Genomic DNA, 57,671 nt, shown 5'->3' on the forward strand with positions numbered 1-57,671 from the left:
TCCTCGCTGCTATCTGGTTGAGTTTAGGGGTTCCAGGTTGCAGTTTCTCGCCACCCAATTCTCAAACAGCTTCATCTCCTCAACCCACCCAGATCAACCCGACTGCACAACGGTTTGACGGTGTGACGATTAACGTCATTACCCATGATGGAGCGCAAAAAACGGTGACTGAACGACATATTGGGGGGTTTGAAGCCCTAACTGGAGCGAAGGTTAATCTGACGGCTGTGCCCTTTAAAGACTTGTATGACACGCTGCAAAAGAATTGGTCTGGTGAGAGTTCAAAGTATGATATGGCAATTGTTTTGCCCCAGTGGCTAATCGACTTTATTAATGCGGGGTATTTGGCAGATTTAAGCGATCGCCAGAAATCTGATGCTGCTTTGCAATGGGATGATATTGCTCCCCTGTTTCGGAATTTCAGTGCAACTTACAAGGGACGCACCTATGCTATTCCCTTAGATGGTGATTTTCATATGATTTATTACCGCACAGATTTGTTCAACAAAGTGGGGTTAACGCCTCCAGGAACCTGGGATGAGTATCTAGCGATCGCCAAGGGATTTCACGGCAAAGACCTGAATGGCGACGGTACACCAGATTATGGCTCTTGTATTGAAAAGCGTCCCAAGGAATTTAGTGCATCGATATTGGGTTCATTTGTCACTCCCTTTTTGCAATCTCAGGGAACTGCACAAGGGATATTTTTTGACCCGGACACGATGAAACCTTTAGTGAATAATCCAGGATTTGCCAAGGCACTAGAGATATACAAAAAAACTATGGATTATGGAGTCCCCGACGATCAAAACCTAAGTCAGGCAAAAGCCAGAGAATTATTTTTGGGTGGAAGGTGTGCCATGACCCTTGACTGGGGGGATGTGGGTACGCTCGCGATCGCTCCTACATCGAAAGTGATTAACAAAGTGGGAGCCTTTATCACTCCCGGCACAACTCAAGTTCTCGATCCAAAGACGGGTAAACTGGTTGCTTGCGACAAATTTACCTGTCCTTATGCCATTGCTGGAGTCAATCACGCACCCTATGCCGCTTATGGGGGATGGGTGGGTGTAGTTGCGGCAAAGCCAGCACCAAGGGTGAAAGATGCCGCATACTCGTTTCTCTCCTATATGGGGCAATCGGCTCAGTCGAATATTGATGTCACACTAGGCGAAACGGGCTTTAACCCCTACCGAATTTCTCAATTTGAAAACTCAGAACCCTGGATTAAAGCCGGCATGTCACCGGAAGCAGCCAACAGCTATTTAGGAGCGATCGGTGTCAGCTTGAATAGTTCCAATATGGTCTTGGATCTGAAAATTCCCCACAATCAGCAATATATCGAAGCCCTTGATGCGGTTCGAGCGGATTTCTTAGTAAACAAACTCACCACAGAGAAAACAATGCAGCAGATTGAACAGAGATGGGAGCAGATTACCAATAAAGTGGGGCGTGAGTCTCAACGCGCCGCTTACCGTGATAGTTTGGGGCTATGAGGGAGACAAGGGGAGAATTGGCACCAAGTCTTTCTCCTTGCTTCCCCATGCCCAATGCACTAGGAATTTTAGATTTTAGATTTTAGATTTTAGATTTTAGATTTTAGGGACTTGCAATTAAATAATGTACCGATATACCAATCAGGTTTTACCGTTTTATGATGGATTCAGGGTTTTCAACTGGTACTTTATTTTAGCGCGAGTCCCTTAGATTGAAGTTGAATCCAAAATTGCAAATCCAAAATCCAAAATTGAATTGCCCAATGCCCAATTTGTTCATTTGACGCATTAAGTGGGCATTTTAGAAATAACTGGGCAAAAATAACATTTAATAACTTGCCCATTTCAGTAGTTTGGGACTGTAAAAGGAGCCACAGAGCGTGCGAAATTGGAACCTCAGCACAAAAATTATTGCTTCTTATTCAGTGCTAATCGCGGTGATGGCTGGTACATTGGCTTCGGGAATGTACTGGCAGTTGTATTCTAGTCAACGGCAGGCAATCCGTAATCGTCTTTTGGCGATTGTCAGTCTGGCTGTTCCACAAATCGATAGCGATTATCACGGATTGGTTCTCCAGCGTAGCGATCGCACCTCAGCCTTTTACAAAATTAATCAAGATAAACTTGTAGCCATTCAAGCAACTAGTAAAGATATTCTACGTATCTATACGGTACGCCAGCAACCAAATAAAAAGTTTGTCTATGTTTTAAACTACGACCCTACCGATCAAAGCAAAACTGTATTGATTGGCATGGATTACACAAAATCATTAGATGATTTGTATGCAGCTGTTGCCCGGAATGCACCCTTTGTTGAGCAGGAATTTCACCAAACTGCAAATGGCGAAACCATTCTTTACGGCTATGCCCCAATTGCCAATCTTCAGGGTCGAGTGAATGGATTTTTGGTGGTTGAACTGGATGCAAGTTCTGTAGTTCGTCAGGTATATTCGGTAGCCGCATTTGCTCTGGTAAATTTTTTAGCTGTGTTGTTAGTGACTGTAGTTTTAGTGCGTTGGCTATCGCGATCGCTTGTTGTGCTACCAGTTTTACAACTCAATAGCGCCGCCAAGCAATTAGAAACGGGCAACTGGAATGCGACTCTACCAAGCGATGTCTACGACGGGCTACGCCTACGCACCGATGAACTGGGAGAACTTTCCGCATCCTTTAATAGCATGGCTAAACAGTTGCAAACCTCCTTTGCCACCTTAGAACAAAAGGTAGAAGAACGCACACTAGAACTAGCAGAAGCCAAAGAAAAAGCTGATACTGCAAACCAAGCCAAGAGCGAGTTTCTTGCCAACATGAGCCATGAACTGCGAACACCGCTTAATGGCATCCTGGGCTATGCCCAAATTCTTCAAAATGGTGAACCACTAACAGAAAAAGGTAAAAAAGGTATTGATATTATTTACCAGTGCGGCAATCATTTGCTGAATCTGATCAATGATGTCCTTGATCTCGCCAAAATCGAAGCCCGTAAATTGGAATTGTACCCTAGCGATGCCTATGTCCCCGCACTTCTCGAAGGGGTTGCAGAGATGATGCGCGTGCGTGCTAGCCAAAAAGGAATTCCCTTCATCTATCAACCTGATTCTAATTTACCTGTTGGCATTACAGTTGATGAAAAACGCCTACGCCAAGTGTTGATTAACTTGTTGGGGAATGCCATTAAGTTTACTGAGAAAGGCGGGGTGACGTTTCGCGTTAAAACTCACAAACTGGAAACTGCAACCTATAAAATTCGCTTTGAGGTACAAGATACAGGAGTCGGGATATCGCCATCTGGACTCACGAAAATCTTCCAACCCTTTGAACAAGTGGGTGATGTGAAGAAACAAGGAGAAGGTACTGGATTAGGACTAGCAATCAGTCAGCAAATCGTGTCTCTGATGGGTAGCACCCTGAATGTGGACAGCCAACTTGGACAAGGTAGCACCTTCTGGTTTGAAGTCGAAGTTCCCGAAGCTAAAGAATGGGCTACAAGTCTGCGAACAACTCAGCAAGGGAAGATCGTAGGATTTGAAGGCCGCAAGCACAAGGTGCTGGTAGTTGATGATCGTTGGGAGAATCGGTCTGTTGTGGTTAGTTTACTGGAACCTTTGGGTTTTGTAGTGGTTGCCGTCAGCAACGGTCGAGAAGGATTGGAGAAGGCGAAGGAGATTCATCCCGATCTGATTATTACAGACTTGATGATGCCAGAGATGAATGGCTACGAGATGTTGCGACAGTTGCGACAGATTCCTGAATTAAAGGATATTCCGGCGATCGCTTCTTCTGCTAGTGTCTTTGAAAGTAATCAGAATGAAAGTCTTGCAGCCGGAGCCGATGCGTTTTTACCCAAGCCGATAGAAGCCCCAGCACTGCTGAAGTTGTTGGAAAAATACCTGAATCTGAAATGGATTTATGACCAAAACTCCATTGCTGTGGAGTCAATTACAGCCAACTCAGAGGCAATACTGTCATCCACCCCAGATGAGATTATTCCCCCATCTGAGGAGGTTTTGTCGCAATTGCACACATTGGCTTTGCAGGGACGCTTGATGGCGATCGAGCAACAGCTAAAAAATTTGGAAAAAACAGATGATCAGTACAAGCAATTTATTCAAGAAGTGCGTCAGTATGCAGAGAATTTCCAGACTGAAAAAATCCGAACATTGATTGAAGAGTATCTTTCTTGATCGAAGGGACTAGGAATTTTAGATTTTAGATTTTAGATTTTAGATTGAAGTCGAATCCAAAATTGCAAATCCAAAATCCAAAATTGAATTGTCCAATTCACAATTCTCGAAGGGACTAGGAATTTTAGATTTTAGATTTTAGATTTTAGATTGAAGTCGAATCCAAAATTGCAAATCCAAAATCCAAAATTGAATTGCCCAATTCCCCATTCCCCATTCGCAATTCCCAATTCCCAATCCCCAATTCCCCATTTTCGCTATGACGGCATTCTCTAAAAATCCTATTACTTATAACAATCCCGTTACAAATATATTTGAAAATTGCATTATCCTAATTGTGGATGATGTGCCAAATAACTTGAAAGTGCTTTCAGACACATTAGCTCATGCTGGTTTTGAAGTTGCGATCGCCACCAGTGGTGAGGGCGCTTTACAGCAATTAGAACATACACCCGTGTCTTTGATTTTACTAGATGTGATGATGCCGGGGATGGATGGCTTTGAAACCTGTCAGCACATCAAAGCTAATCCGAAAACCCAAAATATTCCGATTATCTTCGTCACCGCCTTGACTGAATCGGTAAATAAAGTCACAGGCTTTGAACTGGGAGCCGTTGACTACATCACCAAACCGTTTCAACAAAGTGAAGTTTTAGCGCGGGTAAAAACTCACTTAAAGCTTAACCAATTGAGCCAATCTTTAGAAGCTAGAAATACAGAACTGCAACAACTCACCCAGCAACTAGAACAGCGAGTCACTGAACGAACTCAGGAATTATTTGCATCGATTGAAACCCTTAAGCAAACTCAACAATTGATGCGCTTAGTCTTTGATACTATTCCACATTGGGTAGGCTGGAAAGATATCAATTCAGTTTATTTTGGCTGCAATCAAAGTTTGGCTGATGCACTAAATTTAAGTTCGCCTGATGAGATTGTCGGTAAAACAGACTATGACTTACTATTTAGCAAAGAAGAATCCGATTGCTTTGTGATGTGCGATCGCCGCGTGATAGAGTCTGGTGAAGCAGAATTTCATATCATTGATCAACTTCGACGACCAGATGGTCAGCAAATTTGGTTGGATACGAGCAAGATGCCTCTACGCGATGCTAAGGGAAATATATTCGGCATTTTATTCGTGACAGAAGACGTTACCGAACGTCACATAGCACAAGAAGAACTCAAACAACAAAAACAAAATTTAGAAGCAGCATTAATAAAACTTCAAAGCGCCCAAGTGCAATTGGTACAGAGTGAAAAAATGTCGGCATTGGGCAACCTTGTCGCAAGTGTAGCGCATGAAATCAATAACCCCATCGGCTTCCTTGGTGGCAATATTCAACCTGCTTTAGATTATATAAAAGATATATTGGGATTAGTCGATTTGTATGAGCAGAAGTATCCCAATCCTGATGCTGATATTCAAGAGAAAATCGAGGCGATCGACCTCGATTATATCCGTGAAGACTTACCTAAGTTAGTGGGTTCTATGCGAGAAGGGGTGAAGCGAATTCGGGATATTAGTACTTCCTTGCGAACCTTCTCTCGTGCGGATAGCGATCGCCCTGTTGCTTGTAACATTCATGATGGGATCGATAGCACTATTTTAATTCTCAAACATCGCCTCAAAGCTGGGGAAAATCACCCAGAAATTCAAGTTATCAAAGAGTATGGTCAGCTACCATTAGTAGAATGCTTTGCTGGAAAGTTGAATCAGGTATTTATGAATATTATGGCAAATGCTATTGATGCTTTGGAAGAGTCAAATATTGGACGCAGTTTAGAAGAGATTCAAGCAAATCATAATTATATTACAATTATTACCAAAATTAGTGATGACCAGCGACAAGTAATTATTAGTATTAAAGATAATGGCAAGGGGATGAATGAAGAAATAAAACAAAAGGTTTTTGACCATTTATTTACTACGAAAGCTGTTGGTAAAGGGACGGGTTTGGGGTTGGCGATCGCTCGTCAAATCGTTGAAGAAACCCACGGCGGAAAATTGAGTTTTAACTCTGTTCTGGGTCTAGGTACTGAATTTATCATTGAAATTCCGGTATAGACCTCAGAGGATGTTTGAAAAGTCTTTTTCTTGGTAGTAAAACGTTTTAGATCCCCCTAAATACCCCGATAAATTGGGGGGCTTTTATTCTGCTTCCCCCCTTAAAAAGGGGAGCCAGCGCGGTCTTGGGGGTTTCCCCCATGAGCGACTGGCGTGGGTTAGAGGGGATCAACAAGTGCCCAAAATCACAGCTAAATACTTTTCAAACAACCTCTCAGATACCCGACTTCTTAAAGAAGTCGGGTATCTTTTTTGGGAATACTAAATCTGGAAATCTTTAGAATTTAGCAGCATGGTTAGCACTTTAGTTAGTATTCCCGGATATCGCATCAGTGAAGAACTCTACAATGGTTCCAGAACTCTAGTTTATCGAGGGTATCGAGAGACTGACTCAATATCGGTAGTGATTAAACTGCTGAAAAATCCTTATCCGAGTTTGGGCGAATTATTACAGTTTCGCAATCAGTACACCCTCGCCAAAAATCTCAACTCACCTCTAATCATCCAAACCTACAGTCTAGAACCCTACCAAAATGGTTATGCGTTGGTGATGGAAGACTTTGGGGGGATTTCTCTCAAAGATTGGGGAGTCAGGGGAGGGGGACAATCTTTACAGGAGTTTTTAGAAATAGCGATCGCACTATGCAACACCTTAGATATACTTTACCGCGAGCGCATTATACATAAAGATATTAAACCCGCCAATATTCTCATTAATCCTGAAACCAAAGAAGTTAAATTAATTGACTTTAGTATTGCATCTTTACTACCACGGGAAACGCAGACACTAATCAATCCCAATGTGTTGGAAGGTACACTAGCTTATATTTCTCCAGAACAAACAGGAAGAATGAATCGGGGGATTGATTACCGCACAGATTTTTATTCTCTGGGTGTGACTTTCTACGAGTTACTCACGGGAGAATTACCATTTAAATCAAATGATCCAATGGAGTTGGTGCATTGTCATATTGCCAAACTTCCACCATCCCTTCGGGAAGTCAAAAGTCAAAATTCAAAATTCAAAAGTGAAGAGATTCCGGAAATCTTGTCAGACATCGTGATGAAATTGATGGCGAAGAATGCCGAAGATAGATATCAGAGTGCTTTGGGTTTGAAGTTTGATTTGGAAAAATGTTTACATCGGCTACAAGTTGATGGTATAATCAAGGCTTTTGAAATTGCACAGAGGGATGTGTGCGATCGCTTCATTATCCCTGACAAACTCTATGGACGAGAAGCAGAAATAGAAACTCTACTCCAAGCATTTGAAAGAGTTAGTCTTGGTGCAACAGAAATGATGCTGGTAGCAGGTTTTTCGGGAATTGGAAAAACGGCAATTGTTAATGAAGTTCATAAACCAATTGTGCGGCAACGGGGTTATTTTATCAAAGGCAAATATGACCAATTTCAACGGAATATTCCCTTCTCTGCTTTTGTGCAAGCATTCCGAGATTTAATCGGGCAATTGTTAACCGAAAGTGATGCACAAATTCAACAATGGAGAAACAAAATATTAGATGTTCTTGGCGAAAATGGACAGGTAATTATTGAAGTTATCCCCGAATTATCAAGAATTATTGGTGAACAACCACCCGCCATAGAATTATCAGGAACGGCGGTACAAAATCGCTTTAATTTATTATTTCAAAGATTTACCCAAGTTTTTACCAGCTTAGAACATCCCTTAGTAATGTTTTTAGATGATTTGCAATGGGCAGATTCGGCATCGCTGAAATTAATGCAGCTTTTAATGGCTGATACAAGTCATCTTTTGATCATTGGTGCGTACCGTGATAACGAAGTCCACCCTGGACATCTATTAATGTTGACTTTGAGTGAAATCCAAAAAACACTCTTCACAATTAATACGATTACTTTAGCACCATTGAGTCAATTACAAGTAAATAAATTAGTCACTGATACGCTGAAATGCCGAGAAAATTTGGCATGGAATCTTTCTATATTGATCTATCAAAAAACTCATGGAAATCCGTTTTTTGCTAGCCAGTTTCTTAAGTCGTTATATCAAGATGGATTAATTCAATTTGATTTAGAGTTAGGCTGTTGGCAATGTGACATTGCACAAGTGACAACTCTTGCGGTTACAGATGATGTTGTGGCTTTTATGAGTTTTCAATTGCGAAAACTACCATTATCAACTCAAGATATTTTGCAGCTAGCAGCTTGTATTGGCAACTCTTGTAATTTAACAACATTGGCAATTGTTTCACAACAATCGCAGCTAGAAACGGCTACTGCTTTGTGGAAAGCGTTGCAAGAAGGATTGATTTTACCGATTAGTGATGTTTATAAGTTTTATCAAGATGAAACAGCTAATATAAATGAACAAATAGCTATTAGCAATGAGCAATTAGCAAGTTATAAATTTTTACACGATCGCGTCCAACAAGCAGCCTATTCTCTGATTCCCAATGACCAAAAACAAACGACTCATTACCAAATTGGACAACTGCTTTTACAACAGATTTCCTCATCAGCAATAGAAGACCGCATTTTTGAAATAGTCAATCAATTAAATCACGGAACTTCTTTAATTACCCAAAAAATAGAACGAGAAGAATTAGCAGAACTTAACCTCATCGCCTGTCGCAAAGCCAAAAGTGCTACCGCCTATCAAGCGGCTCGTGAATATGCCGCAGTGGGATTATCCTTGCTGGGGGAAACGGCTTGGCAACAACAATATGAAATGACTTTATCATTCCATGACGAGGCGGCGGAATTGGCAATGCTGTGCGGTGACTTTGAGGCGATGGAACAGTTGATTGAGACGGTCATCGATCGGGCACGCTCTTTACTGGAAAAGGTCAATGTTTACAACATTAAAATTCTCGCAAATTCCTCCCAGAATCAACTGACCCAAGCCATTGCGATCGGCACACAACTCCTGCAACAACTGGGTGTAACATTTCCTGAATCACCCAAAGTGACAGATATTCAACAGGCAATCCAAGAGATTAGCGAATTGGTTGGAGATAGGGAAATTACAGATTTTGTTCACCTCCCGGTGATGACAGATGCGAACAAAATTGCCACGATCCAGATTGCTACTAGTCTTCTGGGAGTAACTTTCGCATCGGGTTCTCCCTTGTTCCCATTACTGACTTGCCTATCAGTAAAACTATCCATTCAACATGGAAACATATCCGGTTCAGCTTATAACTATGCTTCCTATAGCATCCTTGTCGGTAAACTATTCCAAGATGTGAATTTAGCAGAAAAGTTTAATCAGTTGGCATTGAATGTCGTCTTAAAACTCGATGCTAAAACAACTAAACCTAAAGTATTAATGTTGCGAGGTAGTTTTATATTACATCGCAAATCTCACATCAAAGAAACGTTACCACTCTTGAGGGAGAGCTACGCAACTGCCTTAGAAGTCGGAAACCTAGAATGCGTCGGAATTAGTGCCCACAGCTTTTGTCTCAATTCTTTTTGGTGCGGTCAGCCCCTTGCCACCTTGGAGCAGGATACGCGGACATTCCACAATGGTTTGGTGCAAATGAACCAATCAACACCAGCCAATTATTGCCGGATCTATTGGCAATCTATTTTAAATTTACTGGGTTTGGCGGAGCATCCTACCATTTTGTCTGGGTCAGCCATCCAAGAGACCGAATTCCTGCCCCTACTGCGGTCTAAGAATAACCTATTTGGGTTGTATACGTTCTATTTATATAAGCTCGCTCTTTGCTTTGTGTTTGGGGAAGTTGAACAAGCTAACAACTATGTATTTGAGGCGCGAAACTATTTAATGGTTGCTGCCGGAATGGTCAGCGAACCTGCATTCTATCTCTATGATTCTTTGATTGCTCTGGCACTATTGAATCAACCGTCAGGTGAGGTTTCAGAAGCATTAGAGCGGGTGGCACAAAACCAAACTCAGTTACGAGATCATTGGGCGCACCATGCCCCGATGAATCACCAGCATAAGGTTGATTTAGTAGAAGCCGAAAAATTTCGAGTGTTAGGACACAAAGTAGAAGCTAGTGAGCTATACGACTTGGCTATATCTGGAGCTAAAGCCAACGAATATATCCAAGAAGAAGCGTTGGCCAACGAACTCGCAGCCAAATTCTACCTCGACTGGGGCAGACAGCGCATTGCTAGCGACTACATGATTGAAGCTTACTATGGCTATGCTCGTTGGGGTGCGAAAGCCAAGGTTGCTGACTTGGAAAGACGCTATCCGCAACTGCTGGCTTCTATTCTCCAACAAAATCGCACTGCTTTCTCGGTTAACGAAACCGTCTTTGCATTAGGAACAGTCACCTCGACTAGTTCTTCCTCCAGTGTCTCTGACTCTCTCGATTTAGCCGCTATTCTCAAAGCTTCCCAAGCTATCTCAGGGGAAATCGAACTAGAAAAACTGCTTTCATCATTGCTTAGAATCGTTATCGAAAACGCGGGGGCTGATAAATGCGTGTTCATGCTGTTGCGAGATGAACGCCTATTAATCAAAGGCTCAATTATTGAGGGTGCGGAGCCAGTTGTATTGCAGCGCCTTCCTATTGAGGACAGCCAGGATATTCCCCACAAGCTAATTTACAAAGTCAAGCACAACAATCAAACTGTTGTCCTGATGGATGCGATCGCCGATCCGAACTTAGCCAATGACCCGTATATCATGCGTCAGCAGCCGAAGAGTATCTTGTGTAGCCCGATTTTACATCAAGGGAAATTACTGGGCATTTTATATCTAGAAAATAATTTAGCAACGGGGGCGTTCACGAGCGATCGCGTCGAACTACTCAATTTACTCTGCGCCCAAGCCGCGATTTCTCTGGAAAATGCCCGACTTTATCAGCGATCGCTAGAAGATGCTCAACAGCTAGAAGCAGCTTTACAAGAACTCCAGGGCGCTCAATTACAAATCGTGCAAAGTGAAAAGATGTCTGCATTGGGTAACTTAGTCGCTGGGGTGGCTCACGAGATGAATAATCCTCTGGGTTTTATTGCTGCTAGTCTAAAACTTGCTAAACCTACCTTTGCCGATTTTATCAAACACTTGAAACTATATGAACAAAGGTTTCCTACTCCGGGAGATGAAATTATTGAACACGCCCAAGAAATCGACTTGGATTATACTTTAGAAGACTTGCCCAAAATGATTGATTCTATGTCTATGGCGTGCGACAGGTTAAAAAATATCAGCACCAGTTTAAGAACTTTCTCTCGTGCTGATAAAGACTACAAAGTGCCATTTAACATTCATGATGGCATTGATAGCACAATTTTAATTTTGAAACATCGTCTCAAGGGCAATGAACAACGTCCCCCTATTGAAGTTGTCACAAATTACGGTAATTTACCTCAAATTGAATGTTTCCCTGGTCAATTAAATCAGGTGTTTATGAATATTCTAGCAAATGCCATTGATGCGTTAGAAGAATCTAATTATGGGCGAAGTTTTGAAGAAGTTAAAGCCAATCCTAACTACATTACAATTACAACCTCAGTCGAAAATAGTCTAGTTAGAATTGCGATCGCTGATAATGGTAAGGGGATGAGTGAAGAAGTAAAATCAAAAGTATTTGACCATTTATTTACGACGAAAGCTGTGGGTAAAGGTACAGGGTTGGGGTTGGCGATCGCTCGTCAAATTGTGGAAGAAACCCACGGCGGAAAATTGAGTTTTAACTCTATTTTGGGTCAAGGTACAGAATTTTTTATTGAAATTCTGGTATAGACATCAGATCCCCGACTTCTTTAATAAGTCGGGGATCTTCTTTGGGAATACTAAATCTGGAAATCTTCGGGATGAGCGCAATATGGTTAGCACTTTTGTCAGTATTCCCGGATATCAAGTAAGTGAATAACTCTACAATAGTTTCATAACTCATGTTAATTAACTTATTCGATCATACTATTGCCAAACCCTTGCGAAATATTCCTTTACAAGCAGTTGTAATTGTGCCTTTTGTCTTGCAAATTACAGCAGCAGTGGGACTCGTAGGCTATCTCTCATTCCGCAATGGTCAGCAAGCAGTGAATGACCTTGCCAGACAGTTGCAAAGCGAAACATCGACTCGCATTCAAGCCGAGATCGTTGATTATTTGAAAGTTCCACAGCTAGTCAATCAAATCAACGTTGATAATCTAAACCGAAAGCTGTGGAGTTGGCAAGATCTCAAAAGTCAGGAACGTCAAACCTGGCATATGCTGCGACTGTTTCATCCTGCGGTCAATGCTGTCACGATTACTACGGATCGAGCTACATTGCGCGGTTCTGAACACTATGAGCAAGCCCTAGTTTCAGCCGTAGACGGTCGGGGCGACTCTCTGCGGCTCTATGTTCCAGATGATCGGGGAAATAAGACTGAGTTGATTAAGTTCGTGCAAAACTATGATGTGACATCTAGACCCCTTTACGCGTTGGCAAGACAGGCAGGCCAATCGGTATGGATTCTTTTTCCTCACATTGCCACCAAGCAACTGCTCTTGTGCTTTTCGCAACCTGTTTACGATCGGGACAAAAAACTGGTTGGAGTCGTGAGTGCGTTTCGCTCCCTTGCCGCCATGTCCCAATTCCTCAACAGCTTTCAAGTCAGCGCCACTGGTGAAATGTTTGTGATCGAGCGATCGGGACTGCTCGTAGCCAACTCAACCTCTGAAAAGCCCTTTACTCTCGATAGTAATGGCAAGGAACAACGCCTCAAAGCCAGCAAAAGTAGCAATCCACTTATCCGCCAGACGGCTCAGTATCTTGATACTCGCGTCGGAGGGCTAACAGGCATCAACGGCACCCAGCAGCTTGACTTTACCATCGACCGGGAGCGGCAGTTCGTCCAAATCACCCCCTTGCAGGACGACAAAGGGCTGGACTGGCTGGTCGTGGTGGTGGTGCCTGAAAAAGACTTCATGGGACAAATCAACGCTAATACCCGCACTACCATTCTGCTCTGTCTGATAGCATTGGGCGTTGCTACAGGCTTTGGCATCCTGACGGCTCAATGGGTAACTCGACCCATCCTGCGCCTCAACCAGGCAGCAAAAGATATTGCTAAGGGAGATTGGAATGATGGAGTTGAACTCGATCGCAATGATGAGTTGGGTCAATTAGCACTCTCCTTCAACCAGATGGCAGGGCAACTACAGGAATCTTTTGCTACCTTGGAAAAGCGAGTGAGCGATCGCACCGCAGATTTAGCAGAATCAAATCAACAACTAGAACAAGCCAAAGAAAAAGCAGAAGTAGCGAATCAAGCCAAAAGTTCCTTCATTGCCAACATGAGTCACGAACTCCGCACCCCCCTCAACGCCATTTTGGGGTTTGCACAACTGATGACTCGTAGCAAAACCCTCTCCATCGAACATCGGGAGAGTGTGAGTATTATTACTCGTAGTGGCGAACATTTGCTCACACTCATCAACAACATTTTAGATTTATCCAAGATAGAAGCTGGGAAAACTACCCTCAATCCCAAACGTTTCGATCTCTATCGCTTGCTGAGTGATGTAGAAGATATGTTCCGACTCAAAGCAGAGGACAAAAGGCTCCAGTTGTTGTTTGAATATTTGCCCAATTTACCCCCGTATATACAAACCGATGAAGTGAAGCTACGCCAAGTGTTGATTAACTTGATCAACAACGCAATTAAATTTACCGATGAAGGAGGTGTGGCGCTCAAGGTGATGGCAATCAATCCCCCAGAATTGCCTACCTCCCAACCACTAACCCTACATTTCGAGATCGAAGACTCTGGTGCAGGCATTGCGGCTGAGGAGTTAGATAAATTGTTTGAAGCCTTTGCCCAAACCCAAACCGGAAAAAATGCCCAGGAGGGAACTGGATTAGGATTACCAATTAGCCGCAAATTTGTGCAGCTAATGGGCGGGGAGATGACCTTCAGTTCTCAGGTGGGGTATGGCACTGTTGTAAAATTTGATATTCAAGCGATCGCTGTTGAGGGAGTAGATGAGGAAAGGGTGCAATTGCAGCGACAGATTATTGGACTGGAACCCGATCAACCGCAATACCGGATCTTAGTTGTGGATGATAAAGAGATCAATCGCCAGATTTTAATCAAGTTGCTTACTCCCTTGGGATTTGACCTCAAAGAAGCGGAGAATGGTCAAGAGGCGATCGCTATTTGGCAACAATGGCAGCCCCACTTGATTTGGATGGATATGAGAATGCCTGTACTTAATGGCATTGAAGCTACACAGTACATCAAAGCGCAACCCAACGGCAACTCGACTACAATTATCGCTTTGACTGCCAGCAGTTTGGAAGAAGAACGGTCGGCAATTTTGGCAGTTGGCTGTGATGACTTCATGCGAAAGCCCTATCGGGATTACGAAATTCTCTACGCAATGGAAAAACATCTTGGTGTGCGCTATGTGTACGAGGAAACAGACAATCTACAACATCAGCCACCACAGCCATCTACAATAGTTCAACTGCAACCGTCTGACTTAAAGGTGATGTCGGCTGAGTGGCTGACAGAATTTCACGCCGCCGCTACCACTGGACGGGAGAAACGGCTAATTGCACTGATTCAACAGATTCCCGATCAACAGTCAGCAATGGTAAAAACTTTGAACGAGTTGGTAGATAACTTTGAGTTCGACACTCTAATCGAACTGACTCAATTTCTTCCTTAGTTATTTGAACTTATGATTCTCCTATCTAAAACAGAAATTCTTGTAGTCGATGATTTGCGAGACAATCTGCGCTTATTGTCCAATCTCTTGCGGGAGCAAGGATACGAGGTGCGTACAGCCATCAATGGGACAATGGCACTGCGATCGGCTCAGTCAGAACCTCCCGCTCTGATTTTGCTGGATATCAATATGCCTGATATTGATGGCTATGAAGTCTGTCGCCAACTCAAAGCTTCTGAAGAGACTCGCAATATCCCGATAATTTTTATTAGTGCGCTCGATGATTCCCTAGACAAGGTAAAAGCATTTCATGTGGGCGGCGTGGACTACATCACTAAGCCTTTTCAGGTCGAAGAAATGTTGATTCGCATTGAAACCCAACTGAAGGTGCAACGCTTCACTCAAACCCTAGAACAGCAAGTTGAACAGCGAACTACTGAACTTTCCCAAGCTTTGCATCATCTCCAGCAAGCGCAGATCCAGTTAGTACAGCAGGAAAAGTTGTCTGCATTGGGCAATCTTATGGCTGGCGTGGCTCATGAGATTAACAATCCCATTGGCTTTATTGCGGGCAACTTGAATGAGGCACAGCAAAGGGTGCAAGAGTTAATGGAGCATCTAAATCTATATCGCGATCGCGCCCCAGAAGGAGATATTGCCAACCATGCTGAGGAGATTGATTTAGATTATCTTCTGAAAGATTTACCCAAGATGATTGACTCCATGAAAATGGGGTGCGATCGCCTCAAAAATATCAGCACTAGTTTAAGAACTTTCTCCCGTGCTGACAAAGATTATAAAGTGCCGTTTAATATTCACCAAGGCATTGATAGCACCATTCTCATTCTCAAACATCGTCTCAAGGCGAGTGAGCAACGCCCCGCCATTGAAGTGATTACAAACTACGGTAATTTACCTCAAATAGAATGCTTTCCTGGTCAATTAAATCAGGTATTTATGAATATATTAGCCAATGCTATTGATGCTTTAGAAGAATCAAATACTGGACGCATTTTTGAGGAAATTGAAGCCAATCCTAACTGCATTAAAATTACCACATTAGCAGCAGATAATGTAGTGAAAATTGCCATTTATGATAATGGTAAAGGAATGAGCGAAGAAGTTAAATCAAAAATATTTGACCATTTATTTACTACCAAAGCTGTTGGTAAAGGGACGGGATTGGGGTTGGCGATCGCTCGTCAAATTGTGGAAGAAACCCACGGCGGAAAATTGAGTTTTAATACTGTTATCAGTAAGGGTACAGAATTTATCATTGAAATTCCGGTATAATTTTTTGCGGTTTTTGGTAAACAAATTCAAATGTCTGGGAATACTAAATCTGGAAATATTCAGGATTTAGCAGCATGGTTAGCACTTTAGTCAGTATTCCTGGATATCACATCTATGATTTACTCTACAATGGTTCCAGAACCCTGGTTTATCGAGGCTATCGAGAGACTGACTCATTACCTGTAGTCATTAAGCTGCTGAAAAATCCTTATCCCAGTTTGGGCAAACTCTTGTCCTTTCGCAATCAGTATACCATTGCCAAAAATCTCAACTCACCGCTAATCGTCCAAACCTACAGTCTGGAACCCTACCAAAATGGCTATGCGCTGGTGATGGAAGACTTTGGGGGGATTTCTCTGAAAAATTATTTTACCTCTGAACAAAGGCCATATATCGCGTCTAGTGAAGAGTTTTTAGAAATAGCGATCGCACTATGCAACATCTTAGATACACTTTACCGCGAGCGGATTATTCATAAAGACATCAAACCTGCCAATATTTTAATTAATCCCGAAACTAAACAAGTTAAACTAATTGACTTCAGCATCGCCTCCCTATTACCACGGGAAACCCAAGAAATTCAAAATGCCAACGCCCTAGAGCGTAAAGGCAGAAATCATATGTCAGTACAAAGAGTGCGACAAAACACTTTACATACACTGAAAAACGTGCGAATACGGACATCTAGCTGGGTAGGCGCCTGTGTACAAACTTTAGATGTAAAAATTAGGTTTGTTTTTTCTTTATTTGATTTAAGACTAGAACGTACCTGAAATTCTAATAGGGATTTCAATGATAAATTCAGTACCTAGACCCAGAACAGAGTTAAAACTCAATTTTCCGCCGTGGGTTTCTTCCACAATTTGCCGAGCGATCGCCAACCCCAACCCCGTACCTTTACCAACCGCTTTTGTAGTAAATAAATGGTCAAATATTTTTGATTTTACTGATTCACTCATCCCCTTTCCATTATCAGTAATTGAAATTTTAAGTAGATCATTAGCTACTGAGGTTGTAATTGTAATGCAGTTAGGATTGACTTTAATTTGCTCAAAACTGCGTCCATGATTAGATTCTTCTAACGCATCAATAGCGTTTGCTAAAATATTCATAAATACCTGATTTAATTGACCAGGGAAACATTCAATTTGAGGTAAATTACTATAATTTGTGACAACTTCAATTAATGGACGTTGTTCATTGGCCTTGAGACGATGTTTGAGAATTAAAATTGTACTATCAATGCCTTGGTGGATATTGAAAGGCACTTTATAGTCTTGATCAGCACGAGAGAAAGTTCTTAAACTGGTGCTGATGTTTTTCAGCCTATCACACGCCATAGACATAGAATCAAGCATCTTGGGCAAGTCTTCTAAGCTATAATCCAAGTCGATTTCTTCGGCGTGGTCAAGGATTTCTTCACTTTTGTTGGGTAAACTTTCTTGATATAGTCCGAGATGTTCAACAATATTAGTAAACGTAGGTTTAGCAAGTTTTAGACTGGCAGCAATAAAACCAAGGGGATTATTCATTTCATGAGCTACACCAGCAACTAAATTACCCAATGCTGACATTTTTTCACTTTGAATCATTTGTAGTTGGGTTTGCTGCAAGTCTACTAGGGCTTGTTCTAACTGTTGAGACTTCTGGATAATGGCGGCTTCGGCTTTTTTGCCTAAAACCCGTTGCCATTCTGCCTCAACTAAATACCATTTATGGAGATGATTCATCGGAGCATTTTGCGCCCACTGTTGCAAAGTGGTTTGATGAGTTGACACGAAGGCGAGAATTTCGGCTTGCTCAGGCTCTGGCTGTGTGGGGAAAAGTGCTAAGTGTGTTAGGGCTGCATAGAAATGAAAAATGGGAGTAACAATCAAGCCTGATACTGCCATTAAATACTGTTTGGCTTGGCTACTATGGTCTATAGCAGCCGTGTAATTGCCAAAAAAGTAGGCCAGGAAAAGTTTGTAGATGTAAGCAAAAGCGATGGGAGTCAGGTCATTATCCTGATGATGCTTAGGAATCATCATCGTTTCATCGTAGGCACTACCAATTAAGCAATCCGAAAGAAAACCGACTTCCCTCAAGTTCTCCACTACCTGCTGCTTCATATCTAAATGACTCTGGGCAGAATATTGCTTTACCTCTGCCATAACGTCCCTGTAAGCTGTGATTTCGGCTTCCCAAGTAGCCAGTTCTACCCCAGCAAAAAAGTTAGCATCGAAGTAAGAACAAATGCTGTAGCCAGCGTTTAAAAAATCACCAGCTTCCATACCAATCCCATAGCCATCTTTCAGCGTTGGTATTGTTGCTCTCAGAGATTCCTGACGATGTTGAATAAAGCAGCCAAACAGAAATAGAACTGTGCATTTGAATTCTCGGACAGGAAATCGGTCAAGCAAATTTAGTGCTAATCGCCCAAAACTATAGCCTGTTTCCACATCTCCCAAAAAGTTACAAAGCACTATACCATGAACCACATACCCCACCGTTGATGCGGGTGCATTCCCAAAATCGAGGGATAAACTCACCATCGTCGCACTCAGTATGGGCAGTAATCCCGGCATTCCCTGGAAAATAGTTACATATAATGTTCCTAACAGTTGCATAGCTACCTGAGTCTGAGGATCGCTCATTACAGGTAGATCGACTATTTCCTCAATCCTTCTATCACTTTGAAAGCTGGCTACGTTCTGTAGTGCTTTGCTAATTTTGGCTTCGTCAGGTGCAGTGGGGAGTTCAACCCCCAGTTGCCCTAGTGCATCTCTTGCCACTGTAATGGCTTCTGCCATCTGGCTCTTGGCTGTCTGGGCGACGATTTGAATTTGGTAAATTTTGATTTTGTCTAAAATCGTTTCAGCTTTTTGTAACACCACTGCTGCTATTTTTTCCATGCCATCAAAATCAGCATTCAAATAAGCGGCTTCGGTAGCAGCAACATGGAGATTCAGAGTCAATTCATATTGATCTTGCCAGCAGTTGGCTGTCAATATGTCAATCCCTGTTTGCAAATAAACTCTTGCCGCAGTATAAGCTGTAGAATTTCTCGCTTTCACTCCAGCTTTGAAGTTAAGTTGGGCTAAATCTTCCCGTTCTTGCGGTTGGGTGATTAGCTCAATTCCTTGGTTTAAATGCAGGGCAATATCAAATAGTTTTTCTTCCAGTTCTACTTCCGAGGAACTGTGCAGTAGTAATTGTCCAATTTTCAGGTGAGTTGCTTGTTTTTGCTCATCGGGAATCAGGGAATAGGCAGCTTGCTGTACTCGGTCATGTAAGAATCTATATTTGGCTATTTGTTTACTGGTATTCTGATCTGACAGCGCTAATTGCTCGTGTTCTTCTCCTTGATAAAACTTATAAACATCACTAATCGGTAAAATCAACCCTTCTTGCAACGCTTTCCACAAATCTGAAGCCGTTTCGATTTGGGATTGTTCAGAAGCAATTGCCAAAGTTTCTAAATCAAACTGGTTGCCAATACAAGCAGCTAATTGTAATACCTGTTGAGTTGATTGTGGTAGTTTTCGCAATTGAAAACTCATAAAAATCACAACATCATCTGTAACGGCTTCCTGATTTACTTGTACAATGTCACATTGCCAAAAACCTGACTCAAAATTAAATTCAATTAGCCTATCCTGATGCAATGCTTTGAGAAACTGGGTTGCAAAAAACGGATTACCTTGAGTTTTTTGATAGACTAATTGAGAAAGATTCCATGCCAAACTTTCGTTACATTTAAGTGTATCAGCAACTAATTGATTCACTATGACTTGGTTTAGTGGTGCTAAAGTAATCGTATTAATCGTTGCTTGGTTTTTTCGAATCTCACTCAAAGTCAACATCAATGGATGTGCTGGGTTGACTTCGTTATCACGGTACGCACCAATTAACAGCATATGCTTTGTATCAGCCATCAATAGCTGTATTAACTTCAGCGATGCTGAATCTGCCCATTGCAAATCATCTAAAAACATCACTAAGGGATGTTCAGTACTGGTAAAAACTTGGATAAATTTTTGAAACAATAAATTAAATCTATTTTCCGCCGCCGTTCCTGATAATTCTATGGCGGCTGGTTGTTCACCAATAATTCTTGATAATTCGGGGATAACTTCAATAATTACTTGTCCATTTTCTCCAACTGCCTCTAATATTTGGTTTCTCCATTGCTGGATTTGGATATCACTTTCAGTTAACAATTGTCCAATTAAATCCCGGAATGCTTGTACAAAGGCGCTGAAGGGAATATTTCGTTGAAATTGGTCATATTTACCTTTGATAAAATAACCGCGTTGGCGCACAATCGGTTTATGAACTTCGTTGACAACCGCAGTTTTTCCAATCCCTGAAAATCCAGTTACCAGCATCATTTCTACCCCCCTATGTCCCCCCTTACTAAGGGGGGATTGAGGGGGGTTAGCAACTCTATCAAATGCTTGGATTAGGGTTGATACTTCGGTTTCTCGTCCATAGAGTTTATCAGGGATGATGAAGCGATCGCACACATCCCTCTGTGCAATCTCAAAATCCTTTATTATACCATCAACTTGTAGCTGATGTAAACAATTTTCTAAATCAAACTTCAATCCCAATGCACTTTGATATCTGTCTTCAGCATTTTTTGCCATCAATTTCATGACAATATCACAGAGTACTTGGGGAATCTCTTCCCTGTTCCCTACTAATGCCATAGGCATTTTAGCAATATGAGAATGTACCAACTCCATCGGATCGTTTGACGCAAAAGGTAACTTGTCTGCAAGTAACTCGTAAAATGTTATACCTAAAGAATAAAAATCAGTTCGGTAGTCAATCCCCCGATTCATTCTGCCTGTTTGTTCTGGAGAAATGTAAGCGAGTGTACCTTCTAATATATTGGGATTAATTAGTGTCTGTGTTTCCCGTGGTAGTAAAGATGCAATACTAAAATCGATTAATTTAACTTGTTTAGTTTCGGGATTAATTAAAATATTGGCGGGTTTGATATCTTTGTGAATAATCCGCTCCTGGTAGAGTATATCTAAGGTATTGCACAGTGCGATCGCTATTTCTAAAAACTCCATCAGAGATTCTATGCTTCCCCCTACTCTCCAATCTTTGAGAGAAATCCCCCCAAAGTCTTCCATCACCAACGCATAACCATTTTGGTATGGTTCCAGGCTATAAGTTTGGATGATAAGTGGTGAGTTAAGATTTTTAGCTATGGTGTACTGATTGCGAAACGACAAGAGTTCATTGAAGCTGGGATAAGGGTTTTTCAGCAGTTTAATCACTACAGGTAACGAGTCAGTCTCTCGATACCCTCGATAAACTAGGGTTCTGGAACCAGAGTAGAGTAAATCATAGATGCGATATCCCGGAATACTGACTAAAGTGCTAACCATACTGCTAAATCCTGAATATTTCCAGATTTAGTATTCCCAAAAAAGATCCCCGACAACTTGCGTGAAGTCGGGGTTCTGAACCCTAAACCTGCATTTCTCACAAGTGATAAATTCAGGGAGTGTGGGGGGTGTGGGGGTGTGGGAGGTGTGGGAGGTGTGGGGGGTGTGGGGGTGTGGGGGGTGTGGGGGGTGTGGGAAGATAAAGAGGAGAGCGGTCGCAATTTAAGATGATGGAAGAAAAAGGGAAAAAATATTTTAGAACTCATGAGGATTTAGCCATTTATCAATTGGCATTTGAAACAGCGATGCAAATTTTTGAACATTCTAAAAAGTTTCCAGTTGAAGAGAAATATTCAAAAACCTTTCAAATTCGTCGCTCGTCTCGTTCAGTCTGTGCTAATTTGGCAGAGGCTTGGAGAAAACGAAGATATAGAGCTGCTTTTGTCGCTAAACTGAATGATTGTGAATCGGAAGCGGCAGAAACTCAAGTTTGGTTAAAGTTTGCCGTGAAATGTCAGTACCTCACAGTTGAACAAGGAAGAGAACTCTACGCTCCTTACAATCAAGTCCTTAGTGGGTTAGTCAAGATGATTACCCATCCAGATGATTGGTTACTTGACTAAATTCCCACACCTCCCACACCTCCCACACTCCCCACACCCCCCACCCTATGAGTGAGAAATTCGGGTACTATAACGGAATTTCAATGATAAATTCAGTACCTAGACCCAGAACAGAGTTAAAACTCAATTTTCCGCCGTGGGTTTCTTCAACGATTTTACGAGCGATCGCTAATCCTAATCCTGTACCTTTACCAACAGCTTTTGTAGTAAATAAATGTCCAAATATTTTTGATTTTGTTTGTTCACTCATCCCATTACCATTATCAATAATTGCAACTCTAACGAGATTTTTTAATACTGAAGTAGTAATTTTAATTCGATTGTGTTTTGCTTGAATTTCTGCCAAACTCCGCCCAAGATTTGACTCATCTAAAGCATCAATTGCATTGGCAATAATATTCATAAATACCTGATTCAATTGTCCAGGGAAACACTCAACTTGAGGTAAGTTGCCATAATCAGTGATTACTTCAATTGCTGGACGTTGTTCATTAGCTTTGAGACGATGTTTCAAAATTAAAATCGTGCTGTCGATGCCTTGGTGGATATTAAATGGCACTTTATAATCTCTGTCAGCACGGGAAAAAGTTCGCAAACTGGTGCTAATATTTTTCAGGCGATCGCACGCTATAGTCATGGAATCAATTATCTTGGGCAAGTCTTCTAAACTATAATCCAAGTCGATTTCTTCGGCGTGGTTAAGAATTTTGTCATTTTTGTGAGGTAAACTTTCTTGATATAGTGCCAGATGTTCAACAATATCAGCGATGCTAGGTTTAACTTGTTTGAGACTAGCAGCAATAAAACCAAGAGGATTATTCATTTCATGAGCCACACCTGCAACTAAATTGCCCAGTGCAGACATTTTTTCACTCTGCACCATTTGTAATTGGGCGTTTTGCAAATCATTCAATGCTTGTTGTAAATCTTGTGATTTTTGCTGTAAGGCAAATTCAGCTTGTTTGCGATCGCTAATATCTCGCATCACAACTACTGCACCGAGTTTGTTACCCGAAGAATCGATGATCGCTTGTCCACTGGCTAACAAGATTCTTTTAGAACCATGATTTGGTGCAATTACCATTTCGGCATTTTCGACGATTTCTCCTTGCAAGGCGCGAAACAGTGGAATTTCCTTGGTTGATAAGGGTGTTTGCCCATCAGGTTGATAGAGATTGAAGTGTTCTCCCCATTGTTCTGGTGGTAATGATTCTATTGGTAAGCCATGAAATTCACGAGTTGCTTTGTTAAATAGAGTCAATTCGCCACTAGCATCACAAACAACAATCCCATCGGTAATATTGTGAATGATGGCATTTAAAAACTCTCGTTCTTTGGCTAGAGATGTTTCGGCTTGTTTGCGTAAGTGAAGTTCCTCGTAGACATTGCTAATATCAATTACTACCCCATCCCAGATGATTGAGCCATCGGCTTGTCGCTCTGGCCGAGCCGCAGATTGAATCCATTTTACGGTTCCTGAAGGTAGGATAATCCGCCATTCTTGTTCAAATGGTGTGAGATTTTGGGCAGATTCGGCGATCGCTTGAGCAATCCTTGGTTGATCATCAGGATGATGCATGGCGTAAAGGCTATGCGTCCCCGCCATTACTGATTCTGGCTCTAATCCATACAAATCGAGACAGCCAGAGCTAGCGTATGGTGTTGAAGTTGAACCGTCAGCCGCTAGACGAAATTGGTACACCATCCCAGGAATATTATTCGCCAAATTTTGGAAGCGGATTTCAGTAGCTTGCAATTTCGCTAGAGATTGTTCTAACTGTTGAGCATAGTTTTGGGAATTTCGATAAAGTCGGGCATTTTCCAGAGAAATCGCCGCTTGAGCGCAAAGTAAGTTGAGCAGTTGGACGCGATCGCTGGTAAAGACTCCGGTTGCTAAATTGTTTTCTAAATACAATATGCCCAGCAACTTACCCTGATGCAAAATTGGGCTGCACAAGATACTTTTGGGCTGTTGTCGTTGAATATACGAGTCATTGATTAATTGTGGATACACCGTAGCATCAACAATTACCGCAGGTTGTAGGCTGCGTTTGACGGTATTAATTAAGCCAACTGGCACATCAGGTGAGTCTTCAACAGACTGTGGGTTGAGCAACATTGGATAAAAATCGACTTTAGCAGCCTGGTTCGCTACACCGCTCAAAGAAAGCTGTGCTAACGCCTGAATTAGCAAACGATCTGACTCCAAAAGCATGAACACACACTTATCGGCTCCGGCATTTTCAATGACGATATGCAGTAATGCTTTTAGCAATTTTTCGAGTTCGATTTCCCCAGAAAGGGTTTGGTAAGCTTTGAGAATGGCGGCTAAATCTAAAGCAACAGAGACGGTGCTACTGCTGGAGCTGGCGGAACAAGTGGAGGTGACACTCCCCAATGTAAAGATAGTTTCGTTAGTTGAAAGAGGAGAAGGAGTTTGTTCAAGGATGGGGGCAAGAAGTTGGGGATAGCGTCCTTCCAAGTCGGCAACTTTGGCTTTAGCGCCCCAACGCGCATAGCCGTAGTAGGCTTGGGTGATGTATTCCTGGGCAATGCGCTGTTTGCCCCAATCGAGGTAAAATTTGGCGGCTAGTTCATTGGCCAGAGATGCTTCTTGGATGTAACCGTTTTCTTTGGCTTCGGTGATGGCGCGATCGTACAAATCTGTGGCGTTAGCTTTTTCACCTAGAACTCGACACCGTTCTGCGGCAACTAGCGCCCAACGGTGAGCCTGATTGCTGGGTGCATGAAATGCCCACTCCTGAAGTTTCTCCTGATGGGCAGAAACCTTATCTAGAATAGCTGCTTGCTCTGTGTGACTGACAGTTGGATAAATCGCTAATTGCACCAGCGCATCATAGAAGGAGAAGAGTGGAATATGCATCAGTCCTCCTGCTATGCCCAAATATTGTTCTGTCAAACGGGCATTTAAGAGCGCTTGTTCATAGCGATGGAACAGATAGGAAAGGAGCAGTTTATTGAAATAAAGTTGATAGAGCGCCAGCAGTTGATTACCTTGGAGATGAAGCTGAATCATCTCATCTTCATCATAGTCTTTGCTACACAATCGATCTGGTTCATCCGTAGGTTGCAGCAAATTGAGTACCGCTTGATAGTAAATACTTTGAATGCGAAAATAGCCATGCTGACGGAATTGCTGGATGACTTTGCGGTGTTCATCCATCGTCTGTTTGAGAGCAGAAAGTTCCTGCCCGCAGAAATAAGCGGTGTAGCCGTAGCCTAAGAGGCTGAGGGCAACATACTCAAGATCGCCCGTTTCTAGTCCACTGGCGTAAGCTTGTAGATACCCGGTTAGCGTGTCTTTCGCGGGTTCTCGCCAATGTGCGAGGGAGGTGTTGAATCCAAAAATGGTTTTAGCTGCGAGCTTGGGAGCATCAATGCGCTGCAACAGGTTCATTCCTAATTGCCCAAAGCGATAGCCTGCATCAATATCTTTCAAAATAGCAACCAACATCAACCCATACTGGACATAACCATAGGTTGACTCCGTTGTATTTCCGTATTGCACGGATAAATCGACTTGAACAAAGATGAGCAAGGGCAACAGGTTTGGAGCAACTTGATAAGCAACAGACATGATGTTGGATATAATAATCATTGCTGCTTTTTGCTCCGGTGCAGTCATTTCGGGTAACTCCAGCAATGATTCAATCGATCGCTGTCCCAGAAGTGTTTGGGTGTGTTCAAGCCCCTGCTTGATTTCTACCTGGGTAGGTTGCTCTGGCAAATATACCCCCAGTTGATTTAGCACTTCTTGCGCCAGCCGCAATGCTTCTAGATGTTGATTTTGGGCGATGCAAGCTTGGATTTTCGCTTGATAGGTAGTGACGCGATCGAGCCAGGAATGGGCATGAGTCAGGACAATTTCTGCTAACTGTTCCATCTGGGCAAAATCGGTGTTGAGGTAAGCTGCCTCTGTTGCACCTTCATAAAGGGCGAGACACAGCTGATATTGATGTTGCCAGCGATCGCCCAGAAGCAGGTCAATGCCCGCGATAAAATAGGCGAGAGCAGCACTGTAAGCCGTTGCTGCTCTGGCTTTGCGTCCGGCAGCAAGATTTAACTCGGTGAGTTCATGGCGTTGAGATGGTTGAGTAATCAGAGATTGCCCGACATTGAGATGATTGACGATATCAAACAATTTTTCGCCCCGATCGTTGAGCGAAGTCTTCTGCAACAACAGTTGCCCAATTTTGAGATGAGTTGCCTGTTTTTGCTCCTCTGGGATGAGGGAATAAGCGGCTTGTTGGACGCGATCGTGCAAGAATTTGTAACCTGTCATTTGTCCTTGGTCATTTGTCATTTGTAAATGACTAGTCACTAATGAGGAATCCTGATAAAACTTGTAAATTTCATTGATGGGAATGATAAATCCTTCTTGCAATGCTTTCCACAAGTCCGAAGCGGTTTCCGTCTCTGACTTTTCAGAAACGATCGCTAACGTCGCCAAATCAAACTGATTACCGATACAAGCTGCCAGTTTCAAAACATCTTGAGTGATATCGGGCAATTTCTGAAGCTGTTGGGCCATAAATTCCACCACATCATCGGTGATAGCGATCGCTCGTACTTGCGTCACATCACATTGCCACCCCCCTTGATTTCCCCCCTTGCTAAGGGGGGACTGAGGAGGGTCAAAGGTAATCAGCCCATCCTCATGTAGCGCTTTCAAAAACTGAGTCGTGAAAAAGGGATTACCTTTAGCTTTTTGATAAACCAACTCCGTTAACGGCAATGCTTGTTCTGTTGCACAACTGAGGGAATCGGCGATTAAGTGGTTCACATCTGCTTGACTCAAGGGAAATAGAGTCAGAGTATTGATGTGAGAGGACTGGGGACTGGGGATTGGGGATTGGGGAAGCAATTCTTTTAAGATTTGCTTGGGGTCTGAATCTACATACTTATCTTGGCAATCCCCAGTCCCTAGTTTGATTTCATCTAGGGTCAATATGAGTGGATGAGCTGCAAATACTTCGTTATCGCGGTACGCACCAATAATCAATAGATAGCCGCAATCCCTCTGGGACATCAACAGCTTCAGCAAATTGAGTGATGCCAAATCTGCCCACTGTAAATCATCGAGAAACATCACCAACGGATGCTCTGGTGTGGTAAAAACTTGAATAAACTTTTGAAACAGCAGATTGAAACGGTTCTGTGCCGCACTACCCGATAATTCTGCGATCGCAGGCTGTTTACCTATAATCTGCTCCAGTTCTGGAATCACCTCGATCAGGAGTTGCCCATTATCTCCAACTGCTGCTAAAATCTTACTCTGCCATTGCTCTAGTTGGCGATCGCTTTCACTAAGCAACTGTCCCATCAAATCACGAAAGGCTTGGACAAAAGCAGACAGAGGAATGTTGCGGTTGAATTGGTCGTATTTGCCCTTGATGAAGTAGCCGTTCCACCGCACAATCGGCTTATGCACTTCATTGACAACTGCGGTTTTGCCAATGCCAGAGAAACCTGCCACTAACATCAGTTGGGAGCCACCATTGGCAACATGGCCAAATGCTTCCAGTAACGTCTGTACTTCCGATTCCCGTCCGTAAAGTTTTTCGGGAATGAGAAAGCGATCGCTAATATCTCGCTGTCCCAACTCAAACCAAGTGTGCTTACCTGTTTCTTGCCACTGTTCTAAGCAGGTAACAAAGTCATGTTTCAGTCCCATAGTACTCTGATAGCGGTCTTCGGCATTCTTCGCCATCAGTTTGCGGATAATCTCGCCCAGCATCAAGGGCAAATCGGGGTTGAAATCGCAGACAATGGGTGGAAGTTTTGCAATGTGGCAATGCACCAACTCCATCGGTTCATGGGATTCAAAGGGCAATTTTCCGCTCAGTAGTTCAAAGAAAGTCACGCCTAATGAATAAAAGTCACTGCGGTAGTCAATACCCCTGTTCATCCGTCCAGTTTGTTCTGGCGACAGATAGGCTAGCGTTCCCTCCAACCCGTTGGGACTTTGGATTTCTTGGGTTTCTCGTGGTAAGAGTGAGGCAATACTGAAATCAATCAGCTTGATTTCTTTCGTGTCAGGGTGAATTAAGATGTTGGCTGGTTTAATATCTTTGTGAATGACGCGCTGTTGATGTAACTGGTGTAAGGTGTCTAGCAGTTGCAGAGCAATGGGTAAAAATTGCTCTAATGTCAGTGTTTTTCCTTGAGTAAATTGCCGCAAGGAAACGCCACCAAAGTCCTCCATCACTAGGGCATAGCCATTGTGATAGGCTTCCAGGCTGTAGGGTTTGATAATGTTGGCAATATCTAGATTTTTAGCGATCGCATATTGGTTGCGAAACTGTACTAATTCGCTAAAAGTTGGGTATTCTCGTTTTAAGAGCTTGATGACAACTGGTAGGCGTTGGCGAAGCCCACCGAAGGTATCACATTCCCGAATTGCCCGATACACTTGGGTACGAGAACCTGAATAAAGTTGCTCTATAACTTCATACCCAGCAATCTTAAAAGTTCCATCAACTTTTGCGCTCATAAACTTTTACGAAAATTTCTGTATACATAGCGTTATAATTCCCATGACAATCTCTTGGTTAACAAATGTTAGGGGATTGGGGATTGGGGATTAGGAACTGGGGACTGGGGATAGAGTTTTAAGGGGAGCATCCCAAATGTGCAAAAACCTTGATAGCCCTCATCCCCTAACCCCTTCTCCCAAATATGAGAGAAGGGGAACTAGAGTTATGTCTCCCCTCTCCCATGTTTGGGAGAGGGGCTGGGGGTGAGGGAAAAGATTTAAGCAAAATTGGGATGCTCTGGTTTTAAGGCGAGAATATTTTAATTTTTTCGCTTAACTTCGGGCGAAAGCGCGTAGCGGGACGTACCGCTACGGGGATCTTGCTACGCGGTAGCGTCTCGTAGAGAAGCCAGACAAGCCTCTCGTAGAGAAGGCTTTACGCTGCGCTAGCAAAATTCAAAATTAAATAAATTTCAGACGGGGATTTAAACTCTTTAATTTACGATAAATCTAGGGGATTGAAGTAAGAGGGCAGAAGTACGAAGGCAGGAGGCTCAGTTGGAACCCACGTTTAAAAACGTGGGATTGATCTTGGACGCTTTGTATCTCGTGGCACTTTCCGCGACGCTCGTAGACTCGCTAACGCTGCGCTATCGATACAATTCTTTTTTTTAACTGGGCAATAACCCAGAACTAAAGTTTTTATTAATACTTCTTTCATAAAAGCCTTCTGCCTTCTGCCCTCTGCCTTTCTTGTAAGAGGATGTTTGAAAAGTCCTCTCGGTGGTAGCAAAACGTTTTAGATCCTCGGTTGAGAGATGTTGCAGAAATATTTGGGGTAAAACTGGGGTAATCTAAAAGGGTCAAGGTGTTTACAAAGCAGCTGTGTTAAACAAAAATTATGTCGTCCGATCAAAGTAGATTTTATCCCACGACGACGATGGTCTTCTAAACAAGCATTGGCTTCTATAATTGCAATTTGACACACGGGTGTAGATCCGTTAAACGGATTTTGCGCTCTTTTATACCCTATCTTGTCAAGTTAGGCGCTTATATCCTACATATAGATAACTTTTACCCTCACCACTGGAGAGCAAAATCTTGGGCATAGAATTACGCAGTTTCGTATTTCTCGACAACCTGCAACCTCAACATGCAGCATATATGGGAACAGTAGCCCAAGGCTTCTTACCATTACCAGGAGATACATCACTGTGGATTGAAATCTCTCCTGGTATTGAAATTAATAAAATTACGGATATAGCCCTGAAATCTGCCTCTGTCCGTCCAGGAGTACTGGTAGTTGAACGACTATACGGACTATTGGAAGTTCATTCTAGCTCCCAAGGGGAAACGCGAGCTGCTGGTCAAGCAATTTTGGCGTTCCTGGGAGTCAAAAAAGAGGAATGTCTTAAACCGCGTGTTATTTCTAGTCAGATTATCCGCAACATCGATGCTTATCAAACACAACTGATTAATCGCACGCGCCGGGGACAGCTACTACTAGCAGGACAAACACTATATGTATTAGAAGTGGAACCTGCTGCTTATGCCGCACTGGCTGCCAATGAAGCGGAGAAAGCAGCGAGGATTAACATTCTTGAAGTTCAAGCTGTAGGTAGTTTTGGACGGCTTTACTTAGGTGGACAAGAACAGGATATTCTAGCAGGTGCGGCAGGAGCGTTAACAGCCATTGAAAGTGTCGCTGGTCGGGTAAATTCTTTGGGTGGGCGTCAGGAGTAAAAGAGAGAAAATGGCAAATCGAGAGCATCTAACTTTACTCAAAGCAGGTGCAGTGATATGGATTGAGTGGAGAAAGAAAAATCCCCAAATTGAACCAGACCTCAGCGCCGCAAATCTGCAAGGCGATAACCTCAGAGGCGCAAACCTCCAGGGAGTAAACTTGAGGAGGGTAGATTTGGGTAATGCTTTACTCGTACGAGCAAACCTCAGTGGTGCTGACCTCAGTAGTGCCAATCTCTACAAAGCCTTTCTGAATGAAGCGAACCTCAGTGCGGCTAACTTCAGTGTTGCTAATTTGAGTGGTGCTATACTCAAACATGCAGATTTGAGCCATGCTAATCTGATTGGAGCAGACTTGAGTGGGGTTGATCTTAGAGGCGCTGCGATCGCATCTGCTAATCTCATTGGCACTGATTTAAGAGGCGCTAACTTGAGAGATGCCGATTTAGGTGCAGCAAAATTGATGCGGACTAACCTCTCTTTCGCTAACCTCATTGAAGCTAACTTGATTGATGCTGATCTGAGCGAAGCAAGTTTGTACGAAGCGGAAATGTTGGGAGCTTATCTTTACAAAGCTGACTTTTACAAAGCTAATTTGAACAAGGCTCACCTAACTGGTGCCTACCTATTGCGGGCTAACCTCAGTGAAGCTGACTTGAGTCAAGCTAACTTGAGTTGGACTAACCTCAGAGGTGCAAATTTGGCAGGAGCGAATCTTAGAGGAGCTAACCTCAGAGGAGCCGACCTTAGGGGAGCTAACCTCAGCAGCGTTAATCTTCAGGAAGCAATTATGCCTGACGCTTCAAAGCACAATTAGTTTACAAGAAAAAAATAATTGACTTTTTACTTCTTAATATAACTCTGTATTTACCTGCGAGTCATAGCCATCACCGCGTTAACCGTAAGCTCCGGTAAATCCCCCAAGGTTGGTAAAATATCTTCTGCGGAACGAACCACTGGTAGATCATCTCCAAGCCATACCCAAATCTGTTGGCGAGTTATATCTATTAGCCAAGCTAATTCTGTTCCGTTGCTGAGACAGTGGAGAATTTTGTTTTGCAAGTCTAGGGTGCTTTGGTCAGGAGAGCGAATTTCAATTAACCAGTCAGGCGCTCCCTCTAGAGGGCTATCTTTATCGTCAAGGCGATCGCAAGCTATAACGGAAATATCTGGTACTGGGGAGTAGGGAGGGATAATACAACGCAGTTCTTGCACAGCTTCAAACTGCTCGGTATGACTATTTATGTAGTTTACTAAATTACGTTGTAGCCGCGAGTGGAAAAGGGTTAGTGTTGGTTTTTCCAGCACTTGCCCGTTAATTAACTCCCATGCGGGGGAAGCCTCAATGTTAGGTTGAGAGAGAAACTCGGCTAAAGGGGTCGCTGCAACTGACTTCATCACTTATGAGAGCATAGATTCTTGCCGCACTTTTATATTAAACTACTTCCAACTCAAGAATAGTATGTAGGGAACCGGATTAACAATTCAAAATTCAAAATTCAAAATTAGGGACTTCCAAGAAATAAATTACCCAATCTTGTGGGGTGGGCAACATGAGCGCCCACATACAAGGGCTATCGTGTCGCCCACCCCACAAGAAGTAGTTGAGTATTTTTTTATTTGGAAGTCCCTTAAAGAAGTCCTCCAATTTATTGGAGGATTTAGAGGGATCTCCAACTTTTGATATCGACAAGGGGACTTTTAAAACATCTTCTCAGGGATAATCCTTGTTATACAGCAGCCAACACGGAGAAATTAATATGACCGAAAATGACTCATGATACAGAGCAACTAAATTTATTTATGGAGAAGCAAAAAAATGTATTTTGAGACGCACAACGCATCGCGTTTCGCGTCTCCCCTTGGGAGAAGAAATACGAAGTCCGTTTACAGAGCAACTAAATTTATTTATGGGGATCAATAATGCAAGAATTTTGTTAGCGCTGGCGGCAAGCGAGTCTGCGTACTCTTACAGAGAAGCAAGCTACGCGCAGCGTCTCGTAGAGAGCGTCATTTTGAATTTTGAATTCGGAGCGAAGCGACGTGACATCTCCAGAAACGGTCTTATGGCTACAAGAACGCACCAGTTTAGGGATTCTCTCACCTGAAGTGTTAAATGCGATCGCCCAAGTGATTGAAGAACAAGTAGTGAGTGCCGAGACTGACTTAGTTAGCGAAGGCACTCCTCCAGCAGCCCTTTATATTCTCGTGGAAGGTCAACTCGAAAGCAATAGCACTAATCCAGCCTTAGCTTGTGGATTCCTCCCCGGTTCAGTAATTGAACTCAAACAATTGCTGCTGGAAGAATTAACTCCATTCACAATTACTACGGTGACAGAATGTCACTTGTGGGTTATACCTGCTGCTAAATTTCGTGCTTTAGTCACCCAATACCCCGAAATTACTCAGGCTTTTTCCCGCCAATTAGTTCAAGAATTAGCTCAAGTAACATCTGCACTTAGCTATGAGCAAGAACGTTCCGTAGCTTTGCGACCCTATTTAGTTACCAAAGCGCAACGGGGAATTGTCGGTACAAGTCGTTATGCTATGCGGCTGCGGGAGCAAATTCGCGAAGCGGCTGCTGACCGCAAATCAGTGGATATTTTTGGAGAACCAGGTTTGGAAAAAGACAATATAGCAGCTCTCATCCACTTTGGTTCGCCAAAACGGCGAGAACCAATTATTAAAGTCAATTGTGGGATTCTTCAAACTAGCGGTGCAGATTTATTCGGTCGCGCTGGCGGTAAAGCAGGACTCTTGGAATGGTTGGGGGAAGGTACTCTTGTTCTCAACAACATCCAAGAATTGCCCGAAGAATTATTAGCTCCCGTAACGCAGTTGCTCAAAACTGGGACATATACCCCCGCCAGTCGTTCTGGAGAGCCAGCCGCCCAACCTCGCCCCAGTAAAGCCAGAATTCTGATTGTTTCAGAAAAAACTCAGCCAACGATTGAACGTTCTGTTGGTCACATTATTAAAGTCCCACCGCTACGGGTGCGGAAAGCTGATATTCAGGGACAGGTAGAATATTATACTAGTCTCTACACTCGTTCTAGAGGCGTTTCTAAACCGCATATTACCCCCGAAGCCTTGCGTCGCCTACAATCTTATGATTTTCCTGGCAATCTCAAGGAATTAAAAAATCTCGTAGAAAGAGCGATCGTGCAAGCGGAGGGTGCTAATGAATTAACAGAAGAAATTTTCTGGCCAGCCGAAACGAAGAAAAAACGATTTCGATTGAATCTGTTAAATGCCTATCCGCCTTTACGGCGGTTTTTACGTAGTCCTTGGTGGCCCGATCGCATTAACTATGGTTTTACTGCAACAGCTTTTGCGATTATTGTTGCAGTATTATTTATTGGGCCACAAACCCGCGATCGCAATTTCGTATTAAATCTATTTTGGGCTTGGTGGTGGCCTTTCTTCTTATTTCTCTTTCCCTTTTTGGGTCGTGTCTGGTGTTCTGTTTGTCCTTTCATGATTTACGGAGAAATTACCCAAAAGCTCTCCCTCTGGTTGTGGCCTCGAAAACTCAAGCGCTGGCCGAGAGAGCAAGCCGAGAAATGGGGCGGATGGTTCATGTTTGGTTTATTCTCTCTAATTTTCTTATGGGAAGAACTCTGGCATTTAGAAAATACCGCCTACCTTAGTGCTTGTTTGCTGCTGTTAATTACTGCTGGGGCGATGATTTTCTCGGCTCTTTTTGAGCGGCGGTTTTGGTGTCGTTATCTCTGTCCCATCGGCGGGATGAATGGTTTATTTGCCAAACTTTCCATGACAGAACTGCGGGCACAGCAAGGTATTTGTTCTGCCAGTTGCACCACCTATCAGTGCTATAAAGGTGGCCCGCAAAAGGGCGAAGGGCTGGAAACAAATGGATGTCCCTTATATTCTCACCCAGCGCAGTTAGAAGATAACCGAGATTGCGTACTGTGCATGACTTGCCTCAAAGCTTGTCCCCACCGTTCTGTTGAATTTAACTTGCGTCCCCCTGGTATTGAACTGTGGACAACTCATGTACCCCGCACCTATGAAGTAGCATTACTATTTTTGCTGTTGGGTGGGATATATCTGCATCGCTTGCCAGAATTGCTATCTTGGTTGGGGTTACAAGTGGATTTAACTCAGTTTTGGCAGCACTTGGGATTATCGTTGCTAGTGTTAATTATCCCAGCGATTTTTACCTTTGCCGCTTATGGCTTGCTCCAAGTGTTAAATTTTAACCGTAAGCCTCGAAAATTTGTAGAACTTGCTTATGGCTACTTACCATTGGTATTGGGGGGAAACTTGGCTCACTATCTGCGCTTGGGCTTAGGCGAAGGCGGGCGGATTTTGCCTGTTACCTTTGCTACCTTTGGTATGGGTGGTGAACAACTGCCAATATTGGTTGCTCATCCGGCAGTAATTGCCTTTTTACAAGGTACAACAATAGTTTTCTCAGTGTTAATGACTATATTATTAACGCAAAAAATTGCAAAGCAACCAGTAAGAGCGCTCCTTTGGCAACACCTAGCAGCCATTGGGTTGGGAGTTAGTATGTGGGCAATTATCGTCTTTTGAGCTTCACATCTTCCACCAGGCGGTTTATAATCGCCTGGACTAGGTGCAAAATGTAAGTTAAGAACATTCTTCCCTACGAACGTGATAGAAAATACTTATATCATTTATGATTTTTGACTCATAGTATAAGGATTACAGATAATGCACGTTCTCAAAAGATCCATCAAACCAGCAACCTATATATCGTTTCTTCACATTTACCAAACTACTTGGGGAACTGCGGGTGATATTTGTTTAATCCGTGAATCTGTAGCTAATGATAGTACAGCGAAGTTTATCGGGCACAAAATCGAACTAGCAATTCCAAGAGGGTTGGAGCGCGATCGCATCGCCAACTGTCCGATAATCAAAGTTGCAGGCAATGTTGGCGACGGACATCCGAAAGAGCATCCTTTGGAATGGGAAGCTTATGAAGGCGTAGATCCAGAACTAGCTCTAGCAGCCCTCAAACCTTGGGGCTTCAAGTTAATTGAACTCTAGGTGATTTGATTATTAATATTTTTGTCGTAAATTCAACAAGTCTTGCCCTTTAGCGAGATTGGGGATTGGGGACTGGGGATTGGGGACTGGGGACTGGGGACTGGGGACTGGGGACTGGGGACTGGGGACTGGGGACTGGGCAAGAAATTCTTTTCCGCCCCGTGACGTGTACTTTACTTTAGCAAGACTTATGCACGGACTAGAATCTTACGTTAGTTTTTCGTCATGAGTGCGTAAGTCCTATGTGTTTCTTCTTGCCCACAACAAGGCACAAGGTTTGTACCTTTCTTCCTCCTGCCCCCTGCCCCCTGCCTAATCGGATTGCCAGCGTATCCTAGCAGGGCAAACAAACATTTACAATAGTTCTTTTTTCAGGAATGCTATCAATTGTAAATTCCCCACCATATAATTTCACAATATGCTGAACAATAGCCAGTCCTAAGCCAGAGCCTTGTTGTTCCCATGACTTTCGATTAAATTGTACAAAGGCTCCAATTTTATCAATTTCTTCAATTGTTATTCCTTTACCATTATCAATGACATATAAATTAAATTTATTATCTTTCACTATACTCTTAACTTGAACTTCGCTACTTGGGAAAGAAAATTTAAAAGAATTCTCAAGTAATTCTTCAATAAGAATACTTAAATTTTCTTTTGGCAGTTGTACTGTAGATTCTTGGATATCTAGAGTTAAATCTTTTTGCCTACAGTTGTCTGTAGCTTTTTTGAGAGCGACTTCACTAATAATTCTCTCAGCAAGACATTTATCTCTTTGTTCTTGGATTTGACGTATTTTTTTAGGATTTTTAGCGATTAATTCCAGATTACTATATAGTAAAAACCTTTTAACTAATTCATTCAAGCGATTGGCAGAGGTGTAAATTAATTCTACAATTTCGATTTCTTCAGAGCCAGGCATCATGCCACAATTTTCCATTAACAACTGTGACATACCAAGAATACCATTTAAGGGAGTATTTAGTTCATGAGGTAATGAATGAGCAATATTCATTCTGAGTTCGTCTAGTTTGGCTTGAGCTTGGCGTTCAGTCGAAGCGTGCTTATCAAGACGAGAAGCGATCGCACCGAGTAGTTCTTCAGGAGTAAATGGTTTAGTTAAATAATCATCAGCGCCAAAATCCATCCCTTGGCGAAAATCTGAACGCTCTGCTTTAGCAGTAACAAATATTAAAGGAATATTGGTAGTTGCTTCATTCTGACGCAGAGCAGAAAGCACGCTATAGCCGTCTAAATCAGGCATCATAATGTCACAGATAATTAAATCTGGTAATTTTGCTTGAGCAATTTCTAAGCCAATTTTACCGTTTGCAGCTATCAAAGTTTCAAAATCAGAAAGTTGTAAAATTTCCTGAATGTTTACTCTGACTTGGGGCTCATCTTCTATGACTAAAATTGTATTCATCTACGATTAGTAAAAATAAAAAGATTATTTTCATTGGTCTAGAATGATCTGAAATATATACAAAGTTTACCGTTCTTAAAAAGAAAAATTAACTTTTATAATTCCATTCATGGCCAAAGTATTGCCATCTAATCATTCTAGAATTATGCCTCTCCTAGACTAGTTATAACAAATTAATACTTGATATCAGGTTAAATCCTTAGATAGTTAGGGATTCAAGAGGAACAAAGTAAAATTTTATTAAATTTTTGATTCTATTTTAGACAAACCTTGTTATATCAATCGTTTTAGCCGTTTTTTAGTGTTATTCTATCAACCCAACTCTGGGAGAGCCAGAATTATCTACTATTTACTATGGTTCAGCAAATGGAACTTTTGCATTATTTTGGCATTTTCTGGGGTTAATAGTGTTTGTAAATTCTTCATTTCATTCAAAAGCAGCATTTCTCTAGCATACTCTTGTTGTAGGATATTCAAGTAGCGATCGCGCTCAACATCCGATTGAGCTTTCTTCAGCATATAGATTGCCATATTAATATTTGAAAGCGGATTACCTAAGTCTTGTAAAAGCTTTTTTAAAACCTCATTGCATATTTCTGCTAGGTGTTGACTTTCTTGTAATTTTTGTGAATTTACTTCTATCTGCTGCTTCATATTGGCATTTTGTTGATGTGTTTGTTCATATTGTTGTTTGATTAAAGTTGGTTTTTCTATCCGAGCCAATCTAATCTTAATTGCCTTCAAAAGTTCTTTTGGAGAGAAAGGTTTTGTCAGGTAATCATCGGCTCCTAACTCCATACCTTGGCGTAAGCCATCACGATCTGCTTTTGCAGTTAGAAAAATTACTGGGATAGATTCAGTTAATGGATCTTGGCGTAAGGCTGTCAGTACACCATAACCATCAAGTTCAGGCATCATAATATCACAACATATCAGGTCTGGTTTTTCTGTTTTAGCAAGTCGTAATCCTTCTAAACCATTATTTGCAGTAATAGCATTAAAATCTGACAAACTTAAAATCTGTTGGACATTTACAGAAATTTGAATTTCATCTTCAATTACTAATATTTTCTTGCTCATTGTTTATTTAAGTAGTGATTTTTGCTAGGCGATTTTTTCTCTGTATAGACATAGTAAATATAGCTGCTAAAACAGATTTTCCATCTTAACGATTTGGTAAACTATATGGGATGCCAAATAATATGCCTTAGTTTATTGTTCCCTAAAATTATTTACTAATAACATATCGAGATATTTTTCCTGGATGACATTGGTTATGGTTAGTGGCAGTTCTACCCGAAATGTCGTACCGACTCCGACTTGACTAGCAAAGCTAATTCTTCCTCTATGAATATCTATACAATTGTTGACTATTGCCAAGCCTAATCCTGTTCCTGGCGTATTACCAACATTACTAGCTCGGTAAAATGGTTCAAATAAATTCTGCTGTTCCTCTGGTAAAATACCAATACCTTCATCTTTAATTAGAAAAACTGCCCTTTGATCTTGAACTAATAAATCAATTTGAACATTATTGCTGTCTGGTGAGTATTTGACAGCATTTGAAAGCAAATTACTCAGTATTTGTCGCAAAAGTTTCTTGTCTATACAAGTCATAAAGCGATCATCTATTGATAAATTACCCAAGTACTGGGGACAGAAAGCTAGAGTATGCTTGGGAGAACTGAGTTGAATTTCCTCTACCAAAGAGCGACAGAATTGAACCAAATTAGTAGAAGTGGGTTCAAATGCTAATTTTCCAGCTTCAGCTTTATTAATTAGCAAAATATCATCTAAAAGTTGAGTAGTGTGTTGAACATAAGTCTGAATGCACTGGAGATGTTTCTGCTTTTGTTGTTCATTTAGTTTATGGCTAAAATTTTTTAAGATGCCGGCAGATGAAGTAATTACAGTTAAAGGGGTTCGGAACTCATGGGAAGTCATAGAAATGAAACGAGATTTTAACTCACTGAGTTCTTTTTCTTTTGCTAAAGCCTTACAAATATTTTCTTCAGCTTGTTTGCGTTCGCGTATATCTTTAACTACCCCAATCACATAAATAGGTTTACCAATAGGATCTCGAATTAGAGAAACTGTTAGATTTATCCAAATTGAATCACCATTTTTATGTAAATAGCGCTTCTCTATGGAAAATGTTTCTACCTTTCCTGCTATTAATTTTTGCAATTTATTTAGATGGGCTTGTATATCCTCTGGATGTGTAATGTCAGTAAAACTTTTATTCAGAATTTCTGCTTGGTTATAGCCAATAATTTCACACAACTTTTGATTAACTTTCAGAAAACGACCATCTAAAGTTTCTAGTTTAATTCCCACGGCTGCTTGATTAAAAATAGCACTAAGTTCTGCCTCACTTTTTTGTAAGTCTAAAGTGCGTTGCTGAACCCTGACTTCTAAATCTTGATTAAGTTTTTGTAGAGCTTCTTGCGCTCGTTGTCTTTGCAGTTCAGCAGATGCCCTGGCTGCAAATACTTTGAGAATTCCTTCAAATTTTTGTTGGTCAGGTATAGATTTTTCATCTATGATGCATAGTGAGCCAATCGGTTGACCAAAATCATCACTTAAAATAACTCCCATAAAACTTTTGGCTTTCATTGCAGTCAATATTTCAGAATTAGGAAAGAGTTGCTGAATTCCTGAACCACAGTAATAAAATCCTTGCTTGAGCAAAATTTCACAAGGAGTTGATTTTGGATCGTAGGAAATATTGAGTTGTAACTGCCCATCAGACCACAATCCTAAAGTGTGAATTTGCCCATCAATTAATTCAGTCACCAAAGTGTTACGAACATCTAGAGTAGAAGAAATATGCTCAACTAATGCTGGAAAAAAGTCACGTCCAGTTGTAGAAGCTGTACTTTCTATCAAACTTTGTAAGGCTATTTCAGCTTGTTTTCGTTTTGTAATATCAATTCCGATTGCAACCGCAGCTGTGTTTTGTTGATATTTTTGAGCGACTAGTAAGTAATTGTGTGTTTTGTCGTTTATTTGGACATTAATAACCTGAGAATCTGCTACATTTTGACTATCTAAAAATTCACGCATAAATTCTGTAAAGTGTGGGCTGTTTTCCATAAAGCCCAATTCTTGACCAACAAAAGCATCGGTAGTCAGGTTAAAACTTTCAGCTAAATGGCGATTAACTCCTAAATAATACCCATCATTATTTACCCAAGAAACAAACCCTGGCACTGCATCTAAAACTGTTTGTAAATGCTCTTTTGCTTGATGCAGATTTTTTTCTGCTCGTTTGTATTCTGTAATATCTTCGGAAATACATAACAGGTATTCAGGCTGTTGGTCTTTGTCATACAAAGGAATTTTCGTCGTGTGTAAAATTCTTCTGCCAAAACTGTGACTATCAATAGGTTCTTCAGAAATATCTTGAGGTACACCGCTAGCAAAAGTTTCTAGGTCTTTTTGGTAGAAAAAGTCTGCTTGTTCTTTTGGGAAGAATTCGTAATCTGTTTTGCCAATAGCTTGTTCTGCGGTAATACCAAAAATCTTTTCGCAGGTATGATTCCAGAGCTTGAATTTCCCAAAACTTTCTGGTTTGGCATCTTTAACAAAGACGGCTACAGGCAAATTATTAATCATTGACTGTAAAAAGTTGCGAGTCTGCTGGAGTTCCTCTTGTGATTTTCGGTTTTCAGTGATATCAATGCCTGTACAGATGATATACTCAACTTGATTATCCCGATTAAGTAAGACTTTATTTGACCAAGAAATTAAGCGGCGATCGCTATCTTTAGTAACTAAAGAAGTTTCATAACGTTGAGGAAATTCTTTGGTTGCTAAATCTTGAAAAATATCTTTGATACATGCTGTTGTTTCAGGTAACAGCAAGACATCCCAAACAAATCTTCCTTTAATTTCATCAAATGCGTAACCTGTAGCTTGTTCGCAAGTATGATTAAAACGAACAATTCTTCCCTGAGAATCTAATACAATAACTAAAGCATCTGCTAGATTCAAAATGGTAGAAACAAAATTACGCTCCAATCGCAGTTCTGCCTCAATTCTCTGGCGTTCTAAAAGTTTAACTCGTGTATAATTGTAGATTTCTGCTTGTAGAATACAAACTGTCAGCAAACTCGTAGGAGTAACCAATCCAATTAATTCTCCTTGTTCGCCAACAATGGGCAGATGGCAAATCCGATGTTGCCTTAGCAAATGTAATGCAGTAAAAACATCTTTAAAATCTTTTAACTTCAGTGTTATTAGCTCCCTTGTCATCACTTGGGAAACGCTGATTCCCTCTAGATTCTTTCCTTGTGCCGTCAGTTTAATTAAATCTCGTTGTGTAAGTATCCCTACCAACTGCGAGTTTTCCATAACTAAAACACAACTGGCAGCTTGAGATGCAACACTGTCTATATCTTTACTGGAGTTTGTCAAAGAATTGCTATTTTTGTTTGGCAAGCTATGACAATTAGCTTGTGCTTCATTAATCAGTGCAATCACATCGGGAAGCAGAATCTCAGAGTTAACAATGAGCGGGTGACGAATGATAGTCTGTTGTAAATTATCAGAACTGAGAGAGTTAATAAACATTATGTATAGATGCCTTGAAAAAAAATATCTTTCTTTATAAAAGATGTAATCAATATTTTGACTTATATTTTTTTGAAAAGCATCAGTGTTTTCTAGGATTAATTTTATTATGATTTTTATGTAAATTTTATACTATTTAAATAGAGTTTATATATGTTAAAAACATGGGTTTTCTAACAATTGTGTTATTGGTATTGGCTTGATTTATCAGATTTTTTATTTAAAAAACTATGTTTTAAAGGTAGATGCGGTTTAACTATAAGGCCAGGTATTGAAGCTAAGGAATAACTATAATTTTAGTAAATTACTAAGCTTTAAAACATCGGAATATGTTCATAATCCCAACACTTACCATCACGCCAGATTCTATTAGTATTTTGACAGTCAGACTTATTCTCAATCCAGGGAATTGATGTCGGATTGGTAACTGATAGGTTTATTATTCAGGATTTAAACAAAAAAGTAATCGAGGAAAAATAGGAATTTTTTTTGATTAAATTGAGAGTATTTACTAGAAGGGATATTTTGAAATTCGAGAAGAAATACTGAGGCACTAATCTAGATCATCCGTAGAACTGAGGAGATTTTATAGAAGGATGCTGGAGAACAAGCCAATGAAATCGACGATCTAAAACTTTAATGGCAATCTGGCTGATGATAAAAATCACTGCGTAGGCGCAGCCCAACCTAGACATTGCGCTAAAAAAAAGGTTTTGACGCTGCTAGTCTGACCATTGAAAAATGAATTTTACTAGCAGCAAATTTACTGAAAGCTTTCAGAGGATTCTTAGGTATGATTACGAATTTTATTCATACTGAACACGGAGGCAAAAATTTTTCTGGGATTTGGCGATCGCATCATGCTAAAGGGCAATATAGAGATATCTCAGGCATTTTGTCTATTCGGGATCTCAAAACCGGCGATGATTCCATCCCTTGAAGGGGTGAGAGAGATAGCTTTGGTATTAATTACTCGATTAACATCAAGCCAATAGCATGATGTTAATCGAGATATAATTTTTTGGAAACGCGATCGCGTTTGTATTTTTAACTTATGAGTCATCCTTGTTGCCTCACGATCCTGCTGATTGATGATTGCGCTCAAGATCGGGAAGTATATTATCAGTTCTTGCAGCAAGATAGTCTGTATACCTCTCGTATTTTGGAGTTTGAGACAGCAACGCCAGCACTGAAATGGTGTCAGCAGGAGATACCAGATGTGATTGTGCTGGATTTTGCGTTGCCTGATGAGGATGGGCTGAAGTTTATTCAGCAATTTCGGGAATGCCATAGCCATACCCAAACTGCTGTAATTATGCTGACAGGACAAGGGGATGAAATTAGCGCTATCCGAGCGATGAAAAGCGCTGTTCAAGATTATCTAGTTAAAGATAAACTCACGGCTGAAGTTCTTCAAGGCGCAATTCATCATGCCGTTGAACGGATGCATCTAATTCGACAATTAGAACAAAGTCGGGAACAACAACAACTGATTGCCGCGATCGCCTTACGAATTCGTCAGTCTCTTAAACTAGAAGAGATTCTGCATACCATTGCAACAGAGATACGGCAGTTTTTGCAAGCAGACCGAGTAGTGGTCTATCAATTTCAGCCAGATATGAGCGGTACAATTGTCGCGGAGTCAGTGCTTCCTGGTTGGACGGTGGCTATGGGAAAGCAAATTCTGGACACCTGCTTTCAACAGGGAACCGGAAGTGACTATCGCCAAGGAAAAAAACGAGCGATCGACGATATTTATCAGGCTGGTTTAACTAGTTGTCATTTGCAGCTTCTAGAACAATTTGAAGTCAAAGCCAATCTGGTAGTACCCATTTTAGTTAAAGAGCAATTATGGGGATTATTAATTGCTCACCAATGTACTGCATCTCGCCACTGGCAATCAGTAGAACTAGATCTGTTGGATCAACTGGCGGTGCAAATAGCGATCGCCATTCAACAAGGAACTGCATATCAGCAATTACAGGCAGAACGCCAACGGATAGAAGCAGCCCTAAAAGCCAGTGAAGAAAAGCTCAAGTTAACCCTGAATGTTGCTGGTATAGGCTATTGGGAGTGGAACCCAATCACCAATCAAATATTTGCTAGTGAAAATGCAATTCGCTGTTTTGGTTCCGATGTGAGCGATCAAAACTGGACTTATGAAAAGTGGCTCAATCAGTTACATCCAGAGGATCGAGAATGGGTTGAGCAGGATTTGAGACAAGCGATCGCCACACAAACCGATTACGCTGTGGAATATCGAGTTGTCTGGCAAGATGGCAGCATTCGCTGGATATCAGGAAAAGGACGGGGAGTTTACGGTATTAAACGTACCCAGCAGGGTGAACCTGTACGCATGATTGGGGTTAACTATGATATTAGCGACCACAAACAAGCCGAACAAGAACTCATCCACAATCGGGATTTGCGAGAAGCAATTTTTAACGAATCTGCTGATGCCATTTTTCTAGTTGATCCGCAAACGCTACTTACCTTGGATTGCAATCGGCGGGCGGTGGAAATGTTTGAGGCGGTTGATAAAACTAAATTGATTAATATTAATGGGCAAACACTCCAGTTGCGGCCATTCACTCCTAGCGAAACGGATGCGATCGTCATAGATATGCAGTTAAAAGGTGTCTGGAGCCGAGAGATTGAATATGTTACTCTTCAAGGAAAAATTTTCTGGGGAAACATTGCAGCTAAACCCATTACTGTTGCCGGACGTACCATGAACCTAGTACGGGTTACAGATATCAGTGAACGCAAACAGGCACAAAAGAAACTGGCGAAATATGCCCATGCCGTCGAAGACCTTTACGATAATGCTCCTTGTGGCTACCATTCCCTCGACAGCGAAGGCCGATTGCTCAAGATCAACGAGACTGAACTGCAATGGTTGGGTTATACCCGTGAGGAAATGATTGGCCAACCCCTAGATAATTTTCTCACCCCAGCCAGTCGCTTGTCCTTCGCGCAAAACTATCCTCATTTCAAAGAACAAGGCTGGGTAAAAGATTTGGAGCTTGACATGATTTGTAAAGATAGCACGGTTTTGCCAGTGCTGATCAATGCCACTGCCGTCAAGGATGTAGATGGGAACTATTTATACAGCCGCACCACTCTATTTGATATCCGCGAACAGCAAGCTGCACTACGTGAACGCAAACAAATCGCGCAAGCACTGGAAGAATCACGCAAAATGCTGCAAACAGTACTGGATACATTTCCCCAACGTGTTTTCTGGAAAGACCGCCAATCGAGGTTTATTGGCTGCAATCCAGCATTTATCCGCCATTCTCAACTGACAGTCAATGAGATTATTGGCAAGACCGACTTTGAATTACCTTGGTCAAAATGGGCACACCTCCACTGTGCAGACGATGCAATGGTGATGAATAGCAGAACACCGAAACTAGGCTACGAGGAGCCATTTGAAGAGTCTAATGGCGAACAAATCTGGCTGCGAATAAATAAAGTTCCTCTGACCAATAGTGCAGGTGAGGTGATTGGCATACTGATATCTCACGAAGATATTACACAACGCAAACAAGCCGAGGCACAACTGCGGCAAACCAATGAGAAACTTGCTAACACCAACGTGGAACTTGCCCGCGCCACTCGCCTCAAAGACGAATTTCTCGCCAACATGAGCCATGAACTGCGAACACCCCTCAATGCTATTTTGGGGATGTCAGAGGGCTTACAAGAAAGTGTATTTGGTTCTATCAATGAAAGACAAGCAAAAGCGATCGCCACTATTGAGCGCAGTGGTAGACATTTACTAGAACTAATCAATGACATTCTAGACTTATCTAAAATCGAATCTGGCAAACTAGAACTGCAATTGAGTGATGTTTCTGTCAGAAGTGTTTGTGATACCAGCCTTGCTTTTATCAAGCAGATGGCTTTGAAAAAGCATATTCGTCTTAATATTCATATTTCTGAGAATATTGACACCATCCAAGTAGACGAGCGCCGCCTGCGTCAGGTACTAATCAACCTGTTAAGTAATGCTGTCAAGTTCACGCTAGAAGGGGGTTCTGTAAAGCTAGAAGTCCGACTGGAAGGAGCGGAGGGGCAGAGGGGCAGAGGGGCAGGGGGAGTAGGGGGAGTAGGGGGAGATGAGCAAGTAAATTCTTCCTCAAACCTATGCTTTCATATCACTGACACTGGCATTGGTATCGCCGCTAAAGAAATCGGCAAGCTGTTTCAGCCCTTCATCCAGCTTGACAGCAGCCTCAACCGCCAGTACAGTGGTACTGGCTTAGGTTTAGCACTGGTACAACAGATTATTTCCCTACATGGAGGAACAGTTTCAGTTAGTAGTGAAGTTGGAAAGGGAAGTTGTTTTACTGTTCGCATTCCCTACCGCACTAACGATAATGTTCTAACCACGCAGGTAACTGCTTTTTTGCCCAAATATCGCTTACCTGCTGAGAATGCTCAAGTTTTGATTATTGAAGATTCTGTTGCGGCGGCTGAACAAATTACTCGCTACTTCAGCGAAATGGGAATGCAAACTATAACTTATCCCCAAGGTGAAGGAGCCGTAGAAGAGGTGCTGCGTGTTCAGCCTGCTCTGATCGTTATGGATCTACAACTGCCTAATCTATCAGGTTGGGACGTGCTAAATCAACTCAAGGCCAACCCAAAAACCAAAGATATTCCAGCAATCATCATTTCAGTTGTGGATGAGCGTAGCAAAGGACTCACACAGGGAGCGTTTGAATATCTGGTCAAACCCATTACTCGCGCTCAACTTCAGGTAACTATAGAGAAACTGCATGCTTCTGACTTGCCAAATCTCATTGTAATGCCAGAAGCAGTTCTAGACACTCCTTTGATTTTGCTGACAGAAGATAATCAAGCAAATATTGATACTATGTCTGGCTATCTTGAAAGTCGAGGGTATCGTCTCATTCTTGCTAACAATGGACAACAAGCTATTGAGCTTGTGAGAGTTCAACGCCCTGACTTAATTGTAATGGATATTCAAATGCCGGGAATGGATGGGTTGGAAGCAATGCGCTGCATCCGTAACGATCGCCAATTTCTGGATATTCCAATTATTGCACTTACAGCATTAGCTATGCCTGGCGATCGCGAAACAAGTTTCGCAGCCGGAGCAAACGAATATTTGACTAAACCAGTAAAACTTAAACAGCTTGTAGCCACAATTCAACAACTTTTAGGAAGGTAGTGGAAATTCTCGATGGATAGTCAACCCTCTATTTTAGTAATCGATGATGAACCCGATAACTTTGATGTTGTTGAAACCTTGCTGGATAGTGAAAACTACCACCTATACTATGCTCCTAGTGGTCAACAAGCTCTAAATCGCCTCGATAATTTTCAGCCCGATCTGATTTTATTAGATGTGATGATGCCCGATCTCGATGGGATGGAAGTCTGCCAACGCATCAAAGCCGATCCACAATGGCAAGCCGTGCCAATCATCATGGTGACGGCATTAACCGATAAAGAAGATTTGGCTCGATGTCTGGCAACTGGTGCAGATGACTTTATTAGTAAACCCGTCAATGGCGTGGAATTACGAGCTAGAGTTCATTCTATGTTGCGGATTAAGCAGCAATACGAAAGTATGCAGGTATTGCTCAAACTGCGAGAAGACATGGTAAATATGATTGTACACGATCTGCGAAATCCACTTACCAGCATTGTCTTAGGCGCAGAGATTCTGAGGTTTCCAGGTTTGTCACCTAAACAGCAGCAAGGAAAAGTCGATCAAATTTTACTTGCTGGACAACAACTACAATCGTTAATTGATAGCTTGCTGATCATGGCAAAGCTGGAATCTGGAAAAATGCTTCTCAACTACACAGAAGTAGACCTTTGTGCCTTGTGTATGTCAGCGATCGCAGATATTGAGGCGATCGCTGCTCAAAAGAACTTAACTCTTATTAGTTACTTACCCGAACCTGGTGGCATTGTTGCAGTAGATGCGGTTATCTTTCGTCGAGTAGTGGATAATTTGCTTTCCAATGCCATTAAATTCTCACCATCTAAGTCTCAAATTACCCTACGGGCAGAATATTTGGCAGCAGGAGGTGCTAAAGTGCAAGTCGCTGATTCCGGTTCGGGAGTAAGTATTGACTTACGACAAATCATTTTTGAGAAGTATGAAACTGGAACTCTGATGCCAGAAGTTTCGCAAATTGGTTTAGGATTGGCTTTCTGTAAAATGGCGATCGAAGCACATTCCGGTACAATTACTATTGAAGATAATCATCCGAATGGTAGTATATTTACTGTATTACTCAAAAATCAATAATTAATTCTAAAGAAATGTAGGGGCAATACATGAATTGCCCCTACGAAATATCATATTTTCAGTGTCTTTTTGCCTAACCCCTGGTCATATAGAAAAGCTAAGGCGAAACAGATCAGGTACAGGGATTAACCACGACCCCAGTCGCGATCGCCTTCATAACGGGTTGTTGTCAAAAGTGTTGCGAAGGTTATTATCGCGGTCATAAAGGCTGTTATTGTCGCGGTCATGGCTGTTATTGTCGCGGTCATGGCTGTTATTATCGCGGTCATGGCTGTTATTGTCGCGGTCATGGCTGTTATTGTCGCGGTCATGGCTGTTATTGTCGCGGTCATGGCTGTTATTGTCGCGGTCATGGCTGTTATTGTCGCGGTTATAAAGGCGGTTATTATTGCGGTCATGGCGACGGTTATTATTGCGGTCGTGGCGACGGTTATTATTGCGGTTATAAAGGCGGTTATTATCGCGGTCATAGCGATTATTATCGTCAGGAATGTTGCGAAGGTTGTTTTGACGGTCATAATCACCATTTATGTCGTAACGACTCTGACGTTCGTAGTTACCATCATCGTTGCGTTGATAGCTGTAGTTATCTAACTGAGCAAGATAAGACGCTGGTGTATTAGCATCAACTTTTGGAGAAATAGCCAAAGCTGATGCAGATGCTATCAAGCCGGCGAATAAAATAGAGGTAAGGCGGTTCATGATGTGAGTCAAAAATTGTTGACAGTAAATTATGCAAGTCTAGTCTGTTTAGGAAGAGCATGACCAATGGCATTTTTAAGGTCTTCTACTTCCGATATAGCGATAAAACTTTGGCTCTTGCGTACCTGTTATGCTAAAAATGTCTGCAAATAAGTTTGAACCCCTTATTGGGCAATAATAACAGGCATTATGATTACCATTTGAGTCTTAGTGGTGAAATTGAGTTTATAATCGCCTGTAAGCCTTGATTTTAAAGTCAATACGGTTCAGTTAAGGATAATCGTAGGTTGGGTGGAACGAAGTGAAACCCAACAAACCCGCGAAAATGTTGGGTTTCGTTCCTCCACCCAACCTACGCATCTGAGGGGTTTTTGGCGCTAACTGAACCGTATTGGCGTAAGCGTACCCTTCGGGAAGCAAGCTACGCGTAGCGTCTCGTAGAGAAGCCAGTCGTAGAAATCGCACCTTTGCCAAAACCTACTAGCTAGCCAGTAATCCGCGCAGCGATCGCACGAGAAGAAAACTCTTCCTAGTACAACACGGAGTAAATAAACCACCCATTTAAAATAGCCAGAAAGCTTACAAAATAAGCATTCTTTCTTTTTACTTTTGCCTTCTTGTACTAGTACACCACGGCGTTAATAGACATACCATTCAAAATCTCTGAAAACCTTATGCTCTATTCATTTTGAATTTTGTTAGCGCAGCGTAAAGCCTTCGGCATGGCTTCGCTTAGAGCGAGTCTACGAGCGTCATTTTGAATTCCGCCTTGCGGTACTAGTCTCCAGTCCCCAGTCCTGGCGCGACATATTGAATTTCTAAGCAACAGCAAATCCCGTATATTTTCTAACGTTAGGTTCGTGAAATCCTAAAACAATATCTTCTTTAGGGATACCTACTTGAACGAGTTCATTCGCAATACCATTTTCGGTATTATCGGACTGAATCCAAACTTTACTGTCAATTATTTCGACATGAATTAAACAGCTATGTAGATGTTGTTTATCGTCCCAGCCCTCAGAAATAATTAGATATTGATCATTTTCTGAGTCAAATGCCGCTCGATTACGTATATTAGCATTTGCATAAGAGATATTGAGATATGCTGCAAGTGTGTTACGGATTATATTTTGGTAATGATCTAGTTTATCCATTTCGTAATTACCTCTTCTTGGGAATCGAATACAATCAATTTTAGAGTCTGGTCTTCTAATAAAATTTTGCCAATTTCTTCTGTAAATATTTTGATAAATACTGTGTCACAAATTGCTAAATAAAGAATCATTTTTCATTTAATTCGTAGGAGAATTTTTTCGTACAATATGTACTGACCAAGGGCATTTTTAAGGTCTTCTACTTCTGATATACCAATAAAACTTTTTACTTCTACAGCAATCTTCTTTCCCTGTTTTTCTGCGGCTAACAGTTTCTCGGCTGCTAAATCAATAAATATATCCTTCTTACCAATTTTGAGGCTAAGGGGGTCATCAGTAATCTTCCACCCATCTTTGATGAGCGCATTTTTCACACAATCATGATAAATGTCTTTAGCTGGCATTAATTCTGATTTTTCAGTTAATTTTTGGGGCTGGGAATTACCCAGCCGACTGTTTGCTATTTGAAATTAATCTGCACTTGTGACATCGATCTGAAGGTTATCGAAGTTAGCGATCGCTTCTTGTAATTTATCCAAAACTCGATCGACAGAAATACTACCTAAGTCTCCAGAGGCGCGGGTACGGATACTCAAGGTGTTGGTTTCCACTTCTTTCGCTCCCACCACAGCCATCACGGGTATTTTTTCTTTCTCTGCATTGCGAATCTGTTTACCCAAGCGATCGCCACTGGTATCAACTTCTGCACGGATTCCCAACGCACGCATTTTCGCCACCACATCTTTCGCAAAGTCTAGCTGTGTATCGCCCACTGGTAGTAATCTAGCTTGCACTGGCGCTAACCACAAAGGGAAATCACCTGCATATTCTTCGATTAAGATCCCAATCAACCTTTCCAGTGAACCAAAAGGCGCACGGTGAATCATCACTGGGCGTTTACGAACACCATCTTCGGCGACGTACTCCAACTCAAAGCGTTCTGGCAAATTGTAATCTACTTGTACAGTTCCTAATTGCCACTCCCGATCTAAGGCATCACTAAAGATAAAGTCAAGTTTTGGCCCATAAAAAGCCGCTTCTCCAATACCTTCAAAGTGTTCCATCCCCAAAGTTTCAACCGCACGGCGAATTGCACCTTCGGCTTTATCCCAAACTTCATCGGAACCGATGTACTTATCACTAGCAGGATCGCGGAAACTGAGTCTAGCTTTAAAGTTCTTCAGTTGCAGACTATTGAATACCGACAAAATCAAATCCACCACACTGAGGAATTCACTATCTAGCTGTTCTGGAGTAACGAACAGGTGAGAATCATCCACAGTAAAACCACGCACCCTTGTTAAACCGCCCAATTCCCCTGATTGTTCGTAGCGGTAAACAGTGCCAAATTCTGCCAGTCGCATCGGTAATTCCCGATAAGAGCGCAACTCACTCTTATATATTTGGATGTGAAAGGGGCAGTTCATCGGCTTCATGACGAAGCCCTGTTCCTGTGCGGCATCTTCTTGATTATCTGCCATTAAGGGGAACATATCTTCTTTATATTTCTGCCAATGTCCAGAGGTTTTAAATAAATCGACTCTGGCAATGTGAGGCGTTACTACAGGTAAATAACCCCGTTTTATCTGTTCTTGCTTGAGGAAATCTTCTAAAGTACTCCGTAACAGAGTGCCTTTTGGTGTCCACAAAGGTAAACCCGGCCCTACTAGATCGGAAAATATAAATAATCCCAGTTCCTTACCTAGTTTGCGATGATCTCGTCGCAGCGCTTCTTCTTTGCGTCGCTTATACTCAGCGAGTTGTTCTGGGTTTTCCCAAGCGGTGGCATAGATGCGTTGTAGTTGGGCTTTAGTTTCATCCCCACGCCAATAAGCGCCAGCAACGCTTTCTAATTCAATTGCTTTCGGGTTTAATTCACTGATATTTTCCAGATGAGGCCCCGCACACAAATCCCACCATTCATTCCCCAGGTGGTAAATCGTGATTGGTTCGTTTTTGATATCTGCCAGAATTTCTAGCTTGTAAGGTTCTTTAATTTCCTGAATCCGGCGTTGGGCTTCTTCGCGGCTGACTTCTTCCCGAATTACTGGCAATTTACGATTGATAATCTTCGCCATCTCTTTCTTGATGGCTTTGAGATCATTTTCGCTAAAGGGTTCTGGGTTGTCGAAGTCATAGTAAAAACCGTTTTCAATCCAAGGACCGATTGTAACTTGTGCCTTGGGAAACAGCTTTTGTACTGCCATTGCCATTACATGGGAAGCAGTGTGGCGAATCTTTTTTAAGTTCTCCGATTCGCTAGTGCGCGGTAAATAGATTTTTTCAACTTGTTCTGACTGTTGTGATTGATTTGATGAATTTGGCGACATTGGCTGCTGAACCATTGGCGAAGTGATTACAAAAGGTGATTTATCTGAATCTGTAGGCTTATTTAACTATAGCGACTTTGATTTTTGCCAGTTAAGCTCTATCTTCCAACTACTGACTTAATTTGTGATCGGGGATAAAGATAAATTTTTGATTCCTTACCTGAGTGTCACAATTCAGGATTGCACGCGTAGGCGTAGCCCGTCGTAGACATCGCTAATTTATCTTAATGAATTGCAACTTGATGGCATATATACCTATAGATGCCTCTCTAAAGGCACTGTACAAACCAGATATCAAAACTATATAATAAATTCTGTATTCTTTGTTACATATTTTTACATGTCAGAATTATGAGAGAAATCAGAAAAGTGTTAAGAAACGTAAATAACGTTAATATTAGTAAGCAAGTTTGAAATATGCCTCTCATTTATGCCAGACTCAAATGTACCAGGGACAGAGTTGCTGAAAACGGTTTTAGAACCCCTGCTAGAAGATTTTCAGCATTGGTTTACGCGATCGCGCCATTTACTCGAAACTGAGAAACTATCATTTATGAGTCACCAAGAGCAATATGACTTGCTCTTGCGGGTTAAGCAAGCGCAAGATGAACTAAATACCGCAAAGATGCTGTTTAATGCAACTGATAAACAAGTCGGGATTGAGATGGCAACCTTAATGCCTTGGCATCAATTAGTAACAGAATGCTGGAATGTCGCAATGCGCTTTCGTCAAGGACGTGAAGTCTAACCAGCACCTATGAGCATCTGCTAAATTTTGGCAGATAACTTACCAATATCTAATGACTTGCCGAGGAAGCGTCTACGTAAGATGGTAAATCAGTCGTCAAAGAGATAGTGAAAAAATCTTAACAAGTTCTTAACATTATTTGGATTAACAATATAATGTATCCTATGTTACCGTAAGTAGAATAACGGTTGACAAATAGCTTCATATAGATGTAAGCGCGCAAAGAGTGCGTAAAATACTCGTCTTAACTGTGAGTCACAGTATCGGCGAAATAAAGCGTTACAAAATAAAGTTTAAAAAATTCCTGTCCTGGAGGAAAATCTAATGTTACATCTCCTTTACATTCTGGCTTTTACAATCCTTGCATTTATAGCTGTTGGCAACTTAATTCGTAACCTGATCATGTTCAGTTTTGATCGGGAGCGGACTTACCCGGCGAATTCCTCACAAATGAATAATCAAGGCAACTATGGTTATTATTCATCAAAGAAACAGTTTGTACCCCATCCAGAGTTATTAGATAGCGCCGGAAACTTAATTAAAGAGCCACTTTTGGTAATGCGTTCAATTAACGTTGAAGATGCGCGTCAACATCTCGATGCACTTTACGAAGCATCCCCAGGACATAAAAGAGACAATTCAGAAGAAGCGTAAGAAAGTTAGGAGTTAGGAGTTAGGAGTTAGGAGTTAGGGTGTAAATTATTGTTGTTTTTGCATCCTCAACGCTTCTTTTAGCATTTATTAGCATTCTTGAATTTGAGGCGATCGCGTACTTAGGCTGCTAAGTTAATATTTTGTTGTCCTCGTGAATACTATGAAAGCTGAAGTCTTAAAAAAGCGACTTGATAAAAATCGTCCAATGACTACAGTCACAATTCGCATTCCCGAAGATGTGATTGAGGATTTGAAGCGAGTCGCACCATTGCTTGGGTTTTCTGGTTATCAGCCATTAGTTCGCGCTTACATCGGACAACAACTCCGAGATGATCTTGAGCGACTTGAGGGTGATGCTGGTTACTAGCATAGAATAACTTATGATCTATTATTTAGAAGTGTATTGACCAGATTTGAGTTCATAGTAGATGGGCCACCAGTATCACAACAGACTCGTAAGCGTGGTAAGGGCAATCGGCTTGAAGATTGGAAAAAGACAGTGCTACAAGAAGCTAAAAAATACTGGTCTTCAGAACAAAAAATAGCTACTGGGTGGGTTATGCTCCAGATAACCTATTTCTATGATTCCGATCAAATGGATGTAGACAATATAGTGAAGCCTATTCAAGATGCACTTAAAGAATTAGCATACTACGATGATCGTCAAGTAAGCGATCTCGTAGTTAGAAAGAGAAATTTGTCAGGTAACTTTAGAATAGAAAACATGACCTCGACATTGGCGGAAGGCTTTGCTCGTGGCAATGAGTTCTTACATATTGTGGTAATTGATGCTCCTAACCAGGAGGTAATTATTTGATGGAAACTCCAACCGCAAACTTAGAAAGAGAGCGATTGCTGAAACTAGCAGAGGAGTATAGTGAAAAGGGTTACGAAGTTTTTTTTCATCCAAATCCAGAAGAATTGCCTGACTTCCTTAATAAATATCGCCCCGACATGATAGTACGTCGGGGAGAAGAAAATGTAGTTATTGAAGTGAAGTCACGCTCCTCACTGAACTCTTCTTCTAATCAAGACTTACGTAATTTAGCTCAAGCGGTAGAAAAACATCCTGGTTGGAGATTTGAATTAGTAATGACCAACCCAGAGGATATAATGTATTCTCTGAAAGCAGAGGGTTCTCTTCAAGAACATGAAATAGAATCGCAGTTGCAAGTAACAAGGCAACTGATAACGCAACATCCAGAATCAGCTATCTTATATTCATGGTCTTTGGTAGAAGCAACTTTGAGACTTATAGCCCAAAAGGAGGAGCTAAGTTTACAAAGATTTGATCCACTCTATTTGGTGAAGCAATTAGCAATTGAAGGTGTAATTTCAAAATCTCAGTATCAATTACTAATGAATTCACTCTTATTACGTAATTCTATTGCTCATGGCTTCAAAACTACACAAATTACGCAAAATTCTGTATATGAATTGATCGAGCTTACAGAGCAACTTTTGAGAACTCTACACACTGGCGATGAAGCAGGCTAACACTTGGTTGTTGGAGTGGATGGCACTGTGCGATGATGTCTACGACGGGCTACGCCTACGCACTAATCATAAAATAGGGAGTAGTAAATTAATTCCCTACTCCCGACTCCCTTTCTAAGCTTCAATAACTACCCGTAAATTGCCCCGTTTTTTCGCAACGCGACAAGCAGTAGTGCTACCAGAACGCTCGAATTCCAAATCGAGGATGGTGGGGCCGACTCGCAAATTATGAAATGACAGGCGATTAATCGATTCTGGCAAAGCGGGGTCAATTATTCGCAAGCAGTTATTTTGAGCATCAGGCACTAAGTTCACCATCATTTGCAGTAGTTGGAAAATACTACCAGTAGCCCAAGCTTGGGGAGTGCAGGCAACTGGATACTGCACAGGGGTATTATCACCGTTCCGTTCGTAGCCGCAGAAGAGTTCTGGAGGACGTTGATAGGGTTGCTGCTCAGTCATATCGAATAAACCTTGGAATATTTCTAAGGCTTGATCGATTAGACCGAGCGATCGCAATCCCATTGCAATCAGAGCGTTATCATGGGGCCAAACCGAACCAGTGTGATAACCCATTGGATTGTAAGCGGGTGACAAACTACTCAGAGTCCGAACGCCCCAACCATTAAACATATCTGGTGCCCGCAACCGTTCTGCTACACTATGAGCTTTTTCGTGTGTGAAAAGTCCCAAATGTAGACAATGACCGGGGTTTGAGGTAATACTATCTACTGGCTTGCCATCTCCATCCAAAGCCAGAGCGCAGAAATCATGGTTTTCCACCCAAAAATCTCGATTAAAACGAACCTTGAGATTTCTGGCCTCTTCTAGCCAACGATCTGCCAAATCAAGCCGCTTCTTCATCCTAGCTATTTCTGCTAGGCGCATTTTTGCGGCATAGACGTAAGCTTGCACCTCAGAGAGGGAAATTGGCCCATTGGCTAATTCTCCCTTGTGGTCTACAATACAGTCGCCAGAATCTTTCCAACCTTGGTTAACAAGACCGCGTTTAGATGTACGGAAGTAACTGAGGTAGCTAGTTTGTTTGCTATTGCGATCGATCCACTCCATTGCTGCTAGAGCATTGGGCCAAAGTTGCTCTAGGAGTTCTTGATCGTGAGTCCAAGCGTAATGTTCGGCATAGAGCATCAGCCACAGGGGAGTGGCATCAACTGTACCGTAGTAGGGTGTATGGGGAATTTCTTCACAACGAGCCATTTCTCCCAAACGTAACTCGTGCAAAATCTTACCCGGTTGCTCCTCCCGCCATTCGTCGTCGATTTTACCTTGGTATGTCGCCAGTAATATCAGAGTTTCCTTGGCAATTTCCGAGTTTAACATCAGAGTTTGAGAAGCTGTAACCAGCGAATCTCGACCAAACAGTGTCGAAAACCACGGCACTCCGGCGGAAACAGTCTTATACTTCCCGAAAGATTGGCGCAACAAATACATATCTTGTTCAGCCCGCTCAATCACCCGATTGAAGGTATTCTTATCTGAGCTAATGCGGGTAATTTGTTGTACCCAGTTTTGCTCCTCCATCAACTCAGCAGCTTTCGCCTGTCCTAATGTAGTGGCGGCGCTGACGGTTGAACTAGACTGGTTGTTTTTCAACATATTCACTCGGTAGCCCAGCTTTTGAGTTTCGTGAGAAGCCAACTCTAGCTGCCAAACCGCAGTATAACCCTTGAAAGAGTCTGGTTGTCGATGCTGGAATAGAATCCGGGATTCCATCACCGAGCCATCCAAACCTTGATAGGCGAGTGTTAAGGATTCTTCCCTAAAGGCGGATGGCTCTTTGGGTACTAGTGCAACACCATCGATCTGAGAAAATGTTCCTTCCTCAGTCGTTGGTTCTACTAGGCGTAAAAGCCGACCTCGTTTTTCTCTGTCATAGCCCCGGACTTCAAATAAATCAACAAAATCTGCATCAAAGCTGATACTTAGTTCAAAACTGACAGTGGTTGTGCTGTAGTTAGATACTTCTATTTCTTCAAATAGTGCGCCATTCAGCACAATTTCTCGGCGAATTCCGATAGTCTCAGCTTTCAGGCGATCGTCGATTTTGGGGGTAGTACACAAAACTGAGAGCGAAAACCCTTTCTCAGCAGTACTACTGAGAAGTACAGGCGATCGCCCTTCAATTTGCAACTCCAAACGATTAAGAAATCTCGTATCGCAACAAAACAGTCCCATACTAGGATTGCCATCGTTGAGGGAACAGCCAGAAATATTCCCGATAGTATCTGTGACAAAAAATAAATCATCATCTTTAACCGTCAGTGTCGGTTGCGATCTTTCAGCCACAACACAAGGCCACTCCGGGATAGGTAATTGTTCGGCAGGAATAAAAGTTTTTCCATCCAGGAAAATTTTTTCCGGGGTTATGAGTGTATCCGGTGTCATTAGTCAAAGTTCCGTGTATGGGTCTATTTTTGAGTAGAAGTCTCTTAACCAAAAGGCAGAGGGGGAGAGGGGAAAGAAGAAATACCCTCTTACTTTGAGACAGAGCAACTAAATTTATTTAGATCGAAAAAAGAAAGATTTGTGTCGAGATATACAGTGCAAACAAATAATAGCGTATCCTGGAGAGACACAAGGTACGGAAGTCCGGCCAGTTATTCTCACAGCCTTTTTCAAGTAATTGAACTATAGCGTTTTCTAATCATATAAAGTACATCATAGCCTTCTCCTCGTTTGCGGGGAGGGGGTTCTTGTACCTCTACTCAAGCGAGAACTGCCATATACTACTCCTCACTCCCTAATTCCCCATCTTAGTCGAGGACTATGCAATTAATGATCCTTAAAACCATACAATAATTAGTATTTTAG

29 protein-coding genes and 3 pseudogenes (1 of these 32 only partly in view) are annotated in these 57,671 nt (G+C 41.8%); 21 read left to right on the top strand and 11 right to left on the bottom strand.

The genetic code is table 11. The features are described from left to right. From V7K76_RS20210 to V7K76_RS20240, 7 genes and pseudogenes are all read left to right on the top strand, one after another. Positions 1-1,496: the 3' portion of an ABC transporter substrate-binding protein gene (locus tag V7K76_RS20210; protein WP_334951418.1), read on the top strand. The gene continues 58 nt to the left of window position 1, outside the view; only the last 1,496 of its 1,554 coding nucleotides appear in the window; its start codon lies off the left edge, out of view; the stop codon is at positions 1,494-1,496. A 380-nt stretch (positions 1,497-1,876) separates the two neighbouring features. Further along, complete coding sequence (locus V7K76_RS20215; RefSeq protein WP_335029967.1) at positions 1,877-4,180, top strand: ATP-binding protein; 2,304 nt, start codon at positions 1,877-1,879, stop codon at positions 4,178-4,180. Between the two features lie 259 nt (positions 4,181-4,439). Next, the gene (locus V7K76_RS20220) at positions 4,440-6,248 is read left to right on the top strand and encodes a response regulator (RefSeq protein WP_334778899.1); all 1,809 of its coding nucleotides are present in this window, start codon (positions 4,440-4,442) and stop codon (positions 6,246-6,248) included. 292 nt (positions 6,249-6,540) lie between these two features. Beyond that, positions 6,541-11,958, top strand: a complete 5,418-nt coding sequence (locus V7K76_RS20225) for a trifunctional serine/threonine-protein kinase/ATP-binding protein/sensor histidine kinase (protein WP_335029969.1) — start codon at positions 6,541-6,543, stop codon at positions 11,956-11,958. A 152-nt stretch (positions 11,959-12,110) separates the two neighbouring features. Next, complete coding sequence (locus V7K76_RS20230) at positions 12,111-14,876, top strand: ATP-binding protein (RefSeq protein WP_334778901.1); 2,766 nt, start codon at positions 12,111-12,113, stop codon at positions 14,874-14,876. A 12-nt stretch (positions 14,877-14,888) separates the two neighbouring features. After that, complete coding sequence (locus V7K76_RS20235) at positions 14,889-16,169, top strand: sensor histidine kinase (RefSeq protein ID WP_334778902.1); 1,281 nt, start codon at positions 14,889-14,891, stop codon at positions 16,167-16,169. Between the two features lie 74 nt (positions 16,170-16,243). Then, a pseudogene (locus V7K76_RS20240) lies at positions 16,244-16,771 on the top strand (serine/threonine protein kinase); the annotation flags it as partial. Between the two features lie 156 nt (positions 16,772-16,927). On the opposite strand, the gene V7K76_RS20245 reads toward V7K76_RS20240, so the two are convergent. Further along, positions 16,928-21,556: a trifunctional serine/threonine-protein kinase/ATP-binding protein/sensor histidine kinase gene (locus V7K76_RS20245; protein ID WP_334950852.1), complete on the bottom strand. Its 4,629-nt coding sequence runs from the start codon at positions 21,554-21,556 to the stop codon at positions 16,928-16,930. Positions 21,557-21,786: 230 nt separating this feature from the next. Here V7K76_RS20245 and V7K76_RS20250 point away from each other — a divergent pair, with 230 nt between their 5' ends. After that, complete coding sequence (locus V7K76_RS20250) at positions 21,787-22,179, top strand: four helix bundle protein (protein ID WP_334775313.1); 393 nt, start codon at positions 21,787-21,789, stop codon at positions 22,177-22,179. 67 nt (positions 22,180-22,246) lie between these two features. Here V7K76_RS20250 and V7K76_RS20255 read toward each other — a convergent pair whose 3' ends face one another. Further along, positions 22,247-28,693 (bottom strand): ATP-binding sensor histidine kinase, encoded by a 6,447-nt coding sequence (locus V7K76_RS20255; RefSeq protein WP_335029972.1) that lies wholly within the window; start codon positions 28,691-28,693, stop codon positions 22,247-22,249. 1,083 nt (positions 28,694-29,776) lie between these two features. On the opposite strand from V7K76_RS20255, the gene V7K76_RS20260 reads away from it, so the two are divergent. Next, positions 29,777-30,418 carry a hypothetical protein gene (locus V7K76_RS20260; RefSeq protein WP_334775307.1) on the top strand — a complete coding sequence of 214 codons (642 nt, stop codon included), beginning with the start codon at positions 29,777-29,779 and terminating at the stop codon, positions 30,416-30,418. 10 nt (positions 30,419-30,428) lie between these two features. Continuing rightward, on the top strand, positions 30,429-31,235 hold the full coding sequence (locus V7K76_RS20265) for a pentapeptide repeat-containing protein (RefSeq protein WP_334775306.1): 807 nt from the start codon (positions 30,429-30,431) through the stop codon (positions 31,233-31,235). Between the two features lie 50 nt (positions 31,236-31,285). On the opposite strand, the gene V7K76_RS20270 is transcribed toward V7K76_RS20265, so the two are convergent. Then, a complete protein-coding gene (locus V7K76_RS20270) occupies positions 31,286-31,816 on the bottom strand; it encodes a Uma2 family endonuclease (RefSeq protein WP_335029973.1) in 531 nt (176 codons plus the stop codon). 645 nt (positions 31,817-32,461) lie between these two features. On the opposite strand from V7K76_RS20270, the gene V7K76_RS20275 reads away from it, so the two are divergent. After that, positions 32,462-34,978 (top strand): sigma 54-interacting transcriptional regulator, encoded by a 2,517-nt coding sequence (locus V7K76_RS20275; RefSeq protein ID WP_334775304.1) that lies wholly within the window; start codon positions 32,462-32,464, stop codon positions 34,976-34,978. Positions 34,979-35,119: 141 nt separating this feature from the next. After that, the gene (locus V7K76_RS20280; protein ID WP_179066344.1) at positions 35,120-35,458 is read left to right on the top strand and encodes a hypothetical protein; all 339 of its coding nucleotides are present in this window, start codon (positions 35,120-35,122) and stop codon (positions 35,456-35,458) included. Between the two features lie 334 nt (positions 35,459-35,792). On the opposite strand, the gene V7K76_RS20285 is transcribed toward V7K76_RS20280, so the two are convergent. The 3 genes from V7K76_RS20285 to V7K76_RS20295 form a co-directional block, all read right to left on the bottom strand. After that, positions 35,793-36,884, bottom strand: coding sequence for a hybrid sensor histidine kinase/response regulator (locus V7K76_RS20285; protein ID WP_334775302.1), 1,092 nt, complete (start codon positions 36,882-36,884; stop codon positions 35,793-35,795). 345 nt (positions 36,885-37,229) lie between these two features. Continuing rightward, positions 37,230-37,964 carry a response regulator transcription factor gene (locus V7K76_RS20290; protein WP_335029975.1) on the bottom strand — a complete coding sequence of 245 codons (735 nt, stop codon included), beginning with the start codon at positions 37,962-37,964 and terminating at the stop codon, positions 37,230-37,232. Between the two features lie 132 nt (positions 37,965-38,096). Next, positions 38,097-41,459 (bottom strand): PAS domain S-box protein, encoded by a 3,363-nt coding sequence (locus V7K76_RS20295; protein WP_335029976.1) that lies wholly within the window; start codon positions 41,457-41,459, stop codon positions 38,097-38,099. A gap of 793 nt (positions 41,460-42,252) precedes the next feature. Here V7K76_RS20295 and V7K76_RS20300 point away from each other — a divergent pair. From V7K76_RS20300 to V7K76_RS20310, 3 genes are all read left to right on the top strand, one after another. Next, the gene (locus tag V7K76_RS20300; protein ID WP_334775299.1) at positions 42,253-42,399 is read left to right on the top strand and encodes a hypothetical protein; all 147 of its coding nucleotides are present in this window, start codon (positions 42,253-42,255) and stop codon (positions 42,397-42,399) included. A gap of 114 nt (positions 42,400-42,513) precedes the next feature. Next, entirely contained in the window at positions 42,514-46,662 is a 4,149-nt protein-coding gene (locus V7K76_RS20305; RefSeq protein WP_334775298.1) for a response regulator, read from the top strand. A 12-nt stretch (positions 46,663-46,674) separates the two neighbouring features. Then, positions 46,675-47,754 carry a hybrid sensor histidine kinase/response regulator gene (locus tag V7K76_RS20310; protein WP_334775297.1) on the top strand — a complete coding sequence of 360 codons (1,080 nt, stop codon included), beginning with the start codon at positions 46,675-46,677 and terminating at the stop codon, positions 47,752-47,754. A 153-nt stretch (positions 47,755-47,907) separates the two neighbouring features. On the opposite strand, the gene V7K76_RS20315 is transcribed toward V7K76_RS20310, so the two are convergent. From V7K76_RS20315 to thrS, 4 genes and pseudogenes are all read right to left on the bottom strand, one after another. After that, positions 47,908-48,456, bottom strand: coding sequence for a hypothetical protein (locus V7K76_RS20315; protein ID WP_335029977.1), 549 nt, complete (start codon positions 48,454-48,456; stop codon positions 47,908-47,910). An 818-nt stretch (positions 48,457-49,274) separates the two neighbouring features. After that, entirely contained in the window at positions 49,275-49,610 is a 336-nt protein-coding gene (locus tag V7K76_RS20320; RefSeq protein ID WP_334775295.1) for a XisI protein, read from the bottom strand. Next, a pseudogene (locus tag V7K76_RS20325) lies at positions 49,598-50,014 on the bottom strand (XisH family protein). Before V7K76_RS20325 ends, V7K76_RS20320 begins: the two are co-directional and overlap by 13 nt. Before the next feature lie 66 nt (positions 50,015-50,080). Then, complete coding sequence (thrS, locus tag V7K76_RS20330; protein WP_334775294.1) at positions 50,081-51,955, bottom strand: threonine--tRNA ligase; 1,875 nt, start codon at positions 51,953-51,955, stop codon at positions 50,081-50,083. Between the two features lie 415 nt (positions 51,956-52,370). On the opposite strand from thrS, the gene V7K76_RS20335 reads away from it, so the two are divergent. The 6 genes and pseudogenes from V7K76_RS20335 to V7K76_RS20360 all read left to right on the top strand — a co-directional run bounded on the left by V7K76_RS20335 (position 52,371) and on the right by V7K76_RS20360 (position 54,957). After that, positions 52,371-52,688 carry a DUF2605 domain-containing protein gene (locus V7K76_RS20335; protein WP_334775293.1) on the top strand — a complete coding sequence of 106 codons (318 nt, stop codon included), beginning with the start codon at positions 52,371-52,373 and terminating at the stop codon, positions 52,686-52,688. 324 nt (positions 52,689-53,012) lie between these two features. Further along, a complete protein-coding gene (locus tag V7K76_RS20340) occupies positions 53,013-53,342 on the top strand; it encodes a DUF2973 domain-containing protein (RefSeq protein ID WP_334775292.1) in 330 nt (109 codons plus the stop codon). A gap of 160 nt (positions 53,343-53,502) precedes the next feature. Further along, positions 53,503-53,697: pseudogene (locus tag V7K76_RS20345) on the top strand (hypothetical protein); the annotation flags it as partial. A gap of 48 nt (positions 53,698-53,745) precedes the next feature. Next, positions 53,746-54,159: a RusA family crossover junction endodeoxyribonuclease gene (locus V7K76_RS20350; protein ID WP_334775291.1), complete on the top strand. Its 414-nt coding sequence runs from the start codon at positions 53,746-53,748 to the stop codon at positions 54,157-54,159. Continuing rightward, positions 54,159-54,839: a hypothetical protein gene (locus V7K76_RS20355; RefSeq protein WP_334775290.1), complete on the top strand. Its 681-nt coding sequence runs from the start codon at positions 54,159-54,161 to the stop codon at positions 54,837-54,839. Before V7K76_RS20350 ends, V7K76_RS20355 begins: the two co-directional genes overlap by 1 nt. Further along, positions 54,826-54,957, top strand: coding sequence for a hypothetical protein (locus tag V7K76_RS20360; protein WP_334950868.1), 132 nt, complete (start codon positions 54,826-54,828; stop codon positions 54,955-54,957). Before V7K76_RS20355 ends, V7K76_RS20360 begins: the two co-directional genes overlap by 14 nt. Here the strand turns inward: V7K76_RS20360 and V7K76_RS20365 are convergent. Continuing rightward, positions 54,954-57,245, bottom strand: a complete 2,292-nt coding sequence (locus V7K76_RS20365; protein WP_334950870.1) for an amylo-alpha-1,6-glucosidase — start codon at positions 57,243-57,245, stop codon at positions 54,954-54,956. The two genes, V7K76_RS20360 and V7K76_RS20365, sit on opposite strands and share 4 nt — an antisense overlap. Between the last annotated feature and the right edge of the window lie 426 nt (positions 57,246-57,671).

It is taken from the genome of Nostoc sp. (genome assembly GCF_036917975.1).
Taxonomy (GTDB): domain Bacteria; phylum Cyanobacteriota; class Cyanobacteriia; order Cyanobacteriales; family Nostocaceae; genus Nostoc.

Excerpts from the sequence above, each read along its gene's own strand:
- V7K76_RS20270 (WP_335029973.1), bottom strand. The coding sequence starts at position 31,816 with ATGAAGTCAGTTGCAGCGACCCCTTTAGCCGAGTTTCTCTCTCAACCT.
- V7K76_RS20225 (WP_335029969.1), top strand. The coding sequence starts at position 6,541 with ATGGTTAGCACTTTAGTTAGTATTCCCGGATATCGCATCAGTGAAGAA.
- V7K76_RS20305 (WP_334775298.1), top strand. The coding sequence starts at position 42,514 with ATGAGTCATCCTTGTTGCCTCACGATCCTGCTGATTGATGATTGCGCT.
- V7K76_RS20290 (WP_335029975.1), bottom strand. The coding sequence starts at position 37,964 with ATGAGCAAGAAAATATTAGTAATTGAAGATGAAATTCAAATTTCTGTA.
- V7K76_RS20320 (WP_334775295.1), bottom strand. The coding sequence starts at position 49,610 with ATGGATAAACTAGATCATTACCAAAATATAATCCGTAACACACTTGCA.
- V7K76_RS20360 (WP_334950868.1), top strand. The coding sequence starts at position 54,826 with ATGAAGCAGGCTAACACTTGGTTGTTGGAGTGGATGGCACTGTGCGAT.
- thrS (WP_334775294.1), bottom strand. The coding sequence starts at position 51,955 with ATGGTTCAGCAGCCAATGTCGCCAAATTCATCAAATCAATCACAACAG.
- V7K76_RS20230 (WP_334778901.1), top strand. The coding sequence starts at position 12,111 with ATGTTAATTAACTTATTCGATCATACTATTGCCAAACCCTTGCGAAAT.
- V7K76_RS20315 (WP_335029977.1), bottom strand. The coding sequence starts at position 48,456 with ATGAACCGCCTTACCTCTATTTTATTCGCCGGCTTGATAGCATCTGCA.
- V7K76_RS20340 (WP_334775292.1), top strand. The coding sequence starts at position 53,013 with ATGTTACATCTCCTTTACATTCTGGCTTTTACAATCCTTGCATTTATA.
- V7K76_RS20295 (WP_335029976.1), bottom strand. The coding sequence starts at position 41,459 with ATGTTTATTAACTCTCTCAGTTCTGATAATTTACAACAGACTATCATT.
- V7K76_RS20280 (WP_179066344.1), top strand. The coding sequence starts at position 35,120 with ATGCACGTTCTCAAAAGATCCATCAAACCAGCAACCTATATATCGTTT.
- V7K76_RS20235 (WP_334778902.1), top strand. The coding sequence starts at position 14,889 with ATGATTCTCCTATCTAAAACAGAAATTCTTGTAGTCGATGATTTGCGA.
- V7K76_RS20255 (WP_335029972.1), bottom strand. The coding sequence starts at position 28,693 with ATGAGCGCAAAAGTTGATGGAACTTTTAAGATTGCTGGGTATGAAGTT.
- V7K76_RS20300 (WP_334775299.1), top strand. The coding sequence starts at position 42,253 with ATGATTACGAATTTTATTCATACTGAACACGGAGGCAAAAATTTTTCT.
- V7K76_RS20265 (WP_334775306.1), top strand. The coding sequence starts at position 30,429 with ATGGCAAATCGAGAGCATCTAACTTTACTCAAAGCAGGTGCAGTGATA.
- V7K76_RS20335 (WP_334775293.1), top strand. The coding sequence starts at position 52,371 with ATGCCAGACTCAAATGTACCAGGGACAGAGTTGCTGAAAACGGTTTTA.
- V7K76_RS20220 (WP_334778899.1), top strand. The coding sequence starts at position 4,440 with ATGACGGCATTCTCTAAAAATCCTATTACTTATAACAATCCCGTTACA.
- V7K76_RS20245 (WP_334950852.1), bottom strand. The coding sequence starts at position 21,556 with ATGGTTAGCACTTTAGTCAGTATTCCGGGATATCGCATCTATGATTTA.
- V7K76_RS20355 (WP_334775290.1), top strand. The coding sequence starts at position 54,159 with ATGGAAACTCCAACCGCAAACTTAGAAAGAGAGCGATTGCTGAAACTA.
- V7K76_RS20310 (WP_334775297.1), top strand. The coding sequence starts at position 46,675 with ATGGATAGTCAACCCTCTATTTTAGTAATCGATGATGAACCCGATAAC.
- V7K76_RS20365 (WP_334950870.1), bottom strand. The coding sequence starts at position 57,245 with ATGACACCGGATACACTCATAACCCCGGAAAAAATTTTCCTGGATGGA.
- V7K76_RS20285 (WP_334775302.1), bottom strand. The coding sequence starts at position 36,884 with ATGAATACAATTTTAGTCATAGAAGATGAGCCCCAAGTCAGAGTAAAC.
- V7K76_RS20250 (WP_334775313.1), top strand. The coding sequence starts at position 21,787 with ATGGAAGAAAAAGGGAAAAAATATTTTAGAACTCATGAGGATTTAGCC.